The organism is Streptococcus sp. 32226D021BW (genome assembly GCF_053545015.1).
The window spans coordinates 1-57,671 of the sequence record NZ_JBPPVC010000010.1 but is presented as its reverse complement, the minus strand read 5'-3'; the positions used below and the strand labels follow the sequence as shown (position 1 = coordinate 57,671).

At 44.1% G+C, this 57,671-nt stretch carries 49 protein-coding genes, 1 other RNA gene and 2 pseudogenes; 48 read left to right on the top strand and 4 right to left on the bottom strand.

The features are described from left to right. Positions 1 to 111 precede the first annotated feature (111 nt). The 10 genes from leuS to ACEE44_RS07390 all read left to right on the top strand — a co-directional run bounded on the left by leuS (position 112) and on the right by ACEE44_RS07390 (position 11,967). Positions 112 to 2,613, top strand: coding sequence for a leucine--tRNA ligase (gene leuS, locus ACEE44_RS07435; protein ID WP_449171826.1), 2,502 nt, complete (start codon positions 112 to 114; stop codon positions 2,611 to 2,613). A 22-nt stretch (positions 2,614 to 2,635) separates the two neighbouring features. After that, positions 2,636 to 3,034 carry a DUF6157 family protein gene (locus tag ACEE44_RS07430; RefSeq protein WP_449171809.1) on the top strand — a complete coding sequence of 133 codons (399 nt, stop codon included), beginning with the start codon at positions 2,636 to 2,638 and terminating at the stop codon, positions 3,032 to 3,034. 376 nt (positions 3,035 to 3,410) lie between these two features. After that, entirely contained in the window at positions 3,411 to 4,775 is a 1,365-nt protein-coding gene (locus ACEE44_RS07425; RefSeq protein ID WP_449171808.1) for a 6-phospho-beta-glucosidase, read from the top strand. Then, positions 4,762 to 6,162, top strand: a complete 1,401-nt coding sequence (locus ACEE44_RS07420; RefSeq protein ID WP_449171807.1) for a glycoside hydrolase family 1 protein — start codon at positions 4,762 to 4,764, stop codon at positions 6,160 to 6,162. The genes ACEE44_RS07425 and ACEE44_RS07420 overlap by 14 nt, the downstream gene beginning before the upstream one ends. An 8-nt stretch (positions 6,163 to 6,170) precedes the next feature. After that, positions 6,171 to 7,280, top strand: a complete 1,110-nt coding sequence (locus tag ACEE44_RS07415) for a DUF871 domain-containing protein (protein ID WP_449171806.1) — start codon at positions 6,171 to 6,173, stop codon at positions 7,278 to 7,280. Positions 7,281 to 7,414: 134 nt separating this feature from the next. Further along, a complete protein-coding gene (locus ACEE44_RS07410) occupies positions 7,415 to 9,409 on the top strand; it encodes a BglG family transcription antiterminator (protein ID WP_449171805.1) in 1,995 nt (664 codons plus the stop codon). A 12-nt stretch (positions 9,410 to 9,421) separates the two neighbouring features. Then, on the top strand, positions 9,422 to 9,733 hold the full coding sequence (locus ACEE44_RS07405; protein WP_449171804.1) for a PTS sugar transporter subunit IIB: 312 nt from the start codon (positions 9,422 to 9,424) through the stop codon (positions 9,731 to 9,733). Between the two features lies 1 nt (position 9,734). Next, positions 9,735 to 10,052, top strand: coding sequence for a PTS lactose/cellobiose transporter subunit IIA (locus tag ACEE44_RS07400; RefSeq protein ID WP_449171803.1), 318 nt, complete (start codon positions 9,735 to 9,737; stop codon positions 10,050 to 10,052). A 51-nt stretch (positions 10,053 to 10,103) separates the two neighbouring features. After that, on the top strand, positions 10,104 to 10,547 hold the full coding sequence (locus ACEE44_RS07395) for a DUF3284 domain-containing protein (protein ID WP_044689396.1): 444 nt from the start codon (positions 10,104 to 10,106) through the stop codon (positions 10,545 to 10,547). Between the two features lie 43 nt (positions 10,548 to 10,590). Continuing rightward, positions 10,591 to 11,967: a PTS sugar transporter subunit IIC gene (locus ACEE44_RS07390; protein WP_449171802.1), complete on the top strand. Its 1,377-nt coding sequence runs from the start codon at positions 10,591 to 10,593 to the stop codon at positions 11,965 to 11,967. Positions 11,968 to 12,160: 193 nt separating this feature from the next. On the opposite strand, the gene ACEE44_RS07385 is transcribed toward ACEE44_RS07390, so the two are convergent. After that, complete coding sequence (locus ACEE44_RS07385) at positions 12,161 to 12,925, bottom strand: alpha/beta fold hydrolase (RefSeq protein WP_449171801.1); 765 nt, start codon at positions 12,923 to 12,925, stop codon at positions 12,161 to 12,163. 157 nt (positions 12,926 to 13,082) lie between these two features. On the opposite strand from ACEE44_RS07385, the gene ACEE44_RS07380 reads away from it, so the two are divergent. From ACEE44_RS07380 to ACEE44_RS07245, 28 genes are all read left to right on the top strand, one after another. Beyond that, positions 13,083 to 13,709 (top strand): CHAP domain-containing protein, encoded by a 627-nt coding sequence (locus tag ACEE44_RS07380; RefSeq protein ID WP_449171800.1) that lies wholly within the window; start codon positions 13,083 to 13,085, stop codon positions 13,707 to 13,709. 207 nt (positions 13,710 to 13,916) lie between these two features. Next, positions 13,917 to 14,726: an amino acid ABC transporter substrate-binding protein gene (locus ACEE44_RS07375; protein WP_449171799.1), complete on the top strand. Its 810-nt coding sequence runs from the start codon at positions 13,917 to 13,919 to the stop codon at positions 14,724 to 14,726. Positions 14,727 to 14,738: 12 nt separating this feature from the next. Next, on the top strand, positions 14,739 to 15,398 hold the full coding sequence (locus ACEE44_RS07370; RefSeq protein WP_318820065.1) for an amino acid ABC transporter permease: 660 nt from the start codon (positions 14,739 to 14,741) through the stop codon (positions 15,396 to 15,398). 9 nt (positions 15,399 to 15,407) lie between these two features. Beyond that, entirely contained in the window at positions 15,408 to 16,151 is a 744-nt protein-coding gene (locus ACEE44_RS07365) for an amino acid ABC transporter ATP-binding protein (protein WP_449171798.1), read from the top strand. Positions 16,152 to 16,290: 139 nt separating this feature from the next. Beyond that, positions 16,291 to 17,229 carry a LacI family DNA-binding transcriptional regulator gene (locus tag ACEE44_RS07360; RefSeq protein WP_449171797.1) on the top strand — a complete coding sequence of 313 codons (939 nt, stop codon included), beginning with the start codon at positions 16,291 to 16,293 and terminating at the stop codon, positions 17,227 to 17,229. A gap of 116 nt (positions 17,230 to 17,345) precedes the next feature. Beyond that, positions 17,346 to 23,720 carry a pullulanase gene (locus ACEE44_RS07355; protein WP_449171796.1) on the top strand — a complete coding sequence of 2,125 codons (6,375 nt, stop codon included), beginning with the start codon at positions 17,346 to 17,348 and terminating at the stop codon, positions 23,718 to 23,720. A 228-nt stretch (positions 23,721 to 23,948) separates the two neighbouring features. Next, positions 23,949 to 25,397, top strand: coding sequence for a PTS sugar transporter subunit IIC (locus ACEE44_RS07350; RefSeq protein WP_449171795.1), 1,449 nt, complete (start codon positions 23,949 to 23,951; stop codon positions 25,395 to 25,397). A gap of 278 nt (positions 25,398 to 25,675) precedes the next feature. Further along, complete coding sequence (locus tag ACEE44_RS07345; protein ID WP_029179495.1) at positions 25,676 to 25,954, top strand: PTS sugar transporter subunit IIB; 279 nt, start codon at positions 25,676 to 25,678, stop codon at positions 25,952 to 25,954. Positions 25,955 to 26,010: 56 nt separating this feature from the next. Next, entirely contained in the window at positions 26,011 to 26,496 is a 486-nt protein-coding gene (locus ACEE44_RS07340; RefSeq protein WP_332411323.1) for a PTS sugar transporter subunit IIA, read from the top strand. A gap of 95 nt (positions 26,497 to 26,591) precedes the next feature. Next, a complete protein-coding gene (locus ACEE44_RS07335; RefSeq protein WP_332411321.1) occupies positions 26,592 to 27,257 on the top strand; it encodes a 3-keto-L-gulonate-6-phosphate decarboxylase UlaD in 666 nt (221 codons plus the stop codon). Between the two features lie 5 nt (positions 27,258 to 27,262). Beyond that, positions 27,263 to 28,126 (top strand): L-ribulose-5-phosphate 3-epimerase, encoded by an 864-nt coding sequence (locus tag ACEE44_RS07330; protein WP_172026082.1) that lies wholly within the window; start codon positions 27,263 to 27,265, stop codon positions 28,124 to 28,126. Continuing rightward, positions 28,126 to 28,842, top strand: coding sequence for an L-ribulose-5-phosphate 4-epimerase (locus tag ACEE44_RS07325; RefSeq protein WP_449171794.1), 717 nt, complete (start codon positions 28,126 to 28,128; stop codon positions 28,840 to 28,842). The genes ACEE44_RS07330 and ACEE44_RS07325 overlap by 1 nt, the downstream gene beginning before the upstream one ends. Before the next feature lie 78 nt (positions 28,843 to 28,920). Beyond that, positions 28,921 to 29,538: a hypothetical protein gene (locus ACEE44_RS07320; protein WP_099871512.1), complete on the top strand. Its 618-nt coding sequence runs from the start codon at positions 28,921 to 28,923 to the stop codon at positions 29,536 to 29,538. Between the two features lie 118 nt (positions 29,539 to 29,656). Continuing rightward, on the top strand, positions 29,657 to 31,345 hold the full coding sequence (locus ACEE44_RS07315; protein ID WP_449171793.1) for a BglG family transcription antiterminator: 1,689 nt from the start codon (positions 29,657 to 29,659) through the stop codon (positions 31,343 to 31,345). A 131-nt stretch (positions 31,346 to 31,476) separates the two neighbouring features. Next, entirely contained in the window at positions 31,477 to 32,568 is a 1,092-nt protein-coding gene (ulaG, locus tag ACEE44_RS07310; RefSeq protein ID WP_002938500.1) for an L-ascorbate 6-phosphate lactonase, read from the top strand. A 100-nt stretch (positions 32,569 to 32,668) separates the two neighbouring features. Further along, positions 32,669 to 34,639, top strand: a complete 1,971-nt coding sequence (tkt, locus tag ACEE44_RS07305) for a transketolase (protein WP_449171792.1) — start codon at positions 32,669 to 32,671, stop codon at positions 34,637 to 34,639. A 51-nt stretch (positions 34,640 to 34,690) separates the two neighbouring features. After that, complete coding sequence (gene tadA / locus ACEE44_RS07300; RefSeq protein ID WP_449171791.1) at positions 34,691 to 35,182, top strand: tRNA adenosine(34) deaminase TadA; 492 nt, start codon at positions 34,691 to 34,693, stop codon at positions 35,180 to 35,182. A gap of 88 nt (positions 35,183 to 35,270) precedes the next feature. After that, complete coding sequence (locus ACEE44_RS07295) at positions 35,271 to 35,738, top strand: hypothetical protein (RefSeq protein ID WP_332411314.1); 468 nt, start codon at positions 35,271 to 35,273, stop codon at positions 35,736 to 35,738. Between the two features lie 61 nt (positions 35,739 to 35,799). Next, positions 35,800 to 36,663, top strand: a complete 864-nt coding sequence (gene srtB / locus ACEE44_RS07290; RefSeq protein WP_449171790.1) for a class B sortase, LPKTxAVK-specific — start codon at positions 35,800 to 35,802, stop codon at positions 36,661 to 36,663. A 43-nt stretch (positions 36,664 to 36,706) separates the two neighbouring features. After that, an RNA gene (ffs, locus tag ACEE44_RS07285) (signal recognition particle sRNA small type) lies at positions 36,707 to 36,796 on the top strand. Positions 36,797 to 37,014: 218 nt separating this feature from the next. Continuing rightward, positions 37,015 to 37,557: a hypothetical protein gene (locus tag ACEE44_RS07280; protein ID WP_449171789.1), complete on the top strand. Its 543-nt coding sequence runs from the start codon at positions 37,015 to 37,017 to the stop codon at positions 37,555 to 37,557. 81 nt (positions 37,558 to 37,638) lie between these two features. Next, positions 37,639 to 38,988 carry a glucose-6-phosphate isomerase gene (locus ACEE44_RS07275; protein WP_449171788.1) on the top strand — a complete coding sequence of 450 codons (1,350 nt, stop codon included), beginning with the start codon at positions 37,639 to 37,641 and terminating at the stop codon, positions 38,986 to 38,988. A gap of 65 nt (positions 38,989 to 39,053) precedes the next feature. Beyond that, positions 39,054 to 39,794 carry a metallophosphoesterase gene (locus ACEE44_RS07270; protein ID WP_449171787.1) on the top strand — a complete coding sequence of 247 codons (741 nt, stop codon included), beginning with the start codon at positions 39,054 to 39,056 and terminating at the stop codon, positions 39,792 to 39,794. 112 nt (positions 39,795 to 39,906) lie between these two features. Further along, positions 39,907 to 40,395 carry a hypothetical protein gene (locus ACEE44_RS07265; RefSeq protein WP_248044916.1) on the top strand — a complete coding sequence of 163 codons (489 nt, stop codon included), beginning with the start codon at positions 39,907 to 39,909 and terminating at the stop codon, positions 40,393 to 40,395. 106 nt (positions 40,396 to 40,501) lie between these two features. Next, the gene (gene dapD, locus ACEE44_RS07260; protein ID WP_024376132.1) at positions 40,502 to 41,200 is read left to right on the top strand and encodes a 2,3,4,5-tetrahydropyridine-2,6-dicarboxylate N-acetyltransferase; all 699 of its coding nucleotides are present in this window, start codon (positions 40,502 to 40,504) and stop codon (positions 41,198 to 41,200) included. A 9-nt stretch (positions 41,201 to 41,209) separates the two neighbouring features. Then, positions 41,210 to 42,337: an N-acetyldiaminopimelate deacetylase gene (locus ACEE44_RS07255; RefSeq protein ID WP_449171786.1), complete on the top strand. Its 1,128-nt coding sequence runs from the start codon at positions 41,210 to 41,212 to the stop codon at positions 42,335 to 42,337. A 40-nt stretch (positions 42,338 to 42,377) separates the two neighbouring features. After that, positions 42,378 to 42,920 carry a 5-formyltetrahydrofolate cyclo-ligase gene (locus ACEE44_RS07250; RefSeq protein WP_449171785.1) on the top strand — a complete coding sequence of 181 codons (543 nt, stop codon included), beginning with the start codon at positions 42,378 to 42,380 and terminating at the stop codon, positions 42,918 to 42,920. Further along, entirely contained in the window at positions 42,904 to 43,581 is a 678-nt protein-coding gene (locus ACEE44_RS07245; RefSeq protein ID WP_449171784.1) for a rhomboid family intramembrane serine protease, read from the top strand. Before ACEE44_RS07250 ends, ACEE44_RS07245 begins: the two co-directional genes overlap by 17 nt. Before the next feature lie 27 nt (positions 43,582 to 43,608). Here the strand turns inward: ACEE44_RS07245 and galU are convergent, their stop codons facing one another. After that, complete coding sequence (gene galU, locus ACEE44_RS07240; RefSeq protein WP_449171783.1) at positions 43,609 to 44,514, bottom strand: UTP--glucose-1-phosphate uridylyltransferase GalU; 906 nt, start codon at positions 44,512 to 44,514, stop codon at positions 43,609 to 43,611. Between the two features lie 10 nt (positions 44,515 to 44,524). Beyond that, positions 44,525 to 45,541 (bottom strand): NAD(P)H-dependent glycerol-3-phosphate dehydrogenase, encoded by a 1,017-nt coding sequence (locus tag ACEE44_RS07235; protein WP_449171782.1) that lies wholly within the window; start codon positions 45,539 to 45,541, stop codon positions 44,525 to 44,527. A 226-nt stretch (positions 45,542 to 45,767) separates the two neighbouring features. On the opposite strand from ACEE44_RS07235, the gene ACEE44_RS07230 reads away from it, so the two are divergent. The 10 genes and pseudogenes from ACEE44_RS07230 to ACEE44_RS07185 form a co-directional block, all read left to right on the top strand. Further along, positions 45,768 to 46,217 carry a MarR family winged helix-turn-helix transcriptional regulator gene (locus ACEE44_RS07230; RefSeq protein ID WP_449171781.1) on the top strand — a complete coding sequence of 150 codons (450 nt, stop codon included), beginning with the start codon at positions 45,768 to 45,770 and terminating at the stop codon, positions 46,215 to 46,217. Further along, a complete protein-coding gene (locus ACEE44_RS07225) occupies positions 46,210 to 47,916 on the top strand; it encodes an ABC transporter ATP-binding protein (RefSeq protein WP_449171780.1) in 1,707 nt (568 codons plus the stop codon). Before ACEE44_RS07230 ends, ACEE44_RS07225 begins: the two co-directional genes overlap by 8 nt. Further along, positions 47,917 to 49,701, top strand: a complete 1,785-nt coding sequence (locus ACEE44_RS07220) for an ABC transporter ATP-binding protein (protein ID WP_449171779.1) — start codon at positions 47,917 to 47,919, stop codon at positions 49,699 to 49,701. A gap of 114 nt (positions 49,702 to 49,815) precedes the next feature. Further along, a complete protein-coding gene (locus tag ACEE44_RS07215) occupies positions 49,816 to 51,078 on the top strand; it encodes a S41 family peptidase (protein WP_449171778.1) in 1,263 nt (420 codons plus the stop codon). Between the two features lie 49 nt (positions 51,079 to 51,127). Further along, a complete protein-coding gene (locus ACEE44_RS07210) occupies positions 51,128 to 51,652 on the top strand; it encodes a hypothetical protein (RefSeq protein WP_449171777.1) in 525 nt (174 codons plus the stop codon). 28 nt (positions 51,653 to 51,680) lie between these two features. After that, the gene (locus ACEE44_RS07205; RefSeq protein ID WP_449171776.1) at positions 51,681 to 52,124 is read left to right on the top strand and encodes a dUTP diphosphatase; all 444 of its coding nucleotides are present in this window, start codon (positions 51,681 to 51,683) and stop codon (positions 52,122 to 52,124) included. Between the two features lie 6 nt (positions 52,125 to 52,130). Further along, positions 52,131 to 53,498: a DNA repair protein RadA gene (gene radA, locus ACEE44_RS07200; RefSeq protein ID WP_449171825.1), complete on the top strand. Its 1,368-nt coding sequence runs from the start codon at positions 52,131 to 52,133 to the stop codon at positions 53,496 to 53,498. Between the two features lie 124 nt (positions 53,499 to 53,622). After that, positions 53,623 to 54,117 carry a beta-class carbonic anhydrase gene (locus ACEE44_RS07195; RefSeq protein ID WP_449171775.1) on the top strand — a complete coding sequence of 165 codons (495 nt, stop codon included), beginning with the start codon at positions 53,623 to 53,625 and terminating at the stop codon, positions 54,115 to 54,117. Between the two features lie 331 nt (positions 54,118 to 54,448). Further along, entirely contained in the window at positions 54,449 to 55,204 is a 756-nt protein-coding gene (locus ACEE44_RS07190) for a TIGR00266 family protein (protein ID WP_105118602.1), read from the top strand. 155 nt (positions 55,205 to 55,359) lie between these two features. Continuing rightward, positions 55,360 to 55,452, top strand: a pseudogene (locus ACEE44_RS07185) (KxYKxGKxW signal peptide domain-containing protein); the annotation flags it as partial. 1,583 nt (positions 55,453 to 57,035) lie between these two features. Here ACEE44_RS07185 and ACEE44_RS07180 read toward each other — a convergent pair. Next, positions 57,036 to 57,671 (bottom strand): annotated as a pseudogene (locus ACEE44_RS07180) (KxYKxGKxW signal peptide domain-containing protein); the annotation flags it as partial.

The following is a 57,671-nucleotide window of genomic DNA, read 5'->3' as shown; positions in this document are numbered from 1 at the left end:
CCAAAAGTTCTTAGAAATATTATTAGAGAAATTGTTTCGAAAGTCTATGCTCCAAAAATTTCTGAGGAAAGATTTCGAAGTATAATCAAAACAACAAGAAGGAGAAATGACATGAGCTTCTACAATCACAAGGATATCGAGCCCAAATGGCAGGAATTTTGGGCAAAAAACCATACATTTAAAACGGGAACAGATGCAGAAAAGCCGAACTTTTATGCCCTAGATATGTTCCCTTATCCGTCTGGTGCGGGCTTGCACGTTGGGCACCCTGAGGGCTATACTGCGACCGACATTCTCAGTCGTTACAAGCGTGCCCAAGGTTACAACGTCCTTCACCCAATGGGTTGGGATGCCTTTGGTCTGCCAGCTGAGCAGTACGCTATGGACACGGGAAATGACCCAGCTGACTTTACAGCGGAAAACATCGCCAACTTCAAGCGTCAGATTAACGCCCTTGGCTTTTCTTACGACTGGGACCGCGAGGTCAATACGACAGACCCTAACTACTACAAGTGGACCCAGTGGATTTTCACCAAATTGTATGAAAAAGGCCTAGCCTATGAGGCAGAAGTGCCTGTCAACTGGGTAGAGGAATTAGGAACAGCTATCGCCAACGAAGAGGTCCTTCCTGACGGAACATCTGAACGTGGTGGCTACCCAGTTGTCCGCAAGCCAATGCGTCAATGGATGTTGAAAATCACAGCCTATGCAGAGCGTTTGCTTAATGACCTAGAAGAAGTTGATTGGCCAGAGTCTATCAAGGACATGCAACGCAACTGGATCGGCAAGTCAACAGGTGCCAATGTGACCTTCAAAATCAAGGACATAGACAAGGACTTCACAGTCTTTACCACTCGTCCTGACACCCTTTTTGGTGCCACCTACGCAGTCCTTGCCCCTGAGCATGACTTGGTAGATAGTATCACATCAGCTGAACAAGCAGAAGCTGTGGCAGAATACAAACGCCAAGCCTCTCTCAAATCAGACCTGGCTCGTACTGACCTGGCTAAAGATAAGACAGGTGTTTGGACTGGTGCCTACGCTATCAACCCTGTCAACGGTAAAGAAATTCCAATCTGGATTGCCGACTATGTACTGGCAAGCTACGGAACAGGTGCTATCATGGCCGTTCCTGCTCATGACGAGCGTGACTGGGAATTTGCCAAGCAGTTTAACTTGGACATTATTCCAGTTCTGGAAGGTGGCAATGTAGAAGAAGCACCTTACACAGAGGACGGTGCCCACATCAATTCGGACTTCCTAGATGGTTTTAATAAGGAAGAAGCTATTGCCAAAATGGTGGCTTGGTTGGAAGAAAATGGTGTCGGTCAAGAGAAAATTTCTTACCGCCTCCGCGACTGGCTCTTCAGCCGCCAACGTTATTGGGGTGAGCCTATTCCGATCATCCACTGGGAAGATGGAACTTCCACAGCCGTACCAGAAAATGAGTTACCTCTGGTATTGCCAAAAACCTCAGACATCAAGCCTTCAGGTACAGGCGAGTCACCGCTTGCTAACCTGACAGACTGGTTGGAAGTGGTGCGTGAAGATGGTGTCAAAGGTCGCCGTGAGACCAACACCATGCCACAATGGGCGGGTTCTAGCTGGTACTACCTCCGCTACATCGACCCACACAACGACGAGAAATTGGCAGACGAGGAGCTTCTCAAGGCTTGGTTGCCAGTGGACATCTACATCGGTGGTGCCGAGCACGCAGTCCTTCACTTGCTTTATGCTCGCTTCTGGCACAAGTTCCTCTATGACCTTGGCGTTGTGCCGACCAAAGAGCCTTTCCAAAAACTCTTTAACCAAGGGATGATTTTGGGGACAAGCTACCGCGACAGCCGTGGTGCCCTTGTAGCGACTGACAAGGTGGAAAAACGTGACGGTTCCTTCTTCCACATCGAAACTGGTGAGGAGTTAGAGCAGGCACCTGCCAAGATGTCTAAGTCTCTTAAAAACGTGGTTAACCCAGATGATGTGGTCGAGCAATTCGGTGCGGATACCCTCCGCGTTTATGAAATGTTCATGGGCCCACTTGATGCGTCAATCGCCTGGTCAGAAGAAGGCCTCGAAGGTAGCCGTAAGTTCCTTGACCGTGTTTATCGCCTCTTGACTACCAAGGAGCTTGTGGCGGAAAATAGCGGAGCGCTTGATAAAGTTTACAATGAAACTGTGAAGACGGTGACAGAGCATATTGAAGATCTGAAATTCAACACGGCTATCGCCCAGCTCATGATTTTTGTCAACGCAGCCAACAAGGAAGACCAGCTTTATGTTGACTACGCCAAAGGCTTTGTCCAATTGATTGCCCCATTTGCACCACACTTGGCAGAAGAACTCTGGCAAGGTCTGGAAGCAACAGGCCAGTCAATCAGCTATGTCGCATGGCCAGTCTATGACGAAAGCAAGCTAGTAGAAAGCGAAGTGGAAATCGTTGTCCAAATCAAAGGCAAGGTAAAAGCTCGCTTGACCGTAGCCAAAGACTTAGCACCAGCTGAACTTGAAAAAGTTGCCCTTGCAGACGAAAAAGTCCAAGCTGAAATCGCTGGGCAAACAGTGGTGAAGGTGATTAGTGTTCCGAATAAGTTGGTGAACATCGTTACCAAGTAAGGAATTTCTTGCAGGATAAGCTATGAAAAAACATTCAACTAATTACTATAATGCCTTTCTTGCTGTGGCGGAGGATTGTCCAGTAGAGATAGGTCAAGAACCTCCTTTAAAGGAGCCGAAATCAGCTGTTCGTATCCAATACGACCGCCTCAAAGACAGCCCCTATCAATGTACTTCTGACCAAGTGATTTACGAGTCCAATGGAGCTCGCAGGGGTATCTCTGAGGAAGAATTTTTCTCCAAAGGTCAAGCTTGCATGCGTAGCTCGGCTCTCAGCAAGCGATATGGCTGGGGTATTCACTTTGACAGTGAAGGGAAACTAGCTCTCTATCCCAGAGAGTCTCAGGAATACCAAGCTTTTGAGAAGGATGAAACCTTGAAGCAGATTCGAGGGATGCGTTCGAGCCGAAAGAGTAGTTAGTGAGGTTAGTAAGATAGGCGATTGTGGCTAACTGGATGAAGAACATTACGAAATATAGTCGAATGAATTAGCTTTCAGACAATGAACTGAGGTGCAGGTTGCTAGCACAGCCTAGTGGCTGTGCTAGGTTGGAGATATAACTTGCAAAGCAAGTCACTTCCGCAGAGTACGGCAAGCCGAAAGTGACGATGTATCAAAGTTAATTCAAATGACTATAATGCATATGAGAAAACGACTTCCGTCTTGGAGGTCGTTTTTGCTTGTCTTGAGGGGAATTTCCTTTATATTACGGAAAAAGACAGGAAGTGTATGCGTTTACAAAAGGTAGAAGCAGGAATATAATAAGAATATATGAACAAAGAAAGGAGAACAGGTCTTGAAATCAATCAAATTAGTCACACTCGGTGGCGGCTCGAGCTATACTCCTGAGCTAGTTGAAGGGATGATTTTGCGTGCCCAGCAACTACCCATTCGAGAATGGTGGTTTGTAGATGTTGAAGCTGGGGCGGAAAAGCAGAAGATAGTTGTTGATTTGGCACGTCGAATGGTCAGAAAAGCTGGATTAGACTGGAAAATAGAGGAGACACTGGATCGAAGTGCTGCTTTGAAAGGAGCAGACTTTGTGACATCTCAGTTCCGAGTTGGTCAGTTACAGGCACGCTATATCGATGAGACAATTCCTCTGAGTCATGGTCTACTTGGCCAGGAAACCAATGGGGCAGGCGGCATCTTTAAGGCATTTCGGACTATAGAGGCCTACAAGGGTATCATTGCAGACATGAAAGAGCTGTGTCCAGATGCTTGGTTGATTAATTTTACCAATCCTGCAGGCATAGTAACGGAAGCGATTGTTAATGAACTGCAGTGGAACAGGGTGATTGGCTTATGCAATATTCCGATTGGTCAGAAAAAGACGGCAGCTCAGATTTTGAATTTGCCTGAGGAATCGATTCAAACCAATCATGTTGGATTAAACCATTTCCATTTTCATGAAGTTTGGGATCAGACTGGCCAGAATCGTACTGGTGAAGTCATGGAAGCTTTGTACGGTGACTCAAGAGGGAATCAGGAGGTTGTTAAAAATATTACCAATTTAGATTTTTCATTCCCCTTCTTGCAGTCGATTGGTCTGTTGCCCTGTGATTACCACCGTTACTACTTTTTAGAAAAGGAGATGTTGGCAGATGCCTTAGACCAGTATCGTCAAGGTAAGGTGCGGGCTCAGGTTGTTAAAGAGGTCGAAGAAGAGTTGTTTGAGCTCTACAGGGATTCAAATTTGGACCATAAGCCTAAGCAACTGGAGCAACGTGGTGGTGCTTACTACAGCGATGTTGCCTGTCAACTCATTTGTGCTATATACAACGACAGCAAGGAAATTATGACGGTTTCGACGGTTAATAGAGGAGTGATTTCTTATCTGCCAGAGGACTGCGTAGTCGAAGTCTCGTCTGTCATTACTGCCCAGGGTGCGCTTCCTTTGGTATGTCCCAAAACACCGATGGTGGTCAGGGGTTACTTGCAGCAAATGAAGCAAATGGAGTTGGCAACTGTTGGGGCTGCAATGACAGGAGACTACGCTTTGGCTTTACAGGCTTTTGCTCTCAATCCTCTGATTCCGAATGGAGAATTGGCAGAGCATGTCTTACAAGAATTACTAGTGGCACATGAGGCGTACTTGCCACAATTTAGGAGTGTCATCGATCAGATAAAGAAGAAAGGAATTGGTTATGACAGAGGATAAGGGAGTTTATCAGTTTCCAGAAGGTTTTTTGTGGGGGACTTCTACATCGGGTCCGCAGAGTGAAGGAACTGAGCTGGGCGATGGAAAAGGACAGAATAATTGGGACTACTGGTACAGCATTGAGCCAGAACGTTTCCATGGGAAAGTAGGTCCAGAGAGGACTTCCACTTTCTATAAGAATTTCAAAAAGGATATCGAGTTATTGGTTGAAACTGGACACACAGCATTTAGAACATCGATTCAGTGGTCACGGTTATTTCCCAAAGGCATTGGTGAGGTCAATCAGGAGGCGGTGACTTTTTATCGTTCTGTATTTTCTTTGATAAAAGAAAAAGGGATTCAACTGTTTGTTAATCTCTATCATTTTGATCTTCCCTATGCTTTACAGGAGCACGGAGGCTGGGAGAACAAGGACATTGTTTGGGCATATGAAGCCTATGCCCGTACTTGTTTTGAATTGTTTGACGACCTAGTAGATCGTTGGATTACCTTTAATGAGCCGATTGTTCCAGTTGAGTGTGGCTATCTAGGTGATTATCATTATCCTTGTAAGGTAGATGCCAAGGCGGCGGTTGCTGTTGCCTACCATACTCAGTTGGCCAGTTCCTTGGCAGTAAAAGCTTGTCATGAAGTGAATCCGGAGAAGAAAATTGCAATTGTCCTGAATCTGACACCGGCCTATCCTCGAAGTGAGCATCCTGATGATGTCAAGGCAGCTAAAATAGCTGAGCTCTTCCAAACCAAGAGTTTCTTAGATCCTTCTGTATTGGGAGAATACCCGAGGGACTTGGTTGACTTGATTGAGGAATACGGATTGAGTCCTGAAACCAGCGAGGAAGAGCTGGCGATTATTAGGGAAAATCGGGTAGATTTTTTAGGTGTTAACTATTACCAACCCCTTCGTGTACAGGCACCGACAAAGATTTGGAAAGAGGGAGAGGTTTTGACTCCAGAGCACTTCTTTGCACCTTACGATATGCCAGGGAAAAAAATCAATCCGCATCGAGGCTGGGAAATCTATGAAAAAGGAATCTACGATATCGCAATCAATATTCGGGACCAATACAACAATATTGAGTGGTTAGTCACTGAAAATGGTATGGGAGTAGAGGGTGAAGCGGCTTTCCGGCAAGATGAGGTCATTCAGGATGATTATCGGATTGAATTTATCGAAGATCACTTGATAGAGTTACATCGGGCTATTGAGGAAGGGTCTAACTGCAAGGGTTATATGTTGTGGACCTTTATTGACTGTTGGTCTTGGCTCAATGCCTATAAAAATCGTTATGGGCTGGTCGAGTTGGAATTGGAGACTCAGGAGCGTAGGATTAAAAAATCGGGACGTTGGTTTAAGGCACTGAGTGATGCCAATGGATTTAGTCGTTAGGAGGAGCAATGGTTCAATTTGGTTTTTCAATCTATCCAGAAAACTATTCATTGGAAGAGTCTAAGGCCTATATAGACTTGCTGGGGCGTTATGGAGCACGGCGAATGTTTATGAGCCTCTTGCAGCTTGGGGGGAATGCCCAAGAAGCCTTGCAACTCTATCGGGACTTGATTGCCTATGCTCGTCAGTTGGGGATAGTCGTGATTGCGGATCTTAGTCCGAGTTTTATAGAGGCACAGGGCTGGCAAAAATCACTCATTGAAGAAGCCCATGGTTTAGGGCTGACAGGGATTCGTCTGGATGAGGCCTTGCCTTTGGAGGAGATTGTCAGCTTGACACAGAATCCTTACGGGCTCAAGATTGAACTAAATCTGAGTACCGATAAGGTCTTACTGACGCAACTGCTAGCTAGTGAGGCAAATAGGGATAACATTGTTGCCTGTCATAATTTCTATCCTCACGCCTATACAGGACTATCAGAAGAGCATTTTTTAGAAATGTCTTCTTTCTATCACGAAGTAGGCATACAGACGGCAGCTTTTGTGACTGCCCAGTCTGCAACGGAAGGTCCTTGGCCCTTGTCAGAAGGTCTACCTACCTTGGAGGAGCATCGCAACCAGACCTTACCTCTTCAAATTGCCTGGCTCAAGGCGACAGGTTTGATTGATTGTATCCTCATCTCCAATCAGTTCATCTCGGAGGAGGAGCTCCAGTCTATTCAATCTATCTTGGAGGAAGAGGACATTTGTTTACCTGTAGAACTTACTGGGCAAGTGACAGCTGTGGAGCGGGAAATCATTGAGTTTGATCATGTTTATCGTGGGGACATTTCAGCTTACCTACTTCGGTCGACCATGCCCCGTGTTGTCTACAAGGATGCGATCATTTCTGCACATACAGATAAGGAAACGCTTGTGCAGCGAGGTGATGTCTTGATTGACAATGACCTATATGGTCGTTACAAGGGAGAGTTACAAATAGCTTTGAGGGAGTTCACCGTGAGTTCAAAAGTGAATCGGGTTGGACGAATTTGCCCTGACTATCTGCCCTTGCTCGCTTTTATCAAGCCTTGGCAATCCTTTCGATTGCGAATCGTTGCGTCCGATTCCTTTCATTAACAATACGGAAAAAAAGAGAATCCTTGTAGCCTGAGGATATGCTACAATAGAGATATAAAAATATGTTTTTATCAACAGGCTCTAGCTTACTAGTCTTGTTATATTTCGTATAAATCTTGCGGAGAGGAGGGAGTATGCTATCTAAAAAAGAAGTTCGTCTGGTAGATTACTTACTGGCAAAACAAGGGGACTTTGTATCTAGTATAGAACTGGCAAAGGCTTTGGATGTCAGTGATCGAACAGCAAGAAAGTATGTCCAGCAACTCTCTCTTTCGCTAGAGGCTAGCGGTGCTTCTATTTTGTCCAAACAAAGTAAGGGATACTGTTTGCTGGTGGAGAGACCGGTTGAGTTTGAAATGTTTTGGCAAGAACAGCTACGGTTGAAAAAGCAGGTGACGGACTTGCGGCAACTGGAGGAAGCGACGGACCGACAACGGTATGTTTTAAGTAAGTTATTATTTGAAAATCCAATTCAGTCCATGGATCGTTTGCAACGAGAGCTGTTTATCGGAAAAACAACCCTACATTCTATTATCGCGGATATTCGCAAGTTATTTATTTCCTACCAATTAGAGTTGTTGTTCACACGGAGAGGTGTAGAATTAAGCGGGGAGGAGCCTGCTATTCGGCACTTCATCATGGATTACTTTTTTGGACAAGGGAATGGTCAGTCTCTTTATGGTTTGGTGGAAAGTCAGCTCCTGCCAGACATTCGGTTTACGGACCTGATGTTGATTGTCTTGGATGAGTGTCGCGATGCCAAACTTCGCCTGTCTGATTTTGTTATGCAAAACCTGGTTCTTCATATCGCACTGCTCTTGCAACGAATGAAGGGAGGAGCTAGTTTAGAGCGATTTCCAATATCTAATCAGATTCAATCTTCCAAGGAGTATCAGGTTGCTGGACGAATTATCAAACGAATTGAAACAGAATTTCAAGTAGAGATTCCTGTAGAAGAAGCCAACTATATTGCTCTACACCTAAAGGTAAAGCTGACAGGAAATCCCAGTCAGATTTCAGACTTGGAGGACGGTTTGGAGGAAGAAGTAGAAATTTGTTTACAGACTCTCTCTCAGTTGACTGGTCTGGATTTGTTAAAAGATCGACAGCTTTTCAAGGGGATTGTCGCTCATTTACTTCCCTTACGGACGCGGTTGGAGCACCAGATTCAGTTGGCTAATCCCTTGGTGGCTGATATCCAGAGGGATTATATAGAGGTATTTGAGCTGACCAAGCAAGCTTTTGCTTCTATGCCCACCTTGTTGGGCTATAGCGTTTCGGATGACGAATGGGCCTACCTGACCCTGCATGTATTGGCTGCGATTGAGCGATACGAGGGGCGGAAAAAGTTACGGGTATTGGTGGTCTGTGCGACCGGGATCGGAAGCGCTTTAATGTTGCGAAATCGTTTGGAAAAGGAATTTGCAACAAGCCTGGAAATAGCAGATGTTGTGAGTTACTACGAGGTAACGGAAGAAGGTTTAAGAGATGTAGACCTGATTATTTCTTCAATTAGCTTGTCCAATCTAATTTTCCTGACACCTGTTATCACCGTCAGTGTTTTCCTATCGGAGCAGGATATCGAGGCAATTCGTTCCTATCTCCAACAAGTGACACCTGTCCGAGTTGAGCAGAACGAGGCTTTACCTATGGAGGAAGAGCAGGCGAGACAGATTGCAGAGGCTGTTTTTTCACCCTTGCGAATAGTCTCTTTGGACAAAAAGATGAGTCGAGATAGGACCTTGTTGCAACTAATAGCGTGCTTGGATGAAGCCAAGGAATCAGGCTTTGTGGAACAATTTAGGGAACAGGTAAATGTGAGAGAGTCCTATAGTTCAGTCGTTTTTGGAGAACTATTGGCCTTTCCGCATCCAGCTATTCCCCTGACTTTCTCTGAGCAGATTGTGGTCGGAGTTTGTAAGGAAGCGGTTGAATGGGAAGAGGGGAAGAAGGTGCAGTTTGTCTTTCTTCTATCCCCGTCTAAAGGGCGGAATCCGCATCTGAAGTATATTTCACCTTGTCTGGTTGAATTTGTCCAAGACAGGTCCTTGCAAGAAAGACTATTACAAAATCCTAGCTATCAGGAATTAGTCGATATATTTATTCCCTTGATTCAAAAACAGGGGTAGGAGGAGTTTTTTATGAAACACATTATGTTAGTGTGCAATGCTGGTATGTCTACTAGTATGTTGGTGACCAAGATGCAGAAAGCGGCAGAAGAAAAGGGGATAGAGGCAACGATTTGGGCAGTCCCTGTGTCAGAAGCTGATAGTGAAGTTAGTCAAAAGGAGATTGATGTCCTTTTGCTAGGTCCACAGGTTAAATTTTTGCTAAATGACTACAAGGCTAAGTTCGAGCCTGCAATCAAGGTTGATGCAATCAATATGATGGATTATGGAGTGATGAATGGTGCTAAGGTGCTCGATGCTGCTTTGGCACTAATGGAGGACTAGTATGAACTCTCCGGAATACTTAGAAGCGATTATGGGGCTTATTATGTATGGGGGAGAGGCAAAGGGCTATGCTGTTCAGGCGATTCAAGCGGCCAAGCAGGAGGATTTCCAGACGGCAGAGCATTTGCTTCAAGAAGCAAATACCTCCCTAAATATTGCCCATAAATCACAAACAGGTCTACTAGCCCAAGAGGCTGGTGGGCAAACGGTGGAAGTGTCCTTGCTAATGGTGCATGGACAGGACCACTTGATGAATGCCTTGACATTTATTGATATGGCCAAGGAAGTAGTGGAGCTCTATAAGCGTTTAGCTGAATAGAAGAATTGTAGCTAGGCCACCTTGTTGGATAACGGAGATAGGAGGACAGGTATGAAAATCAAAAAAATAGGACAGGTTCCAATTGAACAATTGTTTGCTGCGATTGGTCGGTCCTTGAAAGAGGATTATCAGCAAAATACTGGACGACCTCTTCTTGATCAAGATATCCAGGAAGGTTTGACCTATGTAAAAACATTTGGAGACAAAGGAGAGCATAGTGTCAAGGTGCGTGTAGAGGAATTTCTTGCCCCCTATCGTTATGCTGTTTGCTTTCATTCCAATCGAGGAAAAGAGCATATCTGCTATGATTTGCACGCTTTGGGGGACAATCAAACAGAGATTGAATACTCTTATGAAATGGAGGCGGCAGACTTATTTATGAGAGGGAACTACTTTTTAATGGAGAAAGTCTTCTCTAAGAGTTTGAAACGGCAGACAGATGCTCAACTAGAAGCACTGATTCGGTATTCTAAAGAAGGTGCTTCGACATCGTGATTTTGTTTATACAACAATAAAAAAATAGAAAAGGAGACAGATTATGTCAAATATTTCTGAAAAATTTATGGAAATATCAGGAAAAATCGGCTCGCAACGTCATTTGATTGCTATACGTGATTCCTTTATTTCCATGATGCCGATTACCATGGCAGGTACGGTGGCCGTTCTTTTGAATGTCTTTCTGAGGGACATTCCTAACAATATGGGTTGGACAGGTTTTGCAGAAGCTATGCAGCCAATTATTAACATCAACGGCTATGTTTATTTTGGAACCATTGGGATTATGGCGCTTGTCTTTGCCTTTGCCTTTGGTTACAACTTGTCTTTGATGTACAAGGTCAATCCTCTTGCAGGCGGCTTGATTTCCTTTGCATCCTTCATTTCAACCATTCCTCAAAGTCTCACTATTTCAACTGCTTTAGAAGGTGTGGATAAATCGGTTATCACTGCTTTAGAAGAAATAGGCTTGACCATTGTTAGCACAGACGGTGTTTCTATATTGGAAACCAGTGAATGGGGAGCGATTGCGCTGAAATATGGTGGAGCAACAGGTCTCTTCACAGCCATGTTTATTGGATTCTTGGCAACTTTTGTTTATGCGAATTTGGTGAAACGGAACATTATTATCAAATTGCCAGATTCGGTTCCACCTGCAGTTAACAAGGCTTTTGCAGCAATCATCCCGGGTACGGCAGCAATTTATGCATCTTCTATTGTAGCCTATCTTGTATTCTCAGTAACTGGTCAGTCCTTGAGTGATGTGGTATCAACCTATATTCAGATGCCGTTGCTTGGGCTTTCTCAAGGGATTGGTTCGGTAGTATTGTTAACCTTCCTCGTCCAGCTCTTCTGGTTCTTTGGTCTACATGGTCACAATGTCTTGGCACCAATCATGGACGGGATTTACGGTATCGCTCTGAATGAGAATACTGCTGTCTATGAAGCAACAAGAAGTGTTGCAGACCTCCCTTGGCTCTGGACGCGTGGTTCTTTTGATGCCTATGCTCAGATGGGGGGCTCAGGTGTAACCCTCGCTCTGATTATTGCAATTTTCCTCTTTTCCAAACGGGAAGAATACAAGATGGTTGCCAAGCTGTCAGCTCCGATGGGAGTCTTTAACATCAACGAGCCAATTACCTTTGGTATTCCGATGGTCTTGAATCCGCTCTTTGTTATTCCATGGCTCATAGTGCCACCAGTTTGTGCAGTGATTGCTTATTTGGCAACAGCAGCAGGCTTGATACCACCAGTCTTTCTAGCTGTTCCATGGATTACCCCGCCAGGTCTCTACGCTTATTTGGCAACAGGTGGTAACATTATGGCGGCCCTGGTTTCGCTCTTCAACCTCTTTGTTGCCTTCTTGATTTGGACTCCATTTGTCATTGCAGCCAACAAGGTTAAGGCTGGTGAGGACTAATGTTTTCCAAAAACAAATCTCCCTTCTTACTGGCACTAGGCTGCTTTCTGATTGCAATCAGTCCATTATATGGTAATAAATATTTCAATATTATTTCTGGTCTGGTTTTAATCTTAATCAGTGTTCTCAGAAGTAGGAAAAAGTAGGATAATACAAGAAAACGACTTCCGTCTTGGAGGTCGTTTTTGCTTGTCTATAGATACTTCTTCTCGCTCAACCAAGCGTGAATAACAGATAGGGTTTTGTCTTGGAATTTGCCAGATTCGTACATATGGTCTGCCCCCGTTAGGGAGACCAGAACGGAGTCCTTGTAGTTTTTAGCTGTTTTTCGGGCAATAGCAGAAACGGTCATCTTGTCTTCGCTTCCTGTGATGACCAGGACAGGTCCCGTAATCTTGCTGAAATCGACATAGCCTGCTCTGCTTTTATCAAAGAAAGGAAAGACCATCTGGGTATAGACCTTGCCAGACTCGGGTACCAAGGTCTTGAAAATATCTTCTTTGAGGGCGGGGTCTTGAACGTTGAGGCAGTAGCGGAAGAACTCGTCCTTGTAAGGAGGCATGGGCTTTTTCCAAAAGCCCCAGCGAAGGAAGTGGCGGATGAAGCAACGAATCATGGTTGGATAGAGGGCGAAGATGTCGGCCGTTGGAGCTGGTCCCATGAGAATCATACCAGTCACCTGTGTGCGTTCTGCCACCATTTGGGCCAAGAGACAGCCTAGGGAATGTCCCAAGAGCAACGGTGGTTCCTCCAGACTCTCGACCAAGGTCACCAAGTCATCGGCATAGTCTGTCAGGCTAACTGCACCAACCTTTTCCATGACCTCATCATAGGGCAAGTCGTGGTAGCGTAGGCTAGGTGTATGAACCCGCAAGCCCATTTTTTCTAGCTTACTAGCGAAATCTCCCCATACCGAACCGTCACACCAGGTTCCGTGAATTAACACAATATCTTTCATAAACAAACTCCTGACATTTATTTCTATTATAGCATGCTGAAAGTTAAATGTTAACTACCTGCAAAACAGCTGTCATACTTGTTACATTTCTTTAAGTCTTGTGCAAGATAAATTGGTTAGGATAGATACAGAAGTAATTTGAAAGGATTTGATGAGTATGAATAAACACAAACTTCACAAAACAATGAAAGTTGCCCTTGCTACGGCGATCTTGGGAGGAATCTTGGCTCTAGGACAAGATTCTGTTATGGCGTACACAGAATTGACAGATAGTCCCAGTCTATCAGTCCTAACGCTTCAGCTTGAGCAGGAAGAGCAGTTGAAAAAAGAAGCAAAGGCTAAAGCTGCAGCTGAAAAGGCTGCGGCAGAAAAAGCAGCTGCGGAAGCTGCAGCCCAAGCAGCCCTAGCAACAAATATGGTATCTGAGGTTGCTGTCGAATACACAGCCAATACCTATCCAGCAGGTCAATGTACCTGGGGGGCAAAAGAAATGGCTCCTTGGGTTGGCAACTATTGGGGAAATGGTGGTGACTGGGCAGCCAGTGCAGCAGCCCTTGGTTATGAAGTAGGAACCACTCCTAAGGTTGGCGCAATCGCTGTCTGGACAGACGGTGGCTATGGTCACGTTGCCTACGTTACGGATGTAGCAACTGATGGAACAATTCAAGTAATGGAATCAAACTATGGAGGAGCTTACTACCCAAGTAATGTACGTGGCTACTTTGATCCAACAACCACTAGCGAAGGAACTGTAAGCTATATTTACCCTCCAGCTGGTGTCTAGGGATAGGCCTTATTTCGCTCCGAGGAATGCTTGGACGAATAAGTTGGCAGGACAAACTGAAAAATGCAAAGGTCTAGAAATAGGCCTTTTTTCACAACCATGCTTCCGTTTTAAAATTTTTATACCCTTGATAGAAATTATATATTGGCTCATAAGATTCTTTCGTGATATGATAGTACAATCTGAAAAAGAAAGAGTGTACAATTCATGAAAAAATTAGCTTTATTTGCAACAACAGCCCTAGCAGCTTTTACTTTAGCAGCCTGCAGTTCTTCAACATCAACTAGCTCATCAAGCAGCACGGATCAAACTCTCTTGGCACAAATCAAGGAAGAAGGAGTTATTCAAATCGGTACTGAAGGTGCCTATGCTCCTTACTCCTACCATGACGAGAGCGGAAAATTGGTCGGTTACGATGTAGAGGTGGCTGAAGCAGTTGCTGAGAAATTGGGCGTTAAGGTCGAGTTTGTTGAAACCAAGTGGGATTCCATGATTGCAGGTTTGGACGCGGCACGTTTTGATACTATTGCCAACCAGGTTGGTGTGACAGACGAGCGCAAAGAAAAATACGATTTCTCAACACCATATACCTACATTTATGGAGCCTTGGTAGCTCATAAGGATAATACAGAGATTACAGGTTTTGCTGACTTGGCAGGTAAAAAATCTGCTAACAGTTTGACTAGTAACTGGGCAGATGTGGCGCGTGAAAACGGTGCGGAAGTTGTCGGTGTAGATGGATTTTCACAGGCAGTTGAATTGTTGAATACAAACCGTGTGGATGTGACCATCAATGACAACTTGGTATATTTGGATTACCTCAAGCAACATGCAGATGCACCGATTAAGGTTGTGACCTTGACAGACGATGTTTCCACAACAGCCTTCCCAGTGGTTAAAGGAAATGAAGACCTAGTAAAAGAAATTGATGCAGCCTTGGCTGAATTGGCAAGCGAAGGTAAACTAGCTGAAATTTCAAATAAATACTTTGGCGAAGATGTATCAAAAGCCAAGTAAGCAGGAGAAACTATGACAGATAGAGTATGGCAATTAGTGATTGACTCATTTTCGCAGATACTTGTTCCAGGATTGTTGGTGACCATTCCACTGACAATCCTGTCTTTTGCCTTTGGCTTATTGTTGGCAATTGGAACTGCCTTGGTACAGGTAGCCAATCTACCCGTTCTCAAGCAACTGGCTCGTTTTTACATCTGGATTATCCGTGGAACCCCTCTATTGGTCCAACTTTATGTGATTTTTTATGGTCTACCAAGCTTGGGCCTAGTCATCGATGCCTTTCCATCGGCAGTCTTGGTGTTTTCTATTAACACAGGTGCCTATGCTGCGGAAACCATTCGGGCTTCTATCGAGTCCGTGCCTAAGGGGCAGTTGGAGGCTGGCTATTCTGTCGGGATGAGTTTTGCCCAGACCATGCGCCGTATCATTCTTCCCCAAGCCTTTCGAGTGGCCTTTCCTCCCTTGTCCAATACTTTGATTGGTTTGGTTAAGGACACGTCACTGGCAGCCAATATTACGGTCTTAGAGATGTTCATGGCAACCCAGCAGATTGCGGCCAGAACCTACGAGCCCTTTATACTTTACTGTGAAGTTGCCCTTATCTACCTACTCTTTTCAACTATTTTGACCAAACTGCAAGCCTTTGGTGAGAAGAAAATAGCAGTTTACTAGGAGGTTCAGATGATTCAAGCAAGTGGAATAGAGCTGGCCTTCCATGGTCAGCAGGTTTTAAAGGGGATTGATGTTCAGGTCAATCCTGGAGAGGTGGTTGTCATCTTAGGTCCATCTGGCTCAGGTAAAACGACCCTACTTCGTTCCTTGAACTTTTTGGAAAAAGCTGACGCGGGTCACTTGGTTTTCGGTGAGGACAGCTATGACTTGGCTAAGATTAGCCACAAGGAAATTGCTGCCATTCGCAAACGAACAGCCTTTGTTTTTCAAAACTACAATCTCTTTGCCAACAAGACTGCCCTGCAAAACGTGACGGAAGGTCTGATTGTGGCTCGAAAAGTAGCTAGGCAGGAGGCTGAAACAATTGGTAAGGCAGCCTTGGACAAGGTTGGCTTGTCGGACAAATATGATTTTTACCCAAGCCAGCTTTCAGGAGGTCAACAGCAACGGGTTGGTATTGCCAGAGCCATTGCGACTAGTCCAGAGGTGATTTATTTTGATGAACCGACCTCTGCTCTCGATCCTGAGTTAATCGGTGAGGTTCTGGCTGTCATGATGCAACTGGCTAAAGAAGGTATGACCATGGTAGTGGTAACGCATGAAATGGGCTTTGCGCGTGCAGTGGCTGATCGGGTCATTTTTATGGATGGGGGGCGGATTATTGAAGAAGGCCGACCAGAAGATATTTTTGACCATCCAAAAGAAGAACGAACCAAGCAATTCTTGGCTCGCATCCAGAAAGAAGATATATAGAATGAAAACACTGGCTTTGCTGGTGTTTTTAAGTTCCCTAAGGAAATATATGTTATAACTATCAAAACGTTTTTGATTTTTTTAGATAAATTCGATATAATAGAACAAGAAAAACGTTTGCACAAAATAAGGAGGGCTTATGGCAACTTTAGCGGATGTGGCTAGGCTAGCCAATGTATCGAAGATGACAGTTTCGCGTGTACTCAACCATCCTGAACAAGTGACGTCGGAGTTACGCACTTTGGTCACAGCTGCGATGGAGGAGCTACATTATAAGCCAAATGTTGTAGCCAAGGCCTTGGCTCAGCAACGCACCTTGATTGTGCAGGTAGTTATCCTTGAAAAAATGGATGTTGTTGAACCATATTACATTGATTTATTGCAGGGCATAGCAGCAGAATTGAATCATCGCAATTATACCTTGCAACTAGTAACAGATCCGAAGATGGTGACGGATCAGTGTGATGGCTACATTGTGACAGGTGCCAGAAAGTCAGATTATTCATGGTTGAAAAGTTTAGGAAAGCCGCTTATATTATTCGGAGAGAATAGCGAAGGTTTAGCATTTGTTGATTCAGATAACATGGAAGCCACTCAGGTAGCAACGGAATTCGCCCTTTCTAAAGGGTATGAACAGGTTTTCTTTGTGGGCATTGATTTGGAAGAGCCTTTTGAAGAAAGGCGGGAAGCAGGCTATAGAAAGGCTATGGAAGGTCGAGAGAGCCGCCTGTATCGATTAGCAAATCATTCTCATGTCGCAGAAGAATTTATCAGAAATTTAAACGATTTACCAGATAAGACCTGTTTTGTCTGTGCTTCGGATCGCCTAGCACTAGGAATTACAAGAGGGCTACAAGCTATTGGAAAATCCATTCCACAGGAAGTTGGTGTTATTGGATTCGATGGATTTTTTATTGACAGAATTTCAAATCCGAGGCTGACGACCATGAAGCAACCGATTCAAAAAATGGGGGCGATTAGTGTAAAGCGATTGATGGATATGCTGGACGGAAAACCATTAACCCACTTGGCTCATTTTTGCCGAGCAGAATTAATAGAACGAGAGACTACGCCATAGTAGTTTCTTTTTTATTGTTGATTTTTGTTACCGATAACATTTAAGAAAACGTTTGCAAAGAGTAGGTGCGATTGTATATACTTATACTATAAAAATCAATTTATGTGGAGGAGCCTATGAAAAAGAAATCCATTCATGAGATGAAATCAAGTGGCATGTTTGAGAAAAAACAATTTTTTAGCATTCGTAAATTTAATATCGGAGTTGCATCCGTCGGTATTGCGACAGCTTTTTTGATGTCTGGGACAGGTCATATGGTTCATGCTGAAGAGGTGACGGCGACTACAGTTACAAGTGTTTCAGAACAACCGGTTGAAACAGCCAGGACTGGTGCTACTACACATCCTACTGGAGTATCTGAAACAGTTGAGGCTCCAGCAGTGACTGATGGTGTTGAAACAGTAACTGATTCATCAGCTGAACCACTGGCAACTACTGAAACACCTGTAGCTGAAAGAGCAGCGGTAGCAGACACGACAACTGCAACTGAAGCTCCTATCGAAGAAGGTAGCATTCGTCTGCACTTTGAAAATGTAGATGAAACAGCGCCAGAGAGCCAAGGACTGTGGACTTGGGGAGGAGTGGCAGAGCCGTCCGATGGGAGTCAATGGCCAACGGATACAGCGAATTTTTCAAGCAGTCAGGTAGATGACTACGGCCATTACGTTGATATTAAAAAATCTGAGACACCAGGCACAATCGGTTATTTGGTCCTTAAAGATGGGGAAAAAATAACAGAATCGGACCAAAAAGTGGAGCTTATTGTTCCGGAACAAAATGAGGCTTGGATTGCTAGCGATTATACTGTTTCCAGCTATGAACCACTCAAGGATGAAAATGTCCTACGTATCAACTACACCCGTGAAGACAACAATTATGATGGTTGGGGCGTATGGACTTGGGGAGATACGACTGAAGCGAGTGATGGCTGGCCAACAGGTGCCGTTGACTTTAAACTTGGCAAATACGGAGCCTATGTTGACATTCCTCTCTCGAACGGTTTAGATTCCAAGCTTGGATTTCTGCTAATCAATCAGAATAATCCAGATTTGGCAGGCAATAAAACCATTGATTTAGCCTTTGCAGACCGTAAACGGCATAGCCAAATTTTCCTTCGCAATGACGACGACAAAGTCTATACCAATCCATATTTTATCGAAGAGAAAGTAGAATTAGATACAAGTAAAGCGACACCAGGGACAAAAAATGTGACCCTTGAGGCTAGTAGCAAAGTACCATTCAACTACAATGAAAGCGGCTTGGTATCTGTAACTGTCACCAACCCTGAAAATGCTGAGATTGTCAAAATGGAAGTCGATACAAGTGCTATCGGCGGAGGCCTTGTGCCAATCTCTACTGAGCTCAATCGTGTGACCATTAAAGCGACGTCTAGCACAGCGCCAGGGACATATAGTCTTCCTGTAAAGGTCTATGACAAGGACAACGGTTACTACGAAACCAGCCTAGATGTGACTATTACAGAGCGTATCAAGGCAGATGGTGAAAAAGACTGGGACGAGCAAGTTATCTACTTCATGATGACAGACCGTTTCTACAATGGGGACACCAGCAATGACAAGCTAGTGGAAGGAATAGCCTCCAACCCACGCGGTCTTTACCAAGGCGGTGACTTCAAAGGAGTGACAGCCAAGCTGGATTACTTGAAAGAATTGGGTGTGGACTCTATCTGGTTGACTCCGATTGTGGAAAATATTCCACAGAATGTTGGTAGCGCAACAGATGGAGAGTACTATGCTTACCATGGTTATTGGGCATCCAATTTTGAGAAACTAAATCCGCATTTGGGAAGTTTAGCTGATTTCCACGAATTGATTGATGCCGCGGCGGAAAAAGGTATAAACATTGTTGTTGACGTGGTGCTCAACCATGCTGGCTATGGTACAGAAGACACCTTTGCAGGTATGGTACGGACTAAGGAAGAAGACAAGCAGGGAGACGACCAATTAGGCTCATTATCTGGATTACCAGACTTCAAGACAGAAGAAGCAGCTGTTCGCAATCAGTTGGTTGCTTGGCAGGCATCTTGGCTGGAACGCTCAACAACTGCCAAGGGGAACTCTATCTATGCTTTCCGTGTCGATACAGTCAAACACGTTGATGATACCACATGGCAACATTTCAAAAATGAATTGGTGGATAGAGATCCTGACTTCCACTTGATTGGGGAAACTTGGGGAGCGAATTATAAGGATACCAAGGGTGACTTGGGAGTCGGTACTATGGACAGCTTGTTGGACTTTGGCTTCAAGGATATCGCTAAGTACTTGGTCAATGGTCAACTGAAAGCAGCTGGAAAAGAGCTGGAAGAACGTAGCAAGGTTCTGACTAGTGCAGCTTCTCTGGGTCAATTCTTGGGCAGTCACGACGAAGATGGTTTCCTCTACAGTCTAGGTGGTGCAGAAAAAGAAGGAAATCTGGACAAACTGAAATTGGCTGCTAGTCTTTTGATTACAGCTAAAGGTCAGCCAGTCATTTACTACGGTGAAGAAGTGGGGCAATCTGGGCAAAACAACTGGCCAGTTTATGACAACCGGTACGATTTCGATTGGAGCAAAGTAGAGACTAGCGACATCACAGACCACTATCAGAAATTATTGGCTTTCCGCAATGCCAATTCAACACTACTCTCACGTGGTGATACAAGCACACTTGTTGGAAATGATAGCCAAGGTTGGCTTATCAGCAAACGCAGTTACCAAGATCAAGCTGCCTATCTTGTCTTCTCAACCAATACCGAGAACAAGGAAATGGCGCTTGAAGTAGCTGGTAAGGATGTGGTTGTCACAGATGCCTACACAGGAAAATCTTACCAAGCTATCGAGAAAGATGGTAAATGGGTTGTTCAAGTCGAACTGCCAACAATCGGTCAAGGTGGCACCATGCTCCTTCAGACAGAAGTAGGTGACATCGTCAATGCAAGTGTGCAAGGAGCGACTGAAGAACCAATTGAAGCAGGCTATTTCCGTGTTCACTTTAAAACTCTACCATCTGATAATTTATCTAGCCTAGGTTTATGGACATGGGATGATGTCGAAAAACCATCGTCAGATCTTGGTGCTTGGCCAACAGGTGCAACTAATTTCAGCACGGCTAAGCAGGATGATTATGGCTATTATCTTGATATCAAGATGAAAGATGAAACAGCCAGCAAGATTAGTCTGTTGATTAATAACACTTCTGGTGATAACATCACAGGTGACAAGACCATTGAACGGATTAGCACCAAGATGAATGAAGCTTGGTTTGATGAAAACTACCAACTCAGCCTCTATCAACCGCTCAAAGAAGGCTACATCCGTATCAATTACTTCCGTACCGATGGCAATTATGACCAAAAAGGTCTCTGGATTTGGGGTGATGTGACTGACCTTACCTTGGGTGATTGGCCAGATGGTATTGATTTTGAAAACCAAGGCAAGTACGGTGCCTATATTGATGTTAAATTAACAGATTTACCAAGTTCCATTGGCTTCTTGCTATTGGATGAAAGCAAGTCAGGAGACGATGTGAAGATTCAACAGAAAGATTATAGCTTTAAAGATTTGAAAAATCAGACACAAATCTTCCTCAAAGATGATGATGCGACTATTTACACTAACCCTTATTTTGTCAATAATGTCCGTGTGACAGGTGTTTCTCATGTTAGCCTAACAGCCTTAGAAGCAGCCTTTACAACGCTTGAAGGTGCTGATAAGGAAAGTATTTTAGAAAAATTGTCTGTCACAGATAAAAATGGGCAGACAGTGACTGTGACGGACCTTGTCTTGGATGCCACCAGCAACAAGGTACGAGTCCTTGGGGATTTCAACCAAGAAAATGCTGGCTATACCCTCAAATATGGCAATGATAGCTTCACAACAACTATGAGCTGGCAATTGAAGGATGAGCTCTATGCTTATGATGGGGAGCTTGGTGCGCGTGTGCGTCAGGCTGGTAGTGTCGTTGATATGACTCTCTGGTCTCCAAGTGCAGACAGTGTGGCAGTCGTTCTTTACGATAAGGATGACCAATCTAAGGTGGTCGGTAAATTGGCCATGACCAAGGGCGATAAGGGACAATGGGACCTCGAATTGAACAGTCAATCAGGTCTTGGTATCGCGGACTATCGTGGTTACTACTACCATTATGAAATCACTCGTGGTGATCAATCTGTTCTTGTTTTAGATCCATATGCTAAGTCTTTAGCGGAGTGGAATAGTGATTTAGCAGATACAGATCCATCTTATCGGATTGCCAAGGCTGCGATTGTGGATTCAGCAGAAGTTGGTCCAAGCGATTTGGATTATGCTACTATTCCTAATTTCAATCAGCGTGAAGATGCTATTATCTATGAGGCTCATGTCCGTGATTTCACATCCGATCCTGCTATTTCTGATGAATTGACAGCTCAGTTCGGTACCTTTGCGGCCTTTGCAGAGCGTCTCAGCTACCTAAAAGAACTGGGTGTGACCCATATTCAACTGCTCCCAGTTATGAGTTACTATTTTGTCAATGAATTGAAAAATGCAGAGCGGATGAGTGAGTACGCGTCAAGCAACAGTAACTACAACTGGGGTTATGATCCACAGAGCTACTTTGCCTTTACAGGTATGTATTCTACAGATCCGACAGATCCAATGAAACGCATCGAAGAGTTCAAAAACCTGGTCAATGAAATCCACAAACAAGGTATGGGTGTGATTTTGGATGTGGTCTATAACCACACTTCTAAGACCTTCTTATTTGAAGACTTAGAGCCAAACTATTATCACTTCATGGAGGCAGATGGTACGGCTAAATCAAGCTTTGGTGGTGGTCGTCTGGGAACCACTCACTACATGAGCCGCCGTGTCTTAGTTGATTCCATCAAGTATCTTGTGGATGAGTTTAAGGTAGATGGTTTCCGCTTCGATATGATGGGTGACCATGATGCCGAAGCGATTGAGCTGGCCTTTACCGAGGCACAAAAACTCAATCCAAACATCATTATGCTTGGTGAAGGTTGGAGAACCTTTACAGGCGATGCCAATCAGCCTGTTCAGCCGGCGGACCAAGACTGGATGAGTTCAACAGATACGGTTGCAGTATTCTCAGATGACATTCGCAATACACTTAAATCTGGTTATCCAAACGAAGGCCAGCCAGCCTTTATCACAGGTGGTGCTAAGAGTGTAGAATCTGTCTTCAATAACATCAAGGCACAACCAGGCAACTTCTTGGCAGATGATCCAGGCGATGTGATCCAGTATATTGCTGCGCATGATAACTTGACCCTCTTTGATATTATCGCTCAGTCCATCAAGAAGGATCCGTCAGTTGCTGAAAACTATACTGAAATTCACCAACGTCAACGCTTGGGTAATTTGCTAGTTTTGACTGCTCAAGGGACACCGTTTATTCATTCTGGTCAGGAGTATGGACGGACCAAACAGTTCCGCCATCCTGATTATAAGGAGCCAGTTACAGAGGACAAGCTACCAAACAAGGCGCATTTGTTGACCAATGCAGATGGAACGCCATTTGACTATCCATACTACATCCATGATTCTTATGATTCATCGGATGCGGTCAACAAGTTTGACTGGACCAAAGCGACAGATGAGGCGCTCTATCCAGAGAATACCCGTACTCAGGCCTTTACAAAAGGATTGATTGCCTTGCGCAAATCTACAGATGCCTTCCGTTTGGGAACAAAAGACCAAGTCGATCAAATGGTTAGCTTGATTTCAATTCCAGGTCAAAATGGTATTGCTACAAACGATGTGGTTATTGCCTATCAGACCATTGCAAGCAACGGTGATCGCTATGCTGTCTTTGTCAATGCTGACAGTAAGGAACGTAGTTTTGTGCTTTCAGATAGTTACAAAGATTTACTGCAGGGGCAAGTACTGGTTGATGGTGAACGTGCAGGTGTAGAAGCATTGTCTGATTTAGTGGGTGTCGAATTGACTGATAGCGCAGTTGTTCTTGCACCTTTGACTGCAACAGTGATTCGTTTGCCTTATATCATTACAGAAGTTCCGGACACAGCCCCTACTGCTGAAGAAAAACCAATCCTAGACTTTACTACAAAAGAACGTACAGAAGAAACATTCCTTTCGATTGGAGAGGAAGTTCGCTATGATGCCACTCTTGCAAAAGGTCAATCTTATGTGCTTCAAGAAGGTAAGGCAGGCAAGAAAGTCTTGGTTTATCAAGATGTCTTGGTTGATGGTAAGGTAGTAGCAACAAATCTGTTATCTGAAACAGTAGTAGATGGTGAGGCACGGATTGTTGTTAAGGGTGGTATGGAGGCTAAGGATGTGGTAGAAAAACCAAGCCTTTCTACTCCAACAGCTCAAGCGTCTGAACAAACCACACGTGCATCAAACAAAGAAAGCCTACCAGCGACAGGTGACCGTCAAAACGATTTGGCGCTTCTAGGTCTCGGACTTGCTGGACTTGGTTTGACAGTTGCTGCACAAGGAAGAACTAAAAAATCAGAAGAATAGTATGCTTTCCTCCCAAGAGGTTAGGAACCCTATGGTTCTTGACCTCTTTTTTATTTTGTGGGCAGAAACCAAATCGTCTTTTAAATTTTACGGTTTATAAGTAATCATTAGAAAAATGGACAAATAGTCCAAGAGTGAACACAAGCCTGTGTTTTATTTGGTCTTTTTGTTTGCGCTTTCAAGATTTATAATAAAACCATAAAAATCATTTCAAAAGGAGAATGAAAAATGGATTTTCTTCAAACCCCATTAAACTGGTTCTCGCAAAACATCTTGCAGAATCCAGCCTTCTTCGTAGGTCTTTTGGTATTGGTGGGCTACGCCCTCTTAAAGAAAAAGCCTCATGATGTCTTTGCAGGATTTATCAAAGCAACGGTCGGCTACATGATTTTGAACGTAGCTGCTGGTGGTTTGGTAACAACCTTCCGTCCAATCTTGGCAGCCTTGAACCACAAGTTCCAAATTGATGCGGCAGTTATCGACCCTTACTTCGGTCTTGCAGCAGCAAACGGTAAAATCGCTGAAGAGTTTCCTGATTTTGTATCAGCAGCTACAACAGCCCTCTTGATTGGTTTTGGTGTCAACATCCTCTTAGTTGCGCTTCGTAAGGTTACAAAAGTTCGTACTCTGTTCATCACTGGACATATCATGGTACAACAAGCGGCAACAATCTCATTGATGGTGCTCTTCCTTATCCCAGAGCTTCGTAACCAATTCGGTACAGCAGCTATCGGTATCATCTGTGGTATCTACTGGGCAGTCAGCTCAAACATGACTGTTGAAGCAACTCAACGCTTGACAGGTGGTGGTGGATTTGCCATCGGTCACCAACAACAATTTGCAATCTGGTTTGTAGATAAGATTGCTCCAAAACTTGGTAAAAAAGAAGAAAACTTGGACAACTTGAAGTTGCCTAGCTTCCTCAACATCTTCCACGATACAGTTGTTGCTTCAGCAACCTTGATGTTGGTCTTCTTCGGTGTAATTTTGTTCATCTTGGGTCCAGAGATTATGGCAAACCCAGAAGTTATCACTTCAGGCACACCATACAACCCAGCTAAGCAAGCATTCTTCATGTACGTTGTACAAACAGCCTTCACTTTCTCAGTATATCTCTTCATCTTGATGCAGGGTGTACGTATGTTCGTAGCAGAATTGACAAATGCCTTCCAAGGTATCTCAAGCAAACTGCTTCCAGGTTCATTCCCAGCGGTGGACGTTGCAGCTTCTTATGGCTTCGGTTCATCTAATGCAGTTCTTTCAGGTTTTGCCTTCGGTTTGGTTGGTCAATTGATCACTATCGTTCTCTTGATTATCTTCAAGAGCCCAATCCTTATCATCACTGGTTTCGTACCTGTATTCTTTGATAACGCAGCTATCGCAGTTTACGCTGACAAGCGTGGTGGTTGGAAAGCGGCAGCAATCCTTTCCTTCCTCTCAGGTGTCCTTCAAGTAGCCCTTGGTGCAGTCTGCGTCGGCTTGCTTGAATTGAGCGGTGGTTACCACGGAAACATCGACTTCGAAATCCCATGGTTGCCATTCGGTTATGCCTTCAAATACCTTGGTATTGCTGGTTATGTTCTTGTCTGCCTCTTCTTGTTGGCTATCCCACAACTTCAATTTGCAAAAGCAAAAGACAAGGAAGCTTACTATCGCGGTGAGGCGCAAGCGGACTAACACTCTTCGAAAATCAAAAGGATACGTCGTCAAGAGCCTTGGTGAACTCTACGAAAGACACTTACTATTGTAAGTAGGATTTCCAACCTTCAACAGTCTACTAGACTGTTGAAGCTACCTCGGCTGCGTTTCCTAGTCTGCTTCTGATTTTCATTGAGTGCCTGTTCTTCAGTAAGATGAGAGATATTCGTAAATCAACAGAACAAAACTTCGTTTATTACTTGGTTCATTAACAAAAACAACAAAATATATTTTATAAAAAACAAGGAGAAAATAAGATGGTTAAAGTATTAACTGCTTGTGGTAACGGCATGGGTTCATCCATGGTTATCAAGATGAAGGTTGAAAATGCTCTTCGTCAACTTGGTGTAACAGATTTCCAATCTGCTTCTTGCTCAGTAGGTGAAGCAAAAGGTTTGGCAGCAGGCTATGACATTGTTGTTGCTTCAAATCACTTGATCGCTGAATTGGAAGGTCGTACAAATGGTCATTTGGTTGGTCTTGACAACCTCATGGACGATAACGAAATCAAGACTAAACTTAGTCAGGTATTGTAATGGAAAAAGGGGGCGGGATTTCTTCTCATCCCCTTTCACATAGAAAGGAGAACATCATGAATTTACAGAAAGCATTTATTGAAAACAATTCTATCCGCTTGGGTTTGACAGCAGAAACCTGGCAGGAAGCTGTTCACTTGGCAGTTGAACCTTTGATTGAAAGCGGTGCTGCAACAGAAGAATACTACGATGCCATCATCGCTTCAACCGAGGAATACGGTCCCTACTATGTGCTCATGCCAGGTATGGCTATGCCACATGCCCAGGCTGGTGTCGGTGTTTTGAAAGATTCCTTTGCCTTGATTACCTTGACAAAACCAGTAGCCTTTTCAGATGGTAAAGAGGTTTCTGTCCTCTTGACCTTGGCTGCGACAGATCCAAAGATTCACACATCAGTAGCTATTCCACAGATTATTGCCCTCTTTGAATTGGAAAATTCCATTGAGCGTCTGGTAGCCTGTCAGACACCAGAAGAAGTATTGGCAATGGTTGAAGAGTCTAAAAACAGCCCTTACTTAGAAGGTTTAGACTTGGAAAGCTAATTTGACGGTTAGAAATTGACGTAGACAAAAATGAAAGGAATTGAAGGGGAATAGAAAGCTTTATCGGCCGTCTATTCACTCTTGGTAATAGTATTATGACAAAACATATCCCAAATTTACAGGTTGCATTGGATCACTCAGATTTGCAGGGAGCGATTAAGGCTGCTGTGTCTGTTGGTCATGAAGTTGACGTGATTGAAGCAGGTACGGTTTGCTTGCTCCAAGTTGGTAGCGAATTGGTAGAAGTGCTACGTAGCCTCTTCCCGGACAAGATTATCGTTGCAGATACCAAATGTGCGGATGCTGGTGGTACAGTTGCCAAAAACAATGCCGTTCGCGGTGCGGACTGGATGACTTGTATCTGTTCTGCGACCATTCCAACTATGGAAGCGGCTTTGAAGGCTATCAAGGAAGTGCGTGGCGACAAGGGTGAAATCCAAATCGAGCTTTACGGTGACTGGACTTATGAACAGGCTCAGCTTTGGTTGGATGCAGGTATTTCCCAAGCGATTTATCACCAATCTCGTGACGCCCTCCTTGCTGGCGAAACCTGGGGTGAAAAAGACCTCAATAAAGTGAAAAAATTGGTTGACATGGGCTTCCGCGTTTCTGTAACAGGTGGTCTTGATGTGGCTACCCTCAAACTCTTCGAGGGTGTAGATGTCTTTACCTTTATCGCAGGTCGCGGTATTACAGAAGCAGCAGATCCAGCAGCTGCAGCGCGTGAATTCAAAGACGAAATCCGTCGTATCTGGGGGTAAGACCTATGGCACGACCAATCGGAATATATGAAAAGGCAACGCCCAAACACTTTACATGGAAAGAGCGTTTGGAGTTTGCCAAAGAATTAGGTTTCGACTTTGTGGAAATGTCGGTGGATGAGAGCGATGCTCGCTTGGCTCGTTTGGAATGGACCAAGGAAGAGCGTTTAGACTTGGTCAAAGCAATTTATGAAACAGGTGTCCGTATTCCGACCATTTGCTTCTCTGGTCACCGTCGTTATCCGCTTGGTTCCAATGATCCTGCTCTTGAAGCTAAGTCTTTAGAAACCATGAAACAGTGTATCGAACTGGCTCAGGACTTGGGTGTCCGTGTCATCCAGTTGGCTGGTTACGACGTTTACTATGAAGAAAAGTCGCCTGAAACTAGAGAACGTTTCATCAAGAATCTCCGCAAGGCTTGCGACTGGGCAGAACAGGCTCAGGTCATGTTGGCTATTGAGATTATGGATGATCCATTTATCAACTCCATTGAAAAATATCTAGCAGTTGAGAAGGAAATCGACTCACCATATCTCTTTGTTTATCCAGATACTGGAAACGTGTCTGCTTGGCACAATGATATTTATAGCGAATTTTACCTAGGTCATCGCTCTATCGCAGCCCTTCACCTCAAAGATACCTATGCGGTAACTGAAAGCTCCAAAGGTCAATTCCGCGATGTACCATTCGGTCAGGGCTGTGTGGACTGGGATAATATGTTTGCAGTCTTGAAAAAGACCAACTACCAAGGTCCATTCTTGATTGAAATGTGGTCAGAGAATTGTGAAACGGTTGAGGAAACACGTGCAGCCATTAAAGAAGCACAGGCTTTCCTCTATCCATTGATTGAGAAAGCGGGGTTGAACTAATGCCAAAAGATTTACAGGAAATGCGCCAACGGGTCTATGAAGCCAACATCGCTCTACCTGCCCACGGTCTTGTCAAATTCACCTGGGGTAACGTATCAGAAGTCTGCCGTGAACTTGGTCGCATTGTTATCAAGCCTTCTGGTGTGGATTATGAAAAATTGTCACCAGAAAACATGGTTGTGACGGATTTGGATGGAAATGTGGTAGAAGGTGATCTCAACCCGTCGTCTGACTTGGCGACCCACGTTGCCCTCTACAAGGCTTGGCCAAATGTCCATGCTGTTGTGCATACACATTCGACAGAGGCAGTTGGTTGGGCTCAGGCTGGTCGCGACATTCCATTTTATGGAACAACGCACGCAGACTATTTCTACGGTCCAGTACCATGTGCCCGTTCTTTGACGGCCGAAGAAGTGAATATTGCCTATGAAAAAGAAACAGGCTCAGTCATCATTGAGGAATTTGAGCGTCGTGGTATTGACCCAGTTGCAGTACCAGGGATTGTTGTCCGCAATCACGGTCCGTTCACTTGGGGCAAGGATCCTGCCCAGGCAGTTTACCACAGTGTTGTCCTAGAAGAAGTGGCTCGGATGAACCGCTACACAGAACAAATCAATCCACGGGTGGAACCAGCACCAAGCTACATCATGGATAAGCACTATCTCCGTAAGCACGGTCCAAATGCCTACTACGGACAAAAAGGTGATGAACACTAAGCTTTGTTTCTAGCCAAAAACGATTAGAAGAATGAGAAAAGAGCTCTCCTCATTCTTCTTTTTTTGAAAGGAGAGGACATGAGAAAGTTTTTACAAGATAGTCTGACAGAGGTTGCCTACTATCTGGAGTTGATTTTATCAGCCATTTTAGGATTAGCCCTCCTCGCATTGTCAGGTTTGTTGTTGGCGGATTTAGTTGGTTCACTGACGGGTGGTATTCAAGCGGATAACTTTATCCAGAGTTTTTTAAGCAAGGCTATGACCTTGGCAGTCGGGGTCGAATTCATCAAAATGCTCTGCAAACAATCCCCTAGTACTGTCATCGAGGTGCTCTTGGTTGCTATTGCCCGCCAATTGATTGTGGAACATGGGTCAAGCATGGACTACTTGATTGGTATTGTGTCGGTTGCCATCTTATTTGCAGTGAGAAAATACCTCTTTACCCAGTTTGATGATTCCAATAACATCATCATGCGGGCCAGTCAAAAAGTCAGGGTTGCCAATATCATTGCACGGGTAAAAATTCCTAGCGAGGGAACTGAAACCTTGCGAGATTTTGTTACTCGTAAGTTGAAAGAAGAAGAAAAGACAATTGCTATTGGTGCCTGTGTCTATCTGAAGAATGTGGCTCTACGGATTGACAATATGCATGGGGATTTGATTACACGGGTGGAGATTATTAAGAGTATCTACTAAGCTTTTTGGATGGGGTCGGCAATTTTGAATGAAGATGCACGAATACGTTCAGTTTTTATAATTATTAGGAATTGGTGCATAAATGTGTTAAGATAGAGAAAGAGAGGAGGGAAAAACGGTGTTACTAGATAAAAGCAGTTGTGCCTTATTACGGCATTTGATTGGTATCCAAGAGCCAGAAACCATTATGGCTATTTCCAAGGAATTGCAACAATCGCGTAGAAAAATCTACTACCACTTGGAAAAAATCAATGCCTCTTTGCCAAAAGGTATTGAAGCTCTGGAAAGTCTGCCTCGGATAGGCATTCGCTTGTCCGAAGAGCAAAAGCAAGCCTGTCGCCAACTCTTAGATTCCATTGATTCCTATAGCTACATTATGAATATGGATGAACGTATTCAATTGATGATGGTCTACATTTGTATTACACCTGAACGGGTAACCATTGAAAAGCTTATGGAACTGACAGAGGTTTCTCGTAACACAGTCTTGAATGACCTCAATGAAATTCGATCGCAACTGACACAGGAGCAATATAAGATGACCCTCTATGTGTCCAAGAGCCAAGGCTATAGCTTAGTTTGCCATCCCCTGAACAAAATCCAGTATGTTCATTCTCTACTTTATAGCATTTTTTCAGATGCTAACAAGGGCTTTCTCCAAGTCCTTGAAGAGAAATTATCGGATCTAGTCGAGTACCAAGTTCTCTTCTCAGAAGGAATGGTTCGGTTCTGGCAGGGTCAGGTTGCAGGTCTGGAGAAAAAACTAGGGAAGAAGATCAATCGCTATGAGATTGAGTTTATGCTTAAGGTTCTCCCCTTTCTCTTACTCAGCTATCGCAATATGGAGTTGGATGAGTTGGAAGAACGCGCCATTCTCAAGGAATTTGAACAGGTTCGAGAACGGATTGAGTATCTGGTGGCGCAAGATTTTAAGGAGGCACTGTGGTCTAGTTTTGATTTGGAGCTAGATGATATTGAGGTTTCCTTGATTGCCATTTTGCTTCTATCCTATCGGAAAGATAGCGATATTCATGTGACTAGTCAGGATTTTGCCGAATTAAAACGAGTGGTTGACCGTTTTATTCATCATTTTGAAGTGCATTCTTCCTTTGAATTGGAAAATCCAGAGGAACTAGCTAGACATCTCTTGGCTCACTGTAAGGCCCTACTCTTCAGAAAGACCTATGGGATTTTATCAAAAAATCCAATGGTCAAGCAAATCCAGGAAAAATATAGCACCCTGTTTGCTGTTACCCAAATTTCCGGCAAGATATTAGAGGAGGAATGGGAGATTGAGCTGACAGATGAGGACATTGCCTATCTGACCATTCATCTAGGAGGGGCTATTCGCCGAAGTGGAACCCGCAAGGTACAGAGCCAAAACATCTATCTAATCTGTGATGAGGGAGTTTCTGTTCAACGCCTGCTCTATAGACAGTGCCAGCATCATTTGCCTGACAAGAAAATTGGAGCAGTTTTTACTACGGAGCAATTTAAAAGTGTTGAAGATTTGTTGGAAGTAGATTTCTTAATTACAACTAGTGAGGGTTTGGAAACGGATTTCCCACTGGTACGGGTCCATCCAATCTTGGATTTCGATGACGTACTCAATCTCACCCACTTTGCCAAATACCGTAGCCTGTCTGATGAGAAACAGGGATTTGCAGTAGAGTTAGATAAGCTCTTGGCTGGCTATTTATCAGATGGAAAGACAGTCCAAGAACTCAAAGGCAGACTGCAAAAGCTCATCAGTAATGAACTGCTGTCAAATGTATCTAGTCGCGATATTGAAACAGATTTGTACTGACTTTGGCTTGCCTAAGCCTTAAAGTCCAAATGTGAACACAAGCCTGTGTTTTATTTGGTCTTTTTTTTGTGACCTTTTGCGCATATACTAGAAACATAGAAATACAATCAGCCTTATAGGAGGAATGAAAAATGGCAAAAGTTCAAGATATTACAAGAGAATCATGGATTCTGTCAACCTTCCCAGAGTGGGGAACTTGGCTTAATGAAGAAATTGAAGAAGAAGTAGTGCCAGAAGGCAACTTTGCTATGTGGTGGCTAGGCAACTGTGGTGTCTGGATTAAGACACCTGGCGGAGCTAACGTGGTCATGGACCTTTGGTCATCTCGCGGTAAGTCAACTAAAAAAGTAAAAGACATGGTTTGGGGTCACCAAATGGCTAATATGGCAGGTGTTCGTAAATTGCAACCAAACTTGCGTGTACAACCAATGGTTATCGATCCATTTGCCATCAATGAATTGGACTACTACCTGGTATCACACGTCCACAGCGACCACATGGATATCAGCACTGCTGCTGCTATCATCAACAATCCAAAGTTGGACCATGTCAAATTTGTTGGTCCAGTTGAAAGTGGCGACATCTGGGAAAAATGGGGTGTTCCAGCTGACCGTATCATCCGTATCGCACCAGGCGACAGCTTTGAATTCAAAGACATCAAGGTACACGCTGTAGAATCCTTCGACCGTACTTGCTTGGTGACACTTCCGATCGAAGGTTATGACGAAAATGGTGGTAAATTAGCAGGACTTCCTGTGACAGATGAACTCATGGCTCGCAAGGCAGTCAACTATGTCTTTGAAACGCCTGGCGGAACCATCTACCACGGTGCAGACTCCCACTTCTCAAACTACTTTGCAAAACACGGTCGCGACTTCAACATCGACGTTGCTATCAACAACTACGGTGACAACCCAATCGGTATCCAAGACAAGATGACCTCAATCGACCTCCTCCGTATGGCAGAAAACTTGCGTGCTAAGGTGATTATCCCTGTTCACTATGACATCTGGTCTAACTTCATGGCATCAACTGATGAAATCTTGCAACTATGGAAAATGCGTAAAGAACGCTTGCAATACGACTTCCATCCATTCATCTGGGAAGTTGGTGGCAAGTATACTTATCCGATGGACAAGGACCGTATCGAATATCACCACCCACGTGGCTTTGACGATTGCTTCTTGGAAGATTCAAACATTCAATTCAAGGCTTTGCTATAAGAAGACAAGAGGGGCGGGACGAAAGTCCTGCCTTTTGAAACTGACAAGCGAAAACGCTTTATGGTATAATGAAACCATGACTTTTTAAAAGGAGAAAAACATGTCACAACTTTCAGTAAACGCAATTCGTTTTCTTGGTATCGACGCCATTGAAAAATCAAAATCAGGTCACCCAGGTGTTGTTATGGGTGCAGCTCCAATGGCCTACAGCCTTTTTACTAAAGAACTTCGTATCAACCCCGCTCAGCCAAACTGGGTGAACCGTGACCGCTTCATCTTATCAGCAGGTCATGGGTCAATGCTCCTCTACGGACTTCTTCATTTGTCAGGATTTGAAGATGTCACTATGGATGAAATCAAGAACTTCCGTCAATGGGGTTCAAAAACACCAGGTCACCCAGAATTTGGTCACACAGCAGGTGTAGATGCAACAACAGGTCCTCTTGGACAAGGTATCTCAACTGCGACGGGTTTTGCGCAAGCAGAGCGTTTCCTTGCAGCTAAGTACAACCGCGATGGTTTCCCAATCTTTGACCACTATACTTACGTAATCTGTGGTGATGGCGACTTGATGGAGGGTGTTTCTGCAGAAGCAGCTTCTTATGCAGGTCTTCAAAAATTAGAAAAACTCATCGTTCTTTATGATTCAAACGATATCAACTTAGATGGTGAAACAAAAGATTCCTTCACAGAAGATGTGCGTGCTCGCTACAATGCCTATGGCTGGCACACAGATATCGTAACAGACGGTACAGATGTGGATGCAATCTTTGCTGCTATTGAAAAAGCTAAGGCAGCAGGTAAGCCATCTCTTATCGAAATCAAGACTGTCATCGGTCATGGTTCACCAAACAAACAAGGTACAAACGCAGTCCATGGTGCGCCGCTTGGACCAGAGGAAGCAGAAGCAACTCGTAAGGCACTTGACTGGAACTATGCACCATTTGAAATTCCAGCAGAAGTCTATGCGGACTTCAAGGCAAACGTAGCAGATCGCGGGGCAGCAGCTTACGATGCTTGGGTGAAATTAGTAGAAGACTACAAGCAAGCTCATCCAGAATTGGCAGCTGAAGTAACAGCTATCTTGGAAGGTCGTGATGTAGTTGAAATCAAGCCAGAAGACTTCCCAGTTTACGAAAATGGCTTCTCACAAGCAACTCGTAACTCATCACAAGACGCCCTTAACGCAGCAGCTAAGGTCTTGCCTACTTTCCTCGGTGGTTCAGCTGACTTGGCTCACTCAAACATGACCTACATCAAGGAAGATGGGTTGCAAGATTCAGTAAATCCACTCAACCGCAACATCCAGTTCGGTGTGCGTGAATTTGCTATGGGTACTATCTTGAATGGTATGGCAGCCCACGGCGGACTTCGTGTCTATGGTGGTACCTTCTTCGTCTTCTCAGACTATGTAAAAGCAGCGGTTCGTTTGTCAGCCCTTCAAGGTCTTCCTGTGACTTATGTCTTCACACACGATTCTATCGCAGTTGGTGAAGATGGACCTACTCACGAGCCAATCGAGCACTTGGCAGGACTTCGTGCTATGCCAAACCTCAATGTCTTCCGTCCAGCAGATGCGCGTGAAACGCAGGCAGCTTGGTACTTGTCATTGACTAGCAAATCAACTCCATCAGCCCTTGTCCTCACTCGTCAAAACTTGACAGTTGAAGAAGGTACGGACTTTGACAAGGTTGCCAAAGGTGCCTATGTGGTTTATGAAGCAGCAGGCTTTGACACAATCCTTCTTGCATCTGGTTCGGAAGTGAACTTGGCTGTAAAAGCTGCTAAAGAACTAGAAGCAGCTGGTACAAAAGTTCGTGTGGTTTCTGTGCCATCAACTGAACTCTTCGATGCACAAGATGCTGCCTATAAGGAAGAAATCCTTCCAAATGCTATCCGTCGTCGTTTGGCTATCGAAATGGGTGCAACTCAAAGCTGGTACAAGTATGTCGGCCTTGACGGTAAAGTTCTAGGTATTGACACATTTGGTGCATCAGCTCCAGCACAAACAGTTATTGACAACTACGGCATCACAGTAGAAAATGTTGTGAAATTAGTTGGCGAATTGTAATAGAAACTGTACAGACAGCCCTTCGGGGCTGTTTTCTGCTATAATAGACCTATGAACTATACACAAGAAGAAAAAGAATATTTTATGAAGCAGGCTTTGGCTGAAGCCAAAAAATCGCTTGAAAAGGATGAAATTCCTATTGGTTGTGTGATTGTCAAGGATGGACAGATTATTGGTCGCGGACACAATGCCCGTGAAGAGCTCAATCAGGCCATTATGCATGCGGAAGTTATGGCTATTCAGGAAGCTAATAGATCAGAAGGCAACTGGCGTTTGTTGGATACGACCCTCTTTGTGACCATTGAGCCCTGTGTTATGTGTAGCGGAGCAATCGGACTTGCCCGGATCCCTCGAGTGATTTTTGGTGGAAAAAATCAAAAATTTGGAGCTGCAGGTAGCCTATACGACATTTTAACAGATGAGCGCTTGAATCATCGAGTTGTAGTTGAGTCTGGCATTTTGGAGGAAACCTGTATCGAAATGATGCAGGAATTTTTCAGGAAACGAAGAAAACAAAAGAAAATCAATATAATAACCACATAATTCTTGTGATTTGAGAAATGAACTTGTATAATAGTAGTGTGAGTGGTGAGCGCTTACAAAAAAATATAAAACTGGAAGGAGTTTTATTATGAAAAAGACAGTCGTTTCTCTTGCGGCGGTTGCTTTTCTAGGAAGCTTGGTAGTTCCTGTTACAGCTCTAGAGCCGGGTACTACAGTAGATCCTAACAACCATTCTAAGATTGAGGCTCCAACTGCAGAGCCGCTTCCAACTTTAAATATTGAAGCATTCTTAGAAGATGGAACTGTTGAGATTACCCAAGTTCCTTCGGAAGCACCAACAGCTCCAGTTCAAACATCTGATTTGATCTACTCTGTCAAAACAGATGAAGAAACTGGAGAGCAGTACATTGTAGCAGTTCCTGCTACTGCACCAACAAAAGAGTCTCTCAACCTCAAAGGTGGAATTGACGAAAATGGTGATGGTTATGTTTATGGTATTACTACAGATGTCGAAGTACCAACACCAGTTGAAGAACCAACCGTACCAAGCTCACCAGAAGTAAAGACTCTGCCAAGTACAAGTCCAGTACAATAAGACTTGATTGGCCAATAAAGTTGCCTTTTACGGCAACTTTATTTTTTCTAGGAGGTTGCTAATGAATAGAAGTGAAAAGCATAAGAGAAAGAATCCTCGAATATTACAAATTTTGTTAGGGATACTTGTCATTGTTGCAATGGGGATTCTTGGGAGGACAGTCAGCCACTTCTTGTGGGATCGTGGGACTGAGCAAGTAACTGTTCAGACAACTAGTCAGTCAACTAGTTCCTCTAGTCAAGAAGTTGTAGTACCTAGTTATCAGGTTAGTCCTGAGGAAAAGGCAGCAATGCAGGCACGATTTACAGAGTTGAAGGGTATAAACCCAGATACTGTAGCCTATATTTATGCACCAGGAACACCCTTGGACGAGCCAGTAGTACAAACGACGGATAATGAAACCTACCTTGACAAGACATTTGAAGGGGGATACCAGCCTTATTTTGGGACCGTTTTTATGGATACTGAAAGTAAAAATGATTTTAGTGATCCCCTGACTTGGATGTTTGGACATGTCCGTGGTCCGTTGGTAGACGATGAAAGAATTTTTCAAACTGTGACCTACTATGAAAACCAGGCTTATTTTGACCAACATCCATTCTTCGTCGTTCAGACTCCAGAAAGAATTCTCTATTATCAAGCTGCTTTTACAATTGTTATCCCTGAAACTACTCACTATTACAAACATGATTTTGCAGATGGGAAAGAGTTCGTTAATCTATTAGCTCTGGCTAGTCAAGAAGCAGTCGCTAAAAATCCAAATTTACCAATCTTATCAACTGATCACTATCTAGTCTTGGCAACTTGTCGTGCTGAAGATTTAACGACAAGGGCGGTATTATTCTTAAGACAGATTCCAGATTCAGAGCTAGAGGGTTTCCTTGAGCAACACGGTTCGAGTTTGACCTATGTGCCGACTCGCTAGACCTATAGAATAAATTTGCTATTTTATAAAAAAGTGTTATAATAATAAACGGAGCAACATTCGTGCGTGAAGCGGGTCAGGGGAGGAATCCAGCAGCCCTAAGCGAAGTCGGGTGTGTGCTCTTTTTGCATATAGTCTAAAAACCCTTTGAAATCAAGCTTTCAGAGGGTTTTCTTTGTCTGATTTTTAGAAATAGGGGCAACTGACTTAGCAAGTATTTTTCTCTCCATCTGGGGACGGATTTTTGGAATTCTCTATTGAATTATAGGGAAAAAGGAGTAAAATAGACTTCCACTTAAGAAAACTTTTTGTTAGCTCTGTTATTCTATTGAGCAATGAAGGAGGATTTCTATGTTTATATTTGCTTTTCCAGGTATGGGTAAAACGACACTTGCCAAACAATCTTCGCAAATAGTCGACTTAGAGATGTCGGACATCAAGTATGATAATTCTAGTGTTCGTCATTTAAACAAAGAAGAAAGAAAATCAACTCCACGTCCGATTAAAGATAAGAATTATAAAAAGATCTATTTAGATAAAGCTTATGCTTTGCACGAGGGGGGCAAGACAGTCCTTGTCGCCATGAATTTTTTACTGAGAATGCTGCTTGCCATGCTTGTGCGTGGTGCTGTCCCGTTTCACATTTACATTCCTCATCCGTCTTTAAAAGAAGAATACAGACAACGCTATATTCAGAGAGGGAATAATAGCAAGTTTACTTTTGAAGTCATGACGATCTGGTATATTACCCTGGTCCCACTATATTTATTGTCAAAAATATTGCCAAATATGATAACAGTGACACAGTCGGGTCAAGTCTTAGCAGACTATAAAACTCCTTATCACGACCCTATGTTTGTGAAAAATAAACAAGTTACGCAAACCATTTCATGAAAATAAATGAAAATTGATAAATCCCTTGAAAAAAACATGATAAAGCGTTATCATATTATGGTACATAAATGGAGGAATGACATGACACATATTACATTTGATTACTCGAAAGTCTTGGGCCAATTCGTTGGTGCACAAGAAGTTGATTACATGCAACCACAAGTTACCCTTGCAGACCAAATGCTCCGTCAAGGAACAGGTCCTGGTAGCGACTTTATCGGCTGGTTGGATTTGCCAGAAAACTACGACAAAGAAGAGTTTGCGCGTATCAAGGAAGCGGCTACTAAGATCCAAAATGAAAGTGAAGTTTTGGTGGTTATCGGTATCGGTGGTTCTTACCTCGGTGCTAAAGCAGCCATTGATTTCTTGAGCAACTCATTTGTTAACTTGCAAACTCGTGAAGAGCGTAAAGCGCCACAAATCCTTTACGCTGGAAACTCTATCTCATCAAGCTATCTTGCTGACTTGGTGGACTACGTGGCAGATAAGGACTTCTCAGTAAACGTGATTTCTAAATCAGGTACAACAACTGAGCCGGCTATTGCCTTCCGTGTCTTCAAAGAATTGCTTGTCAAGAAATACGGTCAAGAAGAAGCTAACAAGCGTATCTATGCAACAACTGACAAGGCAAAAGGTGCAGTTAAGGTTGAAGCAGATGCAAATGGTTGGGAAACCTTTGTTGTTCCAGATGATGTCGGTGGCCGTTTCTCAGTCTTGACTGCAGTTGGTCTTTTGCCAATCGCAGCAGCTGGTGCAGATATTGATGCCCTTATGGAAGGTGCAAACGCAGCTCGTAAGACTTACACATCAGATAAAATTGCCGAAAATGAGGCTTACCAATATGCAGCTGTTCGTAACATCCTTTACAGAAAAGGCTATGTGACAGAAATCTTGGCTAACTACGAGCCATCACTCCAATACTTCAGCGAATGGTGGAAACAGTTGGCGGGTGAGTCAGAAGGTAAGGACCAAAAAGGTATCAACCCAACGTCTGCAAACTTTTCAACAGACTTGCACTCACTTGGACAATTTATCCAAGAAGGAAACCGCAATATCTTTGAAACAGTAGTTCGTGTTGATAAACCAAGAAAAAATATCTTGATTCCTGAAATGGCAGAAGATCTTGACGGTCTTGGCTACTTGCAAGGTAAGGATGTTGACTTTGTAAACAAAAAAGCAACGGACGGCGTACTTCTTGCCCACACAGATGGTGGAGTACCAAACATGTTTGTCACTCTTCCGCAACAAGATGAGTTCACACTTGGTTACACCTTCTACTTCTTCGAGTTGGCAATTGCGATCTCTGGTTACCTCAATGCCATCAACCCATTTGACCAACCAGGAGTAGAAGCTTACAAGAAAAATATGTTCGCTCTTCTTGGTAAACCAGGATTTGAAGAACTTGGTGCAGAATTGAACGCACGTTTGTAATAGAATGAAACTGACCGGAAACGGCCAGTTTTTCTTTCCTTTAGAAATATGGTAGAATATTCTCTATGAAAAGAGAGTTTTTTGTAGTAGGAGATGTTCATGGTAAATTTGAACTCCTACTCGATATGTTAAAGAAATGGAATGAAGAGCGACAACAGTTGATTTTTCTGGGTGATTTGATTGATCGCGGAGAAAATTCCAAAGCCTGTTTGGAGTTGGTCTGGAGCTTGGTGCGGGAAAAGGGTGCAATTTGTTTAACGGGTAACCATGAACGGATGTTTCTGGCCTGGTTACGTGATCCGGTTGACCGCTATGACCACTATCGGAGAAATGGTGGCGATACGACGATTAACTCCCTTCTTGGTCGGCCCTTGGATGCTCCTGTAGATGGATTGGTGGATGCCAATGCAGTGTTGGAACAATATGAGGACCTGATTGATTTCGTCAAATCTTGCCCCTATCATGTGGAAACGGAAGGATATATCTTTGTCCATGCAGGAGTTGATTTGACCTTACCAGATTGGCGTGAAACCAGCAATCATGATAAAGTCTGGCTTAGAACTCCTTTCCATGAGGCCGAAAATACCACAGGGAAGATGATTGTCTTTGGGCATACTCCTGTTTATAACCTCTATCAGACCAAGCTCCGTATCAGCCAAATTTGGACCAGTTCAGATGGGAAAATGGGGATTGACGGAGGAGCTGTTTACGGCGGAGTTTTACATGGGATTGTGCTGGATGATACAGGTTTAGTTCAAGATTACATCGTCGGAGCTGTTAATCCCGGAAAAGAAATTGAAGATTAGATAATGATTGAAAATTAGGAGGTAAAACTTCTAATTTTTTTGTTTTTCTACTTGACAACGCATATATATATATATATATAATGGTAGTGTAAACAATTTCTTGGAGGATTTTATGAAAAAACTTACTTTCCTAACTTTGACTGCACTGTCAGTGTTTGCACTTGCTGCGTGTTCTACTACTGAACCAAGTAAAAAGGAAGCTACTGATACTTCTAGCAGTGTTACCCAGTCTAGTTCAGAACAAGCAACTAGTACAAGCGACACTGCTTCAGCGACAGATTTTGTCCCAACGGATTCTACTGATGCGACCATTGAAAGTATTGAAACTTACGATGATTATTTGGAAATGTACGAGTTTATTGTCAATGAATACGTGACTAACTATGAAAATATGGTCAGTCAACACGGACTAGGTGATGATGCGACTTATCAAGCGATGAGAGATAGTGTTACACAGTCAGTAGATGAGCAGAAAGCACAATATGGCCTGTTCGGTAATGCACCAATTGTTGGAAAAGATGGGATCGTTCAGTTCCTAAAAGAATACCGAGATAGCTTGCAGCAACAAATCAATGATATGTCTGCAGCCCTAGGTGGTTAAGAAGGATAAGGCAGAAATAGTCAGTACTATTTCTGTTTTTCTTTGCTAGAAAAATCTGAAAATTCTGTTATAATAAGTAAATACCAAAGAAAATGGAGAAAATACTATGACTGCACAAAAAATGACTGCTCAAGAAATCATTGCCTTTATCGGTAATGCTGTGAAAAAAACGACTGTTAAAGTGACCTTTGAAGGAGAATTGGCTGGTCCTGTTCCTGCTGAGGTGACAAAACTTGGCAATGTCCTCTTCGGTGATTGGAAGGACGTTGAGCCACTCTTGGCAAACTTGACTGAGAATGTGGACTACGTTGTAGAACAAGACGGCCGCAATTCAGCAGTGCCTTTGCTGGACAAGCGTAATATCAATGCCCGTATCGAGCCAGGTGCCATTATTCGCGACCAAGTGACGATTGGCGATAATGCCGTTATCATGATGGGAGCAGTAATCAACATCGGTGCAGAAATCGGTCCAGGTACTATGATTGACATGGGTGCGATTTTGGGTGGACGTGCGACCGTTGGTAAAAACAGCCACATCGGTGCAGGTGCGGTCCTTGCAGGTGTCATCGAGCCAGCTTCTGCTGAGCCAGTGCGTGTTGGTGACAATGTCTTGGTCGGTGCCAATGCTGTTGTCATTGAGGGTGTGCAAATCGGTAGCGGTTCTGTTGTGGCCGCAGGTGCTATTGTGACCCAAGACGTCCCTGAAAATGTAGTGGTGGCAGGTGTGCCAGCCCGTATCATCAAGGAAATCGACGCTCAAACCCAACAAAAAACAGCCTTGGAAGAGGCTTTACGGACACTTTAAGAGGTAGCTATGCTAGATTTAATTGCGACACGCCGGGCCCTCCACCAGATTCCAGAGCTGGGCATGGAGGAGTTCAAGACTCACGCCTTTCTTATGGAAACCATTAAAGGTTTACTTCAAAATTGTACTTTTGCCCAAGTCCGCACTTGGCAGACAGGGATTCTGGTTTATCTGACGGGCTCTGCTCCAGAGAAAACGATTGGCTGGCGGGCGGATATTGACGGTCTGCCGATCGTGGAGGAGACGGGCCTGGACTTCAAGTCCCTCCATCCAGATCGTATGCACGCCTGTGGACATGATTTCCACATGACCATTGCCTTGGGGCTTTTGGAGAAAATGGCAGAGCAGCAACCGAGAAACAATCTTCTCTTCCTCTTTCAGCCTGCGGAGGAAAATCTAGGTGGAGCCATGCTAATGTACGAAGATGGAGTATTCCAGGATTGGTTACCAGACGAATTTTATGGTCTCCATGTCCGACCTGACCTCAAGGTCGGTCAAATGGCCACCAACCGTGCGACCCTCTTTGCTGGGACCTGTGAAGTAGAGATACGGTTTACAGGAAAAGGTGGCCACGCAGCATTTCCCCATACCGCAAATGACGCCTTGGTGGCAGCCAGCTACTTTGTGACTCAGGTGCAGACCGTAGTTAGTCGAAATGTTGATCCAATTGAAGGTGGTGTAGTGACTTTTGGAGCCTTACATGCAGGTGTGACCAGTAATATTATTTCAGAAACAGCCCATTTAAGTGGAACTATTAGAGCTTTGACGCAAGAAATGAGTTTACTCATGCAGGAGCGTGTGCGTGCGATTGCTCAAGGGGTTGCAGCAAGTTTTAATATGGAAGTTGACATAGAACTTAATCAAGGTGCTTGGTTGCCTGTAGAAAATAATCCAGAACTAGCTGAAGAGTTGATAACCTATTTTGAACAGGTTGACGGTGTGGACATGATTGAATGTCCGCCTGCTATGACGGGTGAGGACTTTGGCTATTTACTACAAAAGGTACCAGGTGTTATGTTCTGGCTGGGTGTGGATACGCCTTATCCCCTTCACAATCCTCGCCTCAGTCCCAAAGAGGAAGTGCTTCCCTTTGCTGTGGATAAGTTGAGCGATTTTTTGAAAATGAAAGCAAATTAGACTGGGTTTCCAGTCTTTTTCTGAAAGAAAAGGAGTTTCTGTGGATAAAAAGAGCATTCGGCAAGAGGTCTTGCAGAGCTTGAAAGGTCTGCCTAGTAGTCAGCGAGCCAGATGGAGCCAGCAGTTGACGGAACGCCTCCTTGCTTCGGAGGCATATCAAGGCGCAAAGTCGCTTGGGACCTACCTTTCCATGTCCCATGAGTTCGACACTTCTTACCTGATTGAACAGGCTCAAAAGGATGGTAAGCAGATTTTCATCCCTAAGACCTATTCACAAGGGCGCATGGATTTTGTAGAATATAATCCTGATGATTTGGTGAAATCCAGATTTGGAGTTTGGGAACCTGGAACTTATTCACAACCTGTGGATAAGTCTGTGGTTAAGTTGATCCATGTGCCTGGTTTAGCTTGGAATCAAGCGGGTTTTCGAGTGGGCTATGGTGGTGGTTTTTATGATCGCTACCTAGCAGATTATCAGGGGGAGATGGTATCGACCTTGGCAGACTTTCAAGTCTATGATTTCGAACCAGATGTATTTGATATTCCAGTAAAGGAGTTGTTGATTTTTGAAGAACTTTTTTGATAAGCGCTACCCTGTGACCAATGGCTTGTTGGCAGTCACGGCTCTTGTTTTTCTTTTGATACAAGTATTTCGCTTTGGGAAGACGACGGCAGCCTATACAATTTTTGAATTTGGTGGCATGTATGGCCAAGTAGTGCGTTATGATCCGACTCAGTTGTGGCGCTTAATTTCTCCTATCTTTGTCCACATTGGTTGGGAACATTTTATCTTTAACAGCATTACCTTGCTTGGTTTGGGTTATCAATTAGAAGGACTGTTTGGACCACGGCGCTTCTTTCTCCTTTATCTCTTGTCTGGGATAATGGGCAATCTTTTTGTTCTCTTTTTTACACCAGATGTAGTTGGTGCAGGTGCCTCGACCTCGCTCTTTGGTCTTTTTGCTGCCATGGCACTTTTGAGGAAATTCAGTCGTAGTCCCTATCTGCAGGTTCTTGGTCAACGCTACATGGTTCTTTTGGGGCTTAACCTAGTTCTAGGTCTTTTCAATCCAACCATTAGTATGGCAGGACATATTGGAGGAGCTATCGGAGGTTGTTTGGTCGTGATGTTCCTTCCTCCTCTTATGGAAAAAAATCTCTTTACAGGAAAACAGATTTTTTTCAGTTTCATTGGCTATTGGGGCTTGATTGCGGTGCTATTAGGTATATTTTATGTGATATAAGTAAAAAAACTAGCGGTTGCTAGTTTTTTACTTTTCTTCTTCAGTTTGGAATTGTTTAGCAAGGTCGATGATGTAGTCTTTCACGTCATCTTTGACTTGTGGGTGGGTCAAGGCGTAGTCAATTGATGTTTTCATAAAGCCAAATTTATCTCCGACATCGTAGCGTTTTCCTGTAAATTCACGAGCAAATACACGCTGGGTCTTGTTGAGGGTGTCAATGGCATCTGTTAATTGGATTTCGTTGCCGGCACCAGCTTCTTGATTTTCCAAAATATCAAAAATTTCAGGCGTCAACAAGTAGCGACCGATAATGGCTAAGTCAGACGGTGCATCTTCTGGTTTTGGTTTTTCTACAAAGGTATCCACACTATATAGTCCATTGATACCTTCACCGTGTGGTGCAATGACGCCATATGAAGAAACTTCTTCATGAGGGACTGGCATAACTGCAAGTGTTGAAGCATGGGTCGCTTCGTAGTCCTCAATCAGTTGTTTAGTGATTGGTTTAACGGTATCGTCTGTGATGTCCATGAGGTCATCGCCCAGCATAACAACGAACGGCTCATTTCCAACAAAAGCCTTGGCCTGCAAGACTGCGTCCCCCAACCCTTTGGGATAACTCTGGCGAATGAAGTGTAGGCGAATGGCAGTGGCATCATCAACCAATTTCAAGAGGTCGTTTTTCCCTTTTTCTTTTAGATTGTACTCTAACTCAAAGTTTGAATCAAAGTGGTCCTCGATGGAACGTTTTGACTTGTTTGTTACGACCAAGATATCTTCGATACCGGAACGAAGGGCTTCTTCAAAGATAAATTGAAGGGTTGGCTTATCAACGATTGGCAACATTTCTTTGGCAAGAGCCTTAGTAGCAGGTAGGAAACGAGTCCCTAATCCAGCTGCTGGGATGACAGCTTTTCTAACTTTTTTTGTCATTGCGTCTCCTTTATGACCATTCATTTTCGTGGCGGAATTCGCCGGACATAATTTCTTTAATAGCGTCTTGGATGCTAGTGCCTTTGTAAATCACGCTGTAGATAGCTTGGGTGATTGGCATATACACTCCTAATTCTTGTGCCAACTCGTAGGCTGCCTTGGTAGTAGAAATCCCTTCGATAACCATGCCCATGTTGGCTTCGATTTCTTCCAGTTTTTCACCCTTACCAAGCAAATCACCAGCCCGCCAGTTGCGTGAGTGGACAGAGGTTCCTGTAACAATCAAGTCGCCGACACCAGACAGTCCACTGTAGGTTAGGGGATTGGCTCCCATGGCAACTCCAAGGCGGGTAATCTCTGTAAGGCCACGGGCAATGATAGCTGCTTTGGCATTATCACCATAACCAAGTCCGTGTAAAGCGCCAGCACCCACAGCGATGATATTTTTCAGAGCTCCAGCAGTTTCTACCCCGATGACATCGTTGTTGGTATAAAGTCGGAAGTAATGGTTGCTGAAGAGGTTTTGCACATAGCCAGCTGTTTCCAAGTCTTTTGAAGCTGCAGAAATCAAGGTCAAGTCACGGACAATAGTCTCTTCTGCATGGCTTGGTCCAGAAACCACAACGATTTCTGAACGGAGATCTGCAGGAATTTCTTCTTCCAAGACTTCAGATAAGCGTTTGTGGCTATCTGGTTCCAGACCTTTGGAAGCATGCATGACAACAACCTTGTGTTTAAGGGCTTGAGCAACTTGTTTGGCAACCAGACGGGTCACCTTGGTTGGAACAACAAAGAGAATAGCGTCAACTCCGTCTAGTGTTTCTGTCAAATCCTTGTAGCCTTTAATATTCTCATCTAAGACAATATCTTTAAAGTAGCGGGTATTGGTATGCTGTTCATTGATTTCGTCGATCTGTTCGGGAATATTTCCCCAAATACGGACAGTATGACCGTTATCGTTGAGAACCTGAGCCAGGGCAGTCCCCCATGAACCGGGTCCCAAGATAGCAATAGTTTGTTTGGTCATAGAAAATCCTTTCTAGTTGAGTTAATTTATTTACTATTATACCATAAGCAAAAAATAAAAGCTTGCAAGTCATGTCAAATATTGCTTTGATAAAGAAAAATGCTTCCAGCAGGAAGTATGAAAACCGGCGCCATTTTCAGAAAATTGGAGATGAAATCATTGACAATAGTTCCTAAGAGAACTATAATAGTTCTCATGCTAATTAATTGATTGGAAAGGAGCTATCTTGGGACATACTATTGCAGATTTTCGGAACTTGCTCAATCAGATTGAACAAATCAGTGAAACCATTGCTAAAGAATACGATGTAGAGCACCTAGCTGGGCCGCAGGGCTGGGCCTTGCTTTTCATAGCGGAGCGGTCAGACATTGAAACCTTTGTCAAAGATATAGAAACAGATTTGAAGATTTCCAAATCGGTTGCCAGCAATCTGGTCAAGCGAATGGAAAGAAATGGCTTTATCCAAGTCCTGCCTTCTCAGGTTGACAAACGCTTCAAGCGGTTGGTTTTGACAGAGAAAGGACAAGGGAAAATCTGTCACCTGAAAGCCTTCCATGAAGAAATGCACCATTCACTTTTTTGGGGCATTCAAAAAGAAGACTTTGATTTGGTTAAACAGGTAGGCAATCAGTTAAAAGTAAATATTCAACGCTATAAGGAGAAGAATCATGTTTAAAGAAGCCATTTTACGCTATAAATGGTACGCCTTAGCATCGGTCTTGCTGACGTCAATTGTCGTAGCAACGACCTTGATGCAACCTAGTTATTTGCAGGATGTCTTGACAGCAGTCTTGGCCAATGACAAGGATGAAATTGTTCGTGTGGGCAAATTACTGCTGATTATTGCTGGAATTGGTCTTTTGGCAGGGCTTGTCAATACCATTGCTGCAGCTAAGATTTCACAAGGGGTATCTGCAGATATTCGTGAGAAGACTTTTCGGAAAATTCAAAGTTTCTCTTATGCAAATATCGAAGAGTTTAATGCAGGGAACTTGGTTGTTCGGATGACTAACGATGTCAATCAAATCCAGAATCTTGTCATGATGCTCTTCACAGTGTTGATGCGGGTTCCATTGCTGTTTGTCGGAGCCTTTATCATGGCGGTGCGGACCATGCCAGAACTCTGGTGGATGATTATTCTCATGGTGGTCTTGATTATGGCTATTATGGCAGTTGTCATGGGGCAGATGGGACCACGTTTTGGGAAATTCCAGTCCCTCATGGACAAGATGAATAGCATTGCCAAGGAAAACCTACGGGGAATCCGTGTGGTCAAATCCTTTGTTCAAGAGAAAAACCAGTACAAGAAATTCAAAGATGTATCCAATGAACTCTTGGACCTCAATCTCTTTATCGGCTATGGTTTTGCTATCTTGCAACCCTTGATGATGTTTATCTCTTACATGGCGATTTTTGCATCCCTCTACTTGGTGTCCGGGATGTTGGAAACCAACTTGGAAGCAGTTGGTGGCTTTACTTCCTTTATGAGCTACCTCATGCAAATCATGTTTGCCATTATCATGACTAGCTTTATGGGGATGCAGGCTTCACGTGCTGCCATTTCTATTAAGCGGATCAGCGAGATCTTGGATACGGAGCCTGCTATGACCTTCAAGGATGTGGCGGATGAAGAACTGTCTGGTAAGATTGTCTTTGACAATGTTAGCTTTACCTATCCACACGATACAGAGCCGACGTTGAAAAATATCTCCTTTGAGATTGAGCCAGGGCAAATGGTCGGTGTGGTTGGTGCAACAGGTGCGGGTAAATCCACTCTTGCTCAACTGATTCCGCGTTTGTTTGATCCACAAGAAGGAACGGTATCCATCGGTGGTCGGGACTTGAAAGAAGTCAGCAAGAACACCCTGCGTGATACGGTATCGATTGTCTTGCAAAAGGCTATTCTCTTCTCGGGAACCATTGCGGACAACCTGCGTCAAGGGGCACCTGGTGCTGATTTGCAACGTTTGGAGCGGGCCGCAGGTATTGCCCAAGCCAAAGAATTTATCGACCGCTTGGATGATACCTATGAGAGTCAAGTAGAAGAACGTGGAAATAACTTCTCTGGTGGTCAGAAGCAGCGGATGTCCATTGCTCGTGGGGTGATTGGCGAGCCTAAGGTTTTGGTTTTGGATGACTCAACGTCTGCCCTGGATGCCAAGTCTGAGAAACTAGTCCAAGAGGCTCTCAACCATGATTTGAAGGGGACAACAACTGTCATCGTTGCCCAGAAGATTTCTTCTGTTGTCAAAGCTGATAAGATTTTGGTTCTTGACGAAGGTCGTCTGATCGGCCAAGGTACCCACGCCGAGCTGGTAGCGACAAATGATGTCTACCGCGAAATCTACGAAACACAGAAAGGGAGGGAAGAATAGATGAAAACTTTACGTTTTTTCTGGTTTTATTTTAAACGCTATAAGCTGTCCTTTGCTGTGATTTTCTTAGCCATTGTGGCAGCGACCTACTTGCAGGTTAAGACACCTGTTTTCCTTGGAAATGCCATTACAGAAATGGGGAAAATCGGGCAGGCTTATTTTGCTTCGGTGCAAATGGGTCAGTCAGATTTCAAACCGGACCTGTCTGATTTTAACGGGGTTATGCTCAATCTTTTCTTTGCCTATGCGGCGACGGTTGTGGCTTCCTTGATTTACACTCTTCTCTTCACGCGTATCGTGGCTCATTCGACCAACCGTATGCGTAAGGGCTTGTTTGGTAAGTTGGAACGCTTGACAGTTGCCTTCTTTGATAGTCACAAGGACGGAGATATTCTTTCTCGTTTTACCAGTGATTTGGACAATATCCAAAACGCTTTTAACCAGTCCTTGACCCAAGTGGTGACCAACATTGCCCTTTATGTCGGAATGGTTATTATGATGTTCCGTCAGGATACTCGCTTAGCCTGGGTGACCATTGCTTCTACGCCAGTTGCCTTGATTGCCTTGGTGGTTATCATCCGTCTGTCACGTAAATATACTGATAAGCAACAGGCTGCGGTGTCTAAGCTCAATGCCTACATGGACGAGAAAATTTCTGGACAAAAAGCGATTATTGTACAAGGTGTGCAGGAAGAGACGATTGATGGTTTCTTGGAGCTCAATGAAGAAGTTCGTCGTACAACCTTCAAGGGACGCTTGTTTGGTGGGATTCTCTTCCCATTTATGAATGGGATGAGTTTGGTCAATACGGCCATTGTTATCTTTGCAGGCTCTAGCATTGTTCTCAATGATAGCTCACTGGAAACAGCTGCTGCACTTGGTCTGGTGGTGACCTTTGTTCAGTATTCGCAACAGTATTACCAGCCAATCATGCAGGTTGCTGCCAGCTGGGCAGAATTGCAGCTAGCTTTCACAGGAGCTCATCGTATTCAGGAAATGTTTGATGAGCCTGAGGAAGTTCGTCCTCAAAACGCTCCGCTATTTACCGAATTAAAAGAAGGTGTTGAAATCAAGGACATTGACTTTGGCTACCTACCAGGCCAGAAGGTCTTGGACAAGGTATCTATCTCTGCTCCTAAGGGCAAAATGGTGGCAGTCGTTGGTCCGACGGGATCTGGTAAGACTACCATTATGAACTTGATTAACCGCTTCTATGATGTCAACGGTGGTAGCGTGGCCTTTGACGGTCGTGATATTCGGGAATATGACTTGGACAGTTTGCGGGATAAGGTCGGCATTGTCTTGCAGGAGTCAGTGCTATTCTCGGGTACTATTGCGGACAATATTCGCTTCGGTGATGAGAGCATTTCGCAGGAAATGGTGGAAACCGCAGCTCGTGCCACTCATATCCACGACTTTATCATGAGCTTGCCAGAGGGTTATGAAACCTTTGTGACCGATGATGAGAATATCTTCTCAACTGGTCAGAAGCAGCTGATTTCCATTGCCCGTACGCTCTTGACAGATCCACAAGTCTTGATTTTGGACGAAGCAACGTCTAACGTTGATACTGTAACGGAAGCCAAAATTCAAAAGGCTATGGAGGCTATTATCGCAGGACGGACCAGTTTCGTCATTGCCCACCGCCTCAAAACCATCCTCAATGCGGATGAAATTATCGTCCTCAAAGACGGAAAAGTGATTGAGCAAGGCAACCACAGCCAGCTTCTTAAACAGGGTGGTTTCTACGCCGAACTCTACCACAACCAGTTTGTGTTTGAATAGGGAAGATAGAAAAAGGTCTCAACAGGCCTTTTTTTGTTTCAGACTTTTCCAGTCTTGACATCAGCCTGGCGACAGATTATACTGAAATAGACTTATATTTTGAAGGAGCTACTTATGACTCAATTAGATATATTTGATACGATTGTAGGCATCATGCAGGAAGATTCGTCTACTAAAAAGGACAAAAAGGGGGCGGATCCGACTCCTTATCGTGACCAGTTACTGACAGACTTGCCCAAAGAAGACTTTATCTATCTGGTTCGGACTTACTTAGCTAGCTTTGGTGTGCTGGGTCATATCTGGTACCATTCCCCTGTCGCACCAAGATTGGGTGCTTTCCTGCGTCGGCATGAAGATTCCCTCTATGTGCTAGACAGTGATAGTGGCAACGGTCTTGAGGTGGGCGACCGCATTATCGCCATAGGTGGTCAACCTCTTGACCAAGTTTATCAGGAGCACCAAGCCTTTTTTGTCAGTCCGACGCCTGAGCGACAGTACATGGAGTGGGCTTATTTGGTCAAAAAAGCAGAGCAGGTCAGTCTTTTTCGTAATGGTCAGTTCTTGCAAGTAGAGATTGGAGATTGTCAAGATTCAGCAGAGCAGGAAGCATTTGCTTGGAACTGGCTAGACGACCACACTCTCTATATGAAAATGGAGAACTTTTATGACGAAGAGAAAATTGGACAGCTCTATACCCAGATAGAGCCTCTGTTGCCCATGGTAAAAAACTTGATTATTGATGTCCGTGTCAACAGTGGTGGCAGTGATTCACTCTATTGGCCCTTGCTCAAATATGCCTTGCCAGCAGGGAAATCCTACAAAGATATGGTGACGGATGAGGCAGGCATGGAGATTCTCTATACACCGACAAATGTTGCTCACCGACGTAAGTTGTTCGAGCAGGATTTGCGGGATCCTCATCTTTCAGCAGAAAGTCGAGCCTTTACAGAAAGTTTGTTGGCAGACTTGGAAGTACATCAGGGTGCTGGCTTTGTCTGTGCAGATGACGAGGAAGATTACTTGGCAGAATATAGAGGACTTGAAGGTGGACCGAATAAGATTTATATCCTGTCAGATGTTCGTTGTGCCTCTTCAGGAGATAATTTTGTCCAAACCTTTAAACCACTTCCAAAAGTCACAGTGGTTGGGCGGGCGACCTTGGGTATCTTAGATTATTCCAACTGCTGTTTTGCAGAATTTGGCGACGATTACCTGATGTATCCGACCTCACGTAGTTTGGAAATTGACAAGGGAAATGGGATGACAGATAGAGGCGTTGAGCCAGATATTTACATTCCCTGGACACCTGAGCATTTGGAAAGAGATGTAGACTTGGACTATGTTTTGAAACTGATTCAAACCAGCGAGATCTTCTAGTTTACTAGTAGGTCTTTGTTTTACCCTCTATTTCCTGTATAATAGACCTATGAAAAAACAGAGCGTTCGAGTTGAATTATTTCCCCTGAAAAAAGAAGAAATCCTTGCCTACTTAGATGACAAGGGGATTTTAGTGAATGATTATTTCAAGACCTACCTAGCTCACCCCACTTATCAAGAAGTGGTGGAGAAACAGAAGTGTTTAGTTGAGATTGTCAGCCTAGCCGACATGGGATTTGATAGGGAAGCGACTGCTCCTCAGATAGAGGAGAGAGCCGTGGAGATGGGGTATCAATTACCGCCAGCTCCTCTGGGAGTTTATCTTCGCCTGGCCTTGTTGGAACAGGAAGTCAGCCAGGATACCGTACTCTCCCAAGGAAAATCACCAGACGGAGCTATTTGCCTGCTGTCGCCTCAGTTGGAGAAAGAGTTTACCTTCCCTCGTAGTGTCTATCTTCGCAAGGTTGACCAAGACTCGTGGCTACGTGCAGCCCGCTTTGATGACGAGTACGCCTTTCCCCTAACCACACTTTTTGCATTTGTGACGAAAAATGCGAATGAATACAATGAATAAAAAGAAGAAAATAATGTAAGGAGTCCTTATGAAAATCCGTGGTTTCGAACTGGTCAGCCAGTTTACAGATGAAAACTTATTGCCAAAACGTGAGACAGCCCACGCAGCAGGTTACGACCTGAAGGCTGCGGAGACCGTCAGCTTGGAGCCAGGTGAGATTAAGCTGGTGCCAACGGGTGTCAAGGCCTATATGCAGGTCAACGAGGTCCTCTATCTCTACGACCGTTCGTCCAACCCTCGCAAGAAGGGGCTGGTTTTGATTAACTCGGTTGGGGTTATCGACGGTGACTATTATGGCAATCCAGCCAATGAAGGTCACATCTTTGCCCAGATGCGAAACATCACAGAAGAAATCGTTGTGGTGGAGGCTGGTGAGCGAATTGTACAGGCTGTTTTTGCCCCCTTCCTCTTGGCTGACGGCGACCAGGCCGACGGTGTTCGGACGGGCGGATTTGGATCGACGGGGAAGTAGGAGGAAATCATCATCGCTAAGAAAAAAACAACCTTTGTCTGTCAATCTTGCGAGTACCACTCACCCAAGTATCTGGGCCGCTGCCCCAACTGTGGCTCCTGGTCTAGCTTTGTCGAGGAAGTGGAAGTCGCTGAAGTCAAGAACGAGCGGGTCAGCCTGACAGGTGAGAAGACCCGACCTATGAAACTCAATGAAGTTTCCTCTATTCAAGTGGCCCGCACCAAGACCAACATGGAGGAGTTCAACCGTGTCCTCGGTGGCGGTGTGGTGCCAGGCAGTCTGGTCTTGATCGGAGGCGATCCAGGGATTGGCAAATCCACCTTGCTCTTGCAGGTTTCTACCCAGCTTTCGACCATTGGCACGGTCCTCTATGTGTCGGGGGAAGAGTCTGCCCAGCAGATTAAGTTGCGGGCGGAGCGTTTGGGTGACATCGACAGCGAGTTCTATCTCTATGCGGAAACCAATATGCAGAGCATTCGGACCGAGATTGAGAAGATTCAGCCAGATTTCCTGATTATCGACTCTATCCAGACCATTATGAGCCCTGACATCTCCAGCGTGCAAGGCTCTGTCAGTCAGGTCCGTGAAGTGACCAATGAACTCATGCAGATTGCCAAGACCAACAACATCGCAACCTTTATCGTCGGCCACATGACCAAGGAAGGCACCCTGGCTGGACCGCGGACCTTGGAGCACATGGTAGACACCGTTCTCTATTTTGAGGGCGAGCGGCAGCACACCTTCCGTATCTTGCGGGCGGTCAAAAACCGCTTTGGCTCCACCAACGAAATCGGCATTTTTGAAATGCAGTCGCAGGGCTTGGTTGAAGTCCTCAATCCTAGCGAGGTCTTTCTGGAGGAGCGTTTGGATGGGGCGACAGGATCTGCCATTGTCGTGACCATGGAGGGCACCCGCCCTATCCTTGCCGAAGTGCAGGCCCTGGTGACGCCGACCATGTTTGGCAATGCCAAGCGGACCACGACGGGCTTGGATTTCAATCGTGCTAGCTTGATTATGGCGGTTTTGGAAAAACGGGCAGGCCTGCTCCTTCAAAACCAAGATGCCTACCTTAAGTCAGCAGGCGGTGTCAAACTGGATGAGCCAGCTATTGATCTTGCGGTCGCAGTTGCCCTTGCCTCCAGTTACAAGGATAAGCCAACCAACCCACAAGAGTGCTTTATAGGCGAAATCGGTCTGACAGGTGAAATCCGCCGTGTCAATCGGATTGAACAACGGATTAACGAAGCCGCCAAATTGGGCTTTACCAAGGTCTATGCCCCCAAAAATTCCCTGACAGGTATCAAGGTGCCCAAGGAAATCACCGTTATCGGCGTGACAACCATTGGCGAAGTCTTGCAGAAAGTGTTTAAGTGACAAAAATATTCGGGAGTGACAGCTAGTCGCTCCTCTTTTTGCGACAAATGGTTGGGAATGTGATAAGCTAGAATTAACTTATTTTCTGAAAATTTCAGAAATTCTCATCAGACAAGGAGGTCCTATGTCTTATTTTCAAAACTTTATGAAGGCCAACAAGGCCTATGTTGACCTGCATGGTGATTACCATTTGCCTCTTCGTCCAAAGACCAAGGTGGCTATCGTGACCTGTATGGACTCACGGCTTCACGTGGCGCAGGCCTTGGGATTGGCTCTGGGTGATGCCCACATTTTACGGAATGCGGGCGGGCGCGTGACGGAGGACATGATTCGCTCGCTAGTCATTTCCCAGCAGCAGCTCGGCACAAGGGAAATCGTGGTGCTTCACCATACAGACTGCGGTGCCCAGACCTTTACCAATGAGGACTTTGCGGCTCAACTCAAGCGGGATTTGGGAGTGGATGTAGCTGGTCGGGACTTTCTTCCTTTTACAGATATTGAAGAAAGCGTGCGGGAGGATATTGCTCTCTTGAAACAATCTCCGCTCATACCTGATGACGTTGAAATTTTTGGTGCGGTTTATGATGTGGATACGGGCCGTATGACAGAAGTTATCTAGTCTGTCAGTTTATCTTTTATTACGTCGACGTATGGGGAAACTCCGTTTCCTTATTTCCAGATTCAAATAATTTGTGATTATTTGAACTCGCTTTGCTGTACTCTACGAACGTTACTTACTGTCGTAAGTATGATTTCCAACCTTCAACAGTCCGCTGGACTATTAAAGCAACCTGTAGCTCACTTCCTAATGCTGAAAGACTAGATAATAATAAAAACGGGGGAACTGATAGTGCAGTTTCCCATATTTTTTTATAAAAATACTTGACAGGTTTTTGTTTTAGTTGTAGAATTGTGTTATAAAAATAGTACAAAAACAAGGAGACCTTCTCATGTCAGATAATCGGATGAAATACACAATCGACAGCAATATGCAATTTCCTTTGGTAGAAATCGCCTTGGAAGCTGGGGAGTCAGCTTATATCCAACAGGGAAGCATGGTCTACCATACGCCGAGTGTGACCTTGAATACCAAGCTTAATGCGCGTGGTGGCTCTGGTTTTGGTAAGCTCATAGGTGCCATTGGTCGTTCTATGGTATCAGGTGAGTCCATGTTTATCACGCAAGCCATTTCCAATAGTGATGATGGAAAGATTGCTCTTGCTCCATCAACTCCGGGGCAGGTCATTGCCTTGGAACTTGGGGCAGAACAATACCGCCTTAATGATGGCGCATTTCTTGCCCTTGATGGTTCAGCTCAGTATAAGATGGAACGCCAAAGTGTTGGTCGGGCCTTCTTTGGTGGTCAGGGTGGCCTCTTTGTTATGACGACTGAGGGTAAGGGTACCCTCTTGGCAAATGCTTTCGGGTCGATTAAGAAGATTGAATTGGATGGCGGGAGTATTACCATTGATAATGCCCATGTGGTAGCTTGGAGCCGTGACCTTAACTACGATATTCACATGGAAAATGGTTTCCTACAATCCATTGGTACTGGCGAAGGGATTGTTAATACCTTCTCGGGCTATGGGGAAATCTATGTACAAAGCTTGAATATTGAAACCTTTGCTCAAGTTATCGGTAGCCATATCGTAACAGGTGGCGATGGTGGAGGAGGTAGTACATCTCTTCTTGATGCGATTTTTTAAGACTCAACCAGCCGAGGCTGGTTGAGTCTTTTCAGAATCCTTGTTGGTCAATAGTGAAACACCAAAATATTTGTCTGCATTAACAATATTTCAAATTTGACATTGATACATAAAATAGTTTACTATAGGGGTATTGTGTATTAAAGGAAAAAATTGTGAGACGTTTTAAGAGAAAGACAAACATTGTAGAAATTTCAAGAAAAACAAGAGTTAGGATGCATAAGTCCGGGAAAAATTGGGTGCGGACTATTTTTTCAAGTATTCAAACTAAGAAATTAAATTTTACCAATAATAAGCTGCTTTCAAATCAGCAATCAGACTGGGTGAGAAATGATGCTTATAATAAAAGTGCAGCTCTCCTTGGTGTCATCATCGGTGGCTATGCTGAAGCTGGAATTGTAATGGCCGAGGAGATAGTAGTTTCAGAGACTAATCAGACCGTTTTAGCGACCACGGACTCGGTTGCAATGAGTACTACTTCAAGTGCAGCAGCTTCTCATTCTGCAGAAATAGATAGCGCCAGCTTAGCTAATTCCCTCTCTGAGTCGCTTGGGAATTCACTTGCTCAATCCGAATCAATATCTATATCCACAAGCCAGTCTGTATCTGAAGTTATTTCTAGTTCGGAATCTGTATCAGAATCTGAATCAATATCGGAATCACTTTCCTATTCTACATTTGCTTCAGAATCCGCTACAATATCATCGCTTGAATCCCTCTCTACATCTCTATCAGACACCATTACATCTTCAAATATCGTACATAGTAGTATTGTGTCTTCTTCAATCCAATCCAATTCTGAAAGCGATTTGGAGGAAGGGAAACAATCTGAGATGACTTCAGAGTCTGTTTCAGAAAATGTTACTTCAGAGTCTATGACTGCTACCTCGAAATCGCTCGATACAAGTCGGTTTCATTTAGCAGTATCAGCTTTACAGGTGGCGATGGGGCACAGCTTACCTAATACGATTGAGATATCTTCAACACAGTACCAACAGTATCTCGAGGCCAAGCAAGGTGCGGATGATGCTGTGGTGCTGGTAAATCAAGTTTTGAAGGAAGGAGTGGATGAACAGGACAAACTGGATGCTATTAGCATGAGGATTGCTCAGGCGGCAAATAGTTTGACAGGAAGAATCAATCAACTTACTTCAAGAACGGCAATGGTCGGGAGCCAACTACGGGCGTCTTCAAGCATATTAGTATTTTCAGAGTCAGACCATTCTGCAAAATATAGGGACCGCCAGATTTCAATAGTTGAGGGTCGTCTTGATACGACTACAAATCTTATTGAATGGACAGTGACTTACCAACCCGTTCAGTCTCTGACAGAAGCCTATGCTGGATTATATGTCGCAGCTGTTACAGAAATGGGTCCTCCTCAGAATATTCAGGTAAATGGTATTCCGCTACTGTTGGATACGAGCATTCGGAATCGTGAGACGCTTGGAACCAATTTAAGTACGACAGACTATACAGGTCGGTTTTATGGGAATAACTATAGCTTAGGAACGGACAAAGTTACTCTTTCTGGTCCAATTACTTACACATTTTCAACAAGAGTCGGTTCGAGTTTAGCCAATATTGCCCTATATGTGCAGGCAGCTTTACATCCAACTGATTCGAATGTTCATGCTACTTATAATGAAGCAAATGGTCGAACCAATTTGAGCGGAATGTTAATTGGGTACAAGGCTTCTTTCGTAGCAGATAGTATGAATAGTTTTCTGCAGTCAACATCCGAGTCCATCCAAAACTCCTTAAGCATTCGACAATCGATTAGTCAAAGTCAATCCCTATCTGTTTCAGAATCGCGCTCTGTCTCACAATCTCAGTCCCAGTCCATTTCGCTTTCGAATTCGCAATCAACATCATTGTCGGTATCGGAATTGATTTCTGAGTCTGTCTCGATTTCAGAATCGTCATCATATTCGGAATCCTTGGTAGCTTCTGTTTCAGAATCAGTTAGTGAGTCCCTCTCTGAGTCTTTATCAATTTCCCTGTCAGTTTCCATCTCAGAATCGGTCAGCGAATTAGTTTCAGAATCCATCTCAGAATCAGTATCTGAGTCAATCAGTGAATCCGTCTCAGAGTCAATCTCAGAATCAGTCAGCGAGTCAGTGTCTGAGTCCATTTCAGAATCAGTATCCGAGTCGGTGTCAGAATCAGTATCTGAGTCAATTTCTGAGTCGGTAAGCGAATCAATTTCAGAATCAGTATCTGAATCTATCTCTGAATCGGTAAGTGAGTCGATTTCAGAGTCAGTATCAGAATCCATCTCAGAATCAGTCAGCGATTCGATTTCAGAATCCATCTCTGATTCAGTATCTGAGTCCATCTCAGAATCCGTTTCCGAGTCAGTCTCAGAATCCATTTCAGAATCAGTATCCGAGTCAGTGTCTGAATCCCTTTCAGAATCGGTATCCGAGTCTGTTTCAGAATCCCTTTCAGAATCGGTATCCGAGTC

Bases quoted from the DNA above. Each gene is read 5' to 3' on its own strand.
- ulaG (WP_002938500.1), top strand. From the start codon at position 31,477: ATGGCAAAAGTTCAAGATATTACAAGAGAATCATGGATTCTGTCAACC.
- ACEE44_RS07330 (WP_172026082.1), top strand. From the start codon at position 27,263: ATGGCACGACCAATCGGAATATATGAAAAGGCAACGCCCAAACACTTT.
- ACEE44_RS07410 (WP_449171805.1), top strand. From the start codon at position 7,415: ATGCTATCTAAAAAAGAAGTTCGTCTGGTAGATTACTTACTGGCAAAA.
- galU (WP_449171783.1), bottom strand. From the start codon at position 44,514: ATGACAAAAAAAGTTAGAAAAGCTGTCATCCCAGCAGCTGGATTAGGG.
- ACEE44_RS07265 (WP_248044916.1), top strand. From the start codon at position 39,907: ATGAAAAAACTTACTTTCCTAACTTTGACTGCACTGTCAGTGTTTGCA.
- tadA (WP_449171791.1), top strand. From the start codon at position 34,691: ATGAACTATACACAAGAAGAAAAAGAATATTTTATGAAGCAGGCTTTG.
- ACEE44_RS07280 (WP_449171789.1), top strand. From the start codon at position 37,015: ATGTTTATATTTGCTTTTCCAGGTATGGGTAAAACGACACTTGCCAAA.
- ACEE44_RS07220 (WP_449171779.1), top strand. From the start codon at position 47,917: ATGAAAACTTTACGTTTTTTCTGGTTTTATTTTAAACGCTATAAGCTG.
- ACEE44_RS07400 (WP_449171803.1), top strand. From the start codon at position 9,735: ATGAACTCTCCGGAATACTTAGAAGCGATTATGGGGCTTATTATGTAT.
- ACEE44_RS07340 (WP_332411323.1), top strand. From the start codon at position 26,011: ATGAATTTACAGAAAGCATTTATTGAAAACAATTCTATCCGCTTGGGT.
- ACEE44_RS07380 (WP_449171800.1), top strand. From the start codon at position 13,083: ATGAATAAACACAAACTTCACAAAACAATGAAAGTTGCCCTTGCTACG.
- ACEE44_RS07385 (WP_449171801.1), bottom strand. From the start codon at position 12,925: ATGAAAGATATTGTGTTAATTCACGGAACCTGGTGTGACGGTTCGGTA.
- ACEE44_RS07270 (WP_449171787.1), top strand. From the start codon at position 39,054: ATGAAAAGAGAGTTTTTTGTAGTAGGAGATGTTCATGGTAAATTTGAA.
- tkt (WP_449171792.1), top strand. From the start codon at position 32,669: ATGTCACAACTTTCAGTAAACGCAATTCGTTTTCTTGGTATCGACGCC.
- ACEE44_RS07225 (WP_449171780.1), top strand. From the start codon at position 46,210: ATGTTTAAAGAAGCCATTTTACGCTATAAATGGTACGCCTTAGCATCG.
- ACEE44_RS07235 (WP_449171782.1), bottom strand. From the start codon at position 45,541: ATGACCAAACAAACTATTGCTATCTTGGGACCCGGTTCATGGGGGACT.
- ACEE44_RS07210 (WP_449171777.1), top strand. From the start codon at position 51,128: ATGAAAAAACAGAGCGTTCGAGTTGAATTATTTCCCCTGAAAAAAGAA.
- ACEE44_RS07355 (WP_449171796.1), top strand. From the start codon at position 17,346: ATGAAAAAGAAATCCATTCATGAGATGAAATCAAGTGGCATGTTTGAG.
- ACEE44_RS07255 (WP_449171786.1), top strand. From the start codon at position 41,210: ATGCTAGATTTAATTGCGACACGCCGGGCCCTCCACCAGATTCCAGAG.
- ACEE44_RS07275 (WP_449171788.1), top strand. From the start codon at position 37,639: ATGACACATATTACATTTGATTACTCGAAAGTCTTGGGCCAATTCGTT.
- ACEE44_RS07375 (WP_449171799.1), top strand. From the start codon at position 13,917: ATGAAAAAATTAGCTTTATTTGCAACAACAGCCCTAGCAGCTTTTACT.
- ACEE44_RS07320 (WP_099871512.1), top strand. From the start codon at position 28,921: ATGAGAAAGTTTTTACAAGATAGTCTGACAGAGGTTGCCTACTATCTG.
- ACEE44_RS07295 (WP_332411314.1), top strand. From the start codon at position 35,271: ATGAAAAAGACAGTCGTTTCTCTTGCGGCGGTTGCTTTTCTAGGAAGC.
- ACEE44_RS07390 (WP_449171802.1), top strand. From the start codon at position 10,591: ATGTCAAATATTTCTGAAAAATTTATGGAAATATCAGGAAAAATCGGC.
- ACEE44_RS07405 (WP_449171804.1), top strand. From the start codon at position 9,422: ATGAAACACATTATGTTAGTGTGCAATGCTGGTATGTCTACTAGTATG.
- ACEE44_RS07350 (WP_449171795.1), top strand. From the start codon at position 23,949: ATGGATTTTCTTCAAACCCCATTAAACTGGTTCTCGCAAAACATCTTG.
- srtB (WP_449171790.1), top strand. From the start codon at position 35,800: ATGAATAGAAGTGAAAAGCATAAGAGAAAGAATCCTCGAATATTACAA.
- ACEE44_RS07335 (WP_332411321.1), top strand. From the start codon at position 26,592: ATGACAAAACATATCCCAAATTTACAGGTTGCATTGGATCACTCAGAT.
- ACEE44_RS07195 (WP_449171775.1), top strand. From the start codon at position 53,623: ATGTCTTATTTTCAAAACTTTATGAAGGCCAACAAGGCCTATGTTGAC.
- ACEE44_RS07430 (WP_449171809.1), top strand. From the start codon at position 2,636: ATGAAAAAACATTCAACTAATTACTATAATGCCTTTCTTGCTGTGGCG.
- ACEE44_RS07325 (WP_449171794.1), top strand. From the start codon at position 28,126: ATGCCAAAAGATTTACAGGAAATGCGCCAACGGGTCTATGAAGCCAAC.
- ACEE44_RS07420 (WP_449171807.1), top strand. From the start codon at position 4,762: ATGACAGAGGATAAGGGAGTTTATCAGTTTCCAGAAGGTTTTTTGTGG.
- ACEE44_RS07360 (WP_449171797.1), top strand. From the start codon at position 16,291: ATGGCAACTTTAGCGGATGTGGCTAGGCTAGCCAATGTATCGAAGATG.
- ACEE44_RS07190 (WP_105118602.1), top strand. From the start codon at position 54,449: ATGTCAGATAATCGGATGAAATACACAATCGACAGCAATATGCAATTT.
- ACEE44_RS07395 (WP_044689396.1), top strand. From the start codon at position 10,104: ATGAAAATCAAAAAAATAGGACAGGTTCCAATTGAACAATTGTTTGCT.
- ACEE44_RS07370 (WP_318820065.1), top strand. From the start codon at position 14,739: ATGACAGATAGAGTATGGCAATTAGTGATTGACTCATTTTCGCAGATA.
- ACEE44_RS07215 (WP_449171778.1), top strand. From the start codon at position 49,816: ATGACTCAATTAGATATATTTGATACGATTGTAGGCATCATGCAGGAA.
- dapD (WP_024376132.1), top strand. From the start codon at position 40,502: ATGACTGCACAAAAAATGACTGCTCAAGAAATCATTGCCTTTATCGGT.
- ACEE44_RS07365 (WP_449171798.1), top strand. From the start codon at position 15,408: ATGATTCAAGCAAGTGGAATAGAGCTGGCCTTCCATGGTCAGCAGGTT.
- leuS (WP_449171826.1), top strand. From the start codon at position 112: ATGAGCTTCTACAATCACAAGGATATCGAGCCCAAATGGCAGGAATTT.
- ACEE44_RS07205 (WP_449171776.1), top strand. From the start codon at position 51,681: ATGAAAATCCGTGGTTTCGAACTGGTCAGCCAGTTTACAGATGAAAAC.
- ACEE44_RS07345 (WP_029179495.1), top strand. From the start codon at position 25,676: ATGGTTAAAGTATTAACTGCTTGTGGTAACGGCATGGGTTCATCCATG.
- ACEE44_RS07415 (WP_449171806.1), top strand. From the start codon at position 6,171: ATGGTTCAATTTGGTTTTTCAATCTATCCAGAAAACTATTCATTGGAA.